This window comes from Candidatus Nanopelagicales bacterium (assembly GCA_030700225.1).
Lineage (GTDB): Bacteria > Actinomycetota > Actinomycetes > S36-B12.
The window spans coordinates 1-53,858 of the sequence record JAUYJT010000070.1; the positions used below are offsets into that span (position 1 = coordinate 1).

At 64.2% G+C, this 53,858-nt stretch carries 51 protein-coding genes and 1 pseudogene; 36 read left to right on the plus strand and 16 right to left on the minus strand.

All coding sequences use genetic code 11. From position 1 onward, the window contains the following. Positions 1 to 211 (minus strand): IS1634 family transposase (locus Q8P38_11310; GenBank protein MDP4015190.1); only part of this gene is annotated, 211 nt, incomplete at its 3' end. 163 nt (positions 212 to 374) lie between these two features. Between Q8P38_11310 and Q8P38_11315 the strand changes: the two are divergent. Next, positions 375 to 479, plus strand: a pseudogene (locus Q8P38_11315) (DnaB-like helicase C-terminal domain-containing protein). Positions 480 to 512: 33 nt separating this feature from the next. Here Q8P38_11315 and Q8P38_11320 read toward each other — a convergent pair. Continuing rightward, positions 513 to 1,577 carry a hypothetical protein gene (locus tag Q8P38_11320; GenBank protein MDP4015191.1) on the minus strand — a complete coding sequence of 355 codons (1,065 nt, stop codon included), beginning with the start codon at positions 1,575 to 1,577 and terminating at the stop codon, positions 513 to 515. 133 nt (positions 1,578 to 1,710) lie between these two features. Here Q8P38_11320 and Q8P38_11325 point away from each other — a divergent pair, with 133 nt between their 5' ends. The 11 genes from Q8P38_11325 (at position 1,711) to Q8P38_11375 (ending at position 14,285) form a co-directional block, all read left to right on the plus strand. Next, positions 1,711 to 2,727 (plus strand): DUF4349 domain-containing protein, encoded by a 1,017-nt coding sequence (locus tag Q8P38_11325; GenBank protein MDP4015192.1) that lies wholly within the window; start codon positions 1,711 to 1,713, stop codon positions 2,725 to 2,727. Between the two features lie 324 nt (positions 2,728 to 3,051). Then, on the plus strand, positions 3,052 to 4,287 hold the full coding sequence (locus Q8P38_11330) for a saccharopine dehydrogenase NADP-binding domain-containing protein (protein ID MDP4015193.1): 1,236 nt from the start codon (positions 3,052 to 3,054) through the stop codon (positions 4,285 to 4,287). 367 nt (positions 4,288 to 4,654) lie between these two features. Continuing rightward, positions 4,655 to 6,007 carry an inorganic phosphate transporter gene (locus Q8P38_11335; GenBank protein ID MDP4015194.1) on the plus strand — a complete coding sequence of 451 codons (1,353 nt, stop codon included), beginning with the start codon at positions 4,655 to 4,657 and terminating at the stop codon, positions 6,005 to 6,007. A gap of 213 nt (positions 6,008 to 6,220) precedes the next feature. Beyond that, positions 6,221 to 6,535 (plus strand): P-II family nitrogen regulator, encoded by a 315-nt coding sequence (locus Q8P38_11340; protein MDP4015195.1) that lies wholly within the window; start codon positions 6,221 to 6,223, stop codon positions 6,533 to 6,535. Positions 6,536 to 6,547: 12 nt separating this feature from the next. Further along, positions 6,548 to 8,320, plus strand: coding sequence for a GspE/PulE family protein (locus Q8P38_11345; GenBank protein MDP4015196.1), 1,773 nt, complete (start codon positions 6,548 to 6,550; stop codon positions 8,318 to 8,320). Between the two features lie 98 nt (positions 8,321 to 8,418). After that, positions 8,419 to 8,679 (plus strand): hypothetical protein, encoded by a 261-nt coding sequence (locus Q8P38_11350; GenBank protein MDP4015197.1) that lies wholly within the window; start codon positions 8,419 to 8,421, stop codon positions 8,677 to 8,679. A gap of 14 nt (positions 8,680 to 8,693) precedes the next feature. Further along, positions 8,694 to 9,401 (plus strand): response regulator transcription factor, encoded by a 708-nt coding sequence (locus Q8P38_11355; protein MDP4015198.1) that lies wholly within the window; start codon positions 8,694 to 8,696, stop codon positions 9,399 to 9,401. Beyond that, positions 9,401 to 10,495 carry an ATP-binding protein gene (locus Q8P38_11360; protein ID MDP4015199.1) on the plus strand — a complete coding sequence of 365 codons (1,095 nt, stop codon included), beginning with the start codon at positions 9,401 to 9,403 and terminating at the stop codon, positions 10,493 to 10,495. Before Q8P38_11355 ends, Q8P38_11360 begins: the two co-directional genes overlap by 1 nt. 32 nt (positions 10,496 to 10,527) lie before the next feature. Then, positions 10,528 to 10,944 carry a hypothetical protein gene (locus tag Q8P38_11365; GenBank protein MDP4015200.1) on the plus strand — a complete coding sequence of 139 codons (417 nt, stop codon included), beginning with the start codon at positions 10,528 to 10,530 and terminating at the stop codon, positions 10,942 to 10,944. A gap of 127 nt (positions 10,945 to 11,071) precedes the next feature. Then, entirely contained in the window at positions 11,072 to 12,856 is a 1,785-nt protein-coding gene (locus Q8P38_11370) for a 1-acyl-sn-glycerol-3-phosphate acyltransferase (GenBank protein ID MDP4015201.1), read from the plus strand. Next, positions 12,849 to 14,285 carry an HAD-IB family hydrolase gene (locus Q8P38_11375; GenBank protein MDP4015202.1) on the plus strand — a complete coding sequence of 479 codons (1,437 nt, stop codon included), beginning with the start codon at positions 12,849 to 12,851 and terminating at the stop codon, positions 14,283 to 14,285. Before Q8P38_11370 ends, Q8P38_11375 begins: the two co-directional genes overlap by 8 nt. Here Q8P38_11375 and Q8P38_11380 read toward each other — a convergent pair. The 3 genes from Q8P38_11380 to Q8P38_11390 all read right to left on the minus strand — a co-directional run bounded on the left by Q8P38_11380 (position 14,282) and on the right by Q8P38_11390 (position 17,524). Beyond that, positions 14,282 to 14,983, minus strand: a complete 702-nt coding sequence (locus Q8P38_11380; protein ID MDP4015203.1) for a hypothetical protein — start codon at positions 14,981 to 14,983, stop codon at positions 14,282 to 14,284. The two genes, Q8P38_11375 and Q8P38_11380, sit on opposite strands and share 4 nt — an antisense overlap. 235 nt (positions 14,984 to 15,218) lie before the next feature. Further along, a complete protein-coding gene (locus Q8P38_11385) occupies positions 15,219 to 16,550 on the minus strand; it encodes a chloride channel protein (protein MDP4015204.1) in 1,332 nt (443 codons plus the stop codon). Between the two features lie 11 nt (positions 16,551 to 16,561). Beyond that, positions 16,562 to 17,524: an SRPBCC domain-containing protein gene (locus Q8P38_11390; GenBank protein ID MDP4015205.1), complete on the minus strand. Its 963-nt coding sequence runs from the start codon at positions 17,522 to 17,524 to the stop codon at positions 16,562 to 16,564. Between the two features lie 145 nt (positions 17,525 to 17,669). On the opposite strand from Q8P38_11390, the gene Q8P38_11395 reads away from it, so the two are divergent. The 5 genes from Q8P38_11395 (at position 17,670) to Q8P38_11415 (ending at position 21,880) form a co-directional block, all read left to right on the plus strand. Beyond that, a complete protein-coding gene (locus Q8P38_11395; protein MDP4015206.1) occupies positions 17,670 to 18,449 on the plus strand; it encodes a VOC family protein in 780 nt (259 codons plus the stop codon). A 10-nt stretch (positions 18,450 to 18,459) separates the two neighbouring features. Beyond that, a complete protein-coding gene (locus tag Q8P38_11400; protein ID MDP4015207.1) occupies positions 18,460 to 19,170 on the plus strand; it encodes an MBL fold metallo-hydrolase in 711 nt (236 codons plus the stop codon). Between the two features lie 10 nt (positions 19,171 to 19,180). Continuing rightward, positions 19,181 to 20,356, plus strand: a complete 1,176-nt coding sequence (locus tag Q8P38_11405) for an MFS transporter (GenBank protein MDP4015208.1) — start codon at positions 19,181 to 19,183, stop codon at positions 20,354 to 20,356. Between the two features lie 65 nt (positions 20,357 to 20,421). Beyond that, positions 20,422 to 21,588 (plus strand): hypothetical protein, encoded by a 1,167-nt coding sequence (locus Q8P38_11410; GenBank protein MDP4015209.1) that lies wholly within the window; start codon positions 20,422 to 20,424, stop codon positions 21,586 to 21,588. A 169-nt stretch (positions 21,589 to 21,757) separates the two neighbouring features. Further along, positions 21,758 to 21,880 carry a hypothetical protein gene (locus tag Q8P38_11415; protein ID MDP4015210.1) on the plus strand — a complete coding sequence of 41 codons (123 nt, stop codon included), beginning with the start codon at positions 21,758 to 21,760 and terminating at the stop codon, positions 21,878 to 21,880. Between the two features lie 31 nt (positions 21,881 to 21,911). Here Q8P38_11415 and Q8P38_11420 read toward each other — a convergent pair whose 3' ends face one another. Together Q8P38_11420 and Q8P38_11425 are read right to left on the minus strand one after the other, a co-directional pair. After that, on the minus strand, positions 21,912 to 22,349 hold the full coding sequence (locus Q8P38_11420) for a hypothetical protein (protein ID MDP4015211.1): 438 nt from the start codon (positions 22,347 to 22,349) through the stop codon (positions 21,912 to 21,914). Positions 22,350 to 22,553: 204 nt separating this feature from the next. Next, positions 22,554 to 24,161 (minus strand): SpoIIE family protein phosphatase, encoded by a 1,608-nt coding sequence (locus Q8P38_11425; GenBank protein MDP4015212.1) that lies wholly within the window; start codon positions 24,159 to 24,161, stop codon positions 22,554 to 22,556. Between the two features lie 66 nt (positions 24,162 to 24,227). Between Q8P38_11425 and Q8P38_11430 the strand changes: the two genes are divergently transcribed. Then, entirely contained in the window at positions 24,228 to 25,313 is a 1,086-nt protein-coding gene (locus Q8P38_11430; GenBank protein ID MDP4015213.1) for a histidinol-phosphate transaminase, read from the plus strand. A 9-nt stretch (positions 25,314 to 25,322) separates the two neighbouring features. Here Q8P38_11430 and Q8P38_11435 read toward each other — a convergent pair whose 3' ends face one another. After that, positions 25,323 to 26,546 carry an LCP family protein gene (locus Q8P38_11435; GenBank protein ID MDP4015214.1) on the minus strand — a complete coding sequence of 408 codons (1,224 nt, stop codon included), beginning with the start codon at positions 26,544 to 26,546 and terminating at the stop codon, positions 25,323 to 25,325. A gap of 145 nt (positions 26,547 to 26,691) precedes the next feature. On the opposite strand from Q8P38_11435, the gene Q8P38_11440 reads away from it, so the two are divergent. The 6 genes from Q8P38_11440 (at position 26,692) to Q8P38_11465 (ending at position 32,110) form a co-directional block, all read left to right on the plus strand. Continuing rightward, on the plus strand, positions 26,692 to 28,206 hold the full coding sequence (locus Q8P38_11440) for a S8 family peptidase (GenBank protein MDP4015215.1): 1,515 nt from the start codon (positions 26,692 to 26,694) through the stop codon (positions 28,204 to 28,206). A 51-nt stretch (positions 28,207 to 28,257) separates the two neighbouring features. After that, positions 28,258 to 28,833 (plus strand): dCTP deaminase, encoded by a 576-nt coding sequence (dcd, locus tag Q8P38_11445; protein ID MDP4015216.1) that lies wholly within the window; start codon positions 28,258 to 28,260, stop codon positions 28,831 to 28,833. A gap of 410 nt (positions 28,834 to 29,243) precedes the next feature. Further along, positions 29,244 to 29,846, plus strand: a complete 603-nt coding sequence (locus Q8P38_11450; GenBank protein MDP4015217.1) for a hypothetical protein — start codon at positions 29,244 to 29,246, stop codon at positions 29,844 to 29,846. 179 nt (positions 29,847 to 30,025) lie between these two features. Next, positions 30,026 to 30,934, plus strand: coding sequence for a hypothetical protein (locus Q8P38_11455; protein MDP4015218.1), 909 nt, complete (start codon positions 30,026 to 30,028; stop codon positions 30,932 to 30,934). A gap of 262 nt (positions 30,935 to 31,196) precedes the next feature. Continuing rightward, a complete protein-coding gene (locus Q8P38_11460; GenBank protein MDP4015219.1) occupies positions 31,197 to 31,577 on the plus strand; it encodes a hypothetical protein in 381 nt (126 codons plus the stop codon). Between the two features lie 5 nt (positions 31,578 to 31,582). Further along, positions 31,583 to 32,110 carry an RES domain-containing protein gene (locus tag Q8P38_11465; protein MDP4015220.1) on the plus strand — a complete coding sequence of 176 codons (528 nt, stop codon included), beginning with the start codon at positions 31,583 to 31,585 and terminating at the stop codon, positions 32,108 to 32,110. 190 nt (positions 32,111 to 32,300) lie between these two features. Here the strand turns inward: Q8P38_11465 and Q8P38_11470 are convergent, their stop codons facing one another. Continuing rightward, a complete protein-coding gene (locus tag Q8P38_11470) occupies positions 32,301 to 34,523 on the minus strand; it encodes a heterodisulfide reductase-related iron-sulfur binding cluster (GenBank protein ID MDP4015221.1) in 2,223 nt (740 codons plus the stop codon). 327 nt (positions 34,524 to 34,850) lie between these two features. Here Q8P38_11470 and dnaK point away from each other — a divergent pair, with 327 nt between their 5' ends. From dnaK to clpB, 5 genes are all read left to right on the plus strand, one after another. Next, the gene (dnaK, locus tag Q8P38_11475; GenBank protein ID MDP4015222.1) at positions 34,851 to 36,686 is read left to right on the plus strand and encodes a molecular chaperone DnaK; all 1,836 of its coding nucleotides are present in this window, start codon (positions 34,851 to 34,853) and stop codon (positions 36,684 to 36,686) included. Then, positions 36,683 to 37,258: a nucleotide exchange factor GrpE gene (gene grpE / locus Q8P38_11480; protein ID MDP4015223.1), complete on the plus strand. Its 576-nt coding sequence runs from the start codon at positions 36,683 to 36,685 to the stop codon at positions 37,256 to 37,258. The genes dnaK and grpE overlap by 4 nt, the downstream gene beginning before the upstream one ends. Positions 37,259 to 37,330: 72 nt before the next feature. Beyond that, on the plus strand, positions 37,331 to 38,488 hold the full coding sequence (dnaJ, locus tag Q8P38_11485) for a molecular chaperone DnaJ (GenBank protein MDP4015224.1): 1,158 nt from the start codon (positions 37,331 to 37,333) through the stop codon (positions 38,486 to 38,488). Continuing rightward, positions 38,488 to 38,871: a MerR family transcriptional regulator gene (locus tag Q8P38_11490; GenBank protein ID MDP4015225.1), complete on the plus strand. Its 384-nt coding sequence runs from the start codon at positions 38,488 to 38,490 to the stop codon at positions 38,869 to 38,871. Before dnaJ ends, Q8P38_11490 begins: the two co-directional genes overlap by 1 nt. Before the next feature lie 67 nt (positions 38,872 to 38,938). After that, positions 38,939 to 41,521 (plus strand): ATP-dependent chaperone ClpB, encoded by a 2,583-nt coding sequence (gene clpB / locus Q8P38_11495; GenBank protein MDP4015226.1) that lies wholly within the window; start codon positions 38,939 to 38,941, stop codon positions 41,519 to 41,521. A 212-nt stretch (positions 41,522 to 41,733) separates the two neighbouring features. Here the strand turns inward: clpB and tatC are convergent, their stop codons facing one another. Continuing rightward, positions 41,734 to 42,660: a twin-arginine translocase subunit TatC gene (gene tatC, locus Q8P38_11500; protein ID MDP4015227.1), complete on the minus strand. Its 927-nt coding sequence runs from the start codon at positions 42,658 to 42,660 to the stop codon at positions 41,734 to 41,736. A 22-nt stretch (positions 42,661 to 42,682) separates the two neighbouring features. Continuing rightward, positions 42,683 to 42,937: a Sec-independent protein translocase subunit TatA gene (gene tatA, locus Q8P38_11505; protein ID MDP4015228.1), complete on the minus strand. Its 255-nt coding sequence runs from the start codon at positions 42,935 to 42,937 to the stop codon at positions 42,683 to 42,685. 105 nt (positions 42,938 to 43,042) lie between these two features. Here tatA and Q8P38_11510 point away from each other — a divergent pair, with 105 nt between their 5' ends. Then, positions 43,043 to 43,480 carry a twin-arginine translocase TatA/TatE family subunit gene (locus Q8P38_11510; protein ID MDP4015229.1) on the plus strand — a complete coding sequence of 146 codons (438 nt, stop codon included), beginning with the start codon at positions 43,043 to 43,045 and terminating at the stop codon, positions 43,478 to 43,480. 787 nt (positions 43,481 to 44,267) lie between these two features. On the opposite strand, the gene Q8P38_11515 is transcribed toward Q8P38_11510, so the two are convergent. Both Q8P38_11515 and Q8P38_11520 read right to left on the minus strand, forming a co-directional pair. Beyond that, positions 44,268 to 44,975, minus strand: a complete 708-nt coding sequence (locus Q8P38_11515; GenBank protein ID MDP4015230.1) for a hypothetical protein — start codon at positions 44,973 to 44,975, stop codon at positions 44,268 to 44,270. A gap of 276 nt (positions 44,976 to 45,251) precedes the next feature. Then, on the minus strand, positions 45,252 to 45,407 hold the full coding sequence (locus Q8P38_11520; GenBank protein ID MDP4015231.1) for a hypothetical protein: 156 nt from the start codon (positions 45,405 to 45,407) through the stop codon (positions 45,252 to 45,254). A gap of 203 nt (positions 45,408 to 45,610) precedes the next feature. Here Q8P38_11520 and Q8P38_11525 point away from each other — a divergent pair, with 203 nt between their 5' ends. After that, a complete protein-coding gene (locus Q8P38_11525; protein ID MDP4015232.1) occupies positions 45,611 to 45,934 on the plus strand; it encodes a hypothetical protein in 324 nt (107 codons plus the stop codon). A gap of 162 nt (positions 45,935 to 46,096) precedes the next feature. On the opposite strand, the gene Q8P38_11530 is transcribed toward Q8P38_11525, so the two are convergent. Next, positions 46,097 to 46,747 carry a VTT domain-containing protein gene (locus Q8P38_11530; protein MDP4015233.1) on the minus strand — a complete coding sequence of 217 codons (651 nt, stop codon included), beginning with the start codon at positions 46,745 to 46,747 and terminating at the stop codon, positions 46,097 to 46,099. Positions 46,748 to 47,126: 379 nt separating this feature from the next. Next, positions 47,127 to 47,708 carry a peroxiredoxin gene (locus Q8P38_11535; protein ID MDP4015234.1) on the minus strand — a complete coding sequence of 194 codons (582 nt, stop codon included), beginning with the start codon at positions 47,706 to 47,708 and terminating at the stop codon, positions 47,127 to 47,129. A 96-nt stretch (positions 47,709 to 47,804) separates the two neighbouring features. Here Q8P38_11535 and Q8P38_11540 point away from each other — a divergent pair, with 96 nt between their 5' ends. After that, on the plus strand, positions 47,805 to 48,773 hold the full coding sequence (locus Q8P38_11540; protein MDP4015235.1) for a hydrogen peroxide-inducible genes activator: 969 nt from the start codon (positions 47,805 to 47,807) through the stop codon (positions 48,771 to 48,773). A gap of 48 nt (positions 48,774 to 48,821) precedes the next feature. Here Q8P38_11540 and Q8P38_11545 read toward each other — a convergent pair whose 3' ends face one another. Next, complete coding sequence (locus tag Q8P38_11545; protein MDP4015236.1) at positions 48,822 to 49,994, minus strand: aminotransferase class I/II-fold pyridoxal phosphate-dependent enzyme; 1,173 nt, start codon at positions 49,992 to 49,994, stop codon at positions 48,822 to 48,824. A gap of 155 nt (positions 49,995 to 50,149) precedes the next feature. Between Q8P38_11545 and pyrE the strand changes: the two genes are divergently transcribed. The 4 genes from pyrE (at position 50,150) to Q8P38_11565 (ending at position 53,824) form a co-directional block, all read left to right on the plus strand. Continuing rightward, complete coding sequence (gene pyrE, locus Q8P38_11550) at positions 50,150 to 50,725, plus strand: orotate phosphoribosyltransferase (GenBank protein MDP4015237.1); 576 nt, start codon at positions 50,150 to 50,152, stop codon at positions 50,723 to 50,725. Positions 50,726 to 50,738: 13 nt separating this feature from the next. Then, positions 50,739 to 51,368, plus strand: a complete 630-nt coding sequence (locus Q8P38_11555; GenBank protein ID MDP4015238.1) for an RNA methyltransferase — start codon at positions 50,739 to 50,741, stop codon at positions 51,366 to 51,368. A gap of 84 nt (positions 51,369 to 51,452) precedes the next feature. Beyond that, complete coding sequence (fbaA, locus tag Q8P38_11560) at positions 51,453 to 52,475, plus strand: class II fructose-bisphosphate aldolase (protein MDP4015239.1); 1,023 nt, start codon at positions 51,453 to 51,455, stop codon at positions 52,473 to 52,475. A gap of 62 nt (positions 52,476 to 52,537) precedes the next feature. Continuing rightward, on the plus strand, positions 52,538 to 53,824 hold the full coding sequence (locus tag Q8P38_11565; protein MDP4015240.1) for an adenylosuccinate synthase: 1,287 nt from the start codon (positions 52,538 to 52,540) through the stop codon (positions 53,822 to 53,824). The last annotated feature ends 34 nt before the right edge of the window (positions 53,825 to 53,858 follow it).

A 53,858-nucleotide genomic window follows, 5' to 3' on the forward strand; every position in this document is an offset into this window, starting at 1 on the left:
TACCCGGGGCGGCAGCCGCGTGCAGCCCGAGGTCCAGCTCGGCCTGCCCGCCCGCCAGCCGCTGCTGGGCTGCGGCCTTCAGCGCCACCAGTTCGGCGTCGTCGCGCGCCGAGCCCAGGTGCTCGATCTTCCTGGAACCACCATGCGAGGAGTACACGATCTGCACCGCCCGAGCCCCCGACGCGGTCTTGACGGTGCGAACGTACGCCACAGGCCCGAGACTACGAACCGATTAGTGCACCAAATCCGCCGCCCCGACCAGCAAATCCCCTAGTCACAGCCATGCGACCCCAGCCAGGGCCCAAACTTGAGCCAAGTCAGGTCACCGAGCACTTGGGGCTGGCGTGGCGCCCAGATGGCGACGTCGAGGCATCGAAGCGGACTTCATCGTCGCCAAGCACAGGAACGGCCCCACCGACACCATCACGGTCGCATTCCAGGGCCACTACTCGCGCTTCGTGGACATGGCCGCGGACTAGCCGCTGGCCGCATCCCGCACTGAGCCTCCCAGCTCACCTGATGGAGATCCCCCAATACGACCCAAAGACGTTGTTGGCGACGTGAGCCGTCAACTTCTTGCCGGATTGGCTCGCGGCGAGGCCGATCGGAAGACGGTCCACGGTGATCTTCTTCCGCGTCGGCTTGAGGTTCTTCCTCCTCAGAACCTGTAACTTGCCTTCCTTCGGAAGGTCACCCTCTGATGGCGACGCCGACAGGGCGAGGACGCGGTGGGCTCCCATCATGGATACGGCTGTCACCGTTTCCTGGTTCTTCGCCTTCCGCATCGCGACGATCTCGCCCGTGGTCGCGTTGAGCTTGTAGGTCGCGGCCTGACCGAACACGCCAACGAACAAGTACTTGCCACGGGGCGCGACGGCGATCGCCTCAACCTCGAGCATGAGGTCTGTCCAGTCGGGGTATGTGGCCTGCAACCTGTGCAAGATCTTGCCGGTCTTGGTGGACAGAACCCAGACAGCCGCCCTGACGCCTCTGCCGTTGCCGACATACAGCTTGGAACCGTCTGGCGACAAGGCGAGGGCCTGCGGCTGGTTGATGCTGGGCTTCGGCAGCCTGAACGTGTCGAGCAGCTTCATCTTCGGTCTGCCGAAGACTGACACGGTCTTGGGCTCGTCCACACCGTTGTTGAGGTTCAGCACGTACAGGACTTTGCGGCCGCCCGACTTGCCCCCAACGAGTGCTATCGGGGTCTCCTTGGTGGATCTACTGCGGAGCTCGCTGCTTGACCAGTCGGCCTTGAACAGTCGGTCCCTGGTCCCATCGATGACGAAGGCCTTCTTGCCGCGTGGCGTCGTCCAGACATTCATCACGAAATCCCCATCGGTCGTGATGGTCTCCTTCAGCTCCTCGTCGGCGATCTTGTTGATGGTTCCATCGTCGGCGCCAACAACCCAGACCCGCGAGCCGTCCCGGGACGAGGCGACATCCGTCGCCATGGGGATGTCGATCTTGACGGTCCTCGCGGCGCTTTCATAGGTCGCGTTGCCGGAAGGGGCCACGAGTGCCAGTGCCAGGCCCGTCGCGCATCCGCCAATGAGCAGTGATCTAGTCAGTACCATCTGGAACTCCTCAATCGGTCTCCCGGCAAGTATGTCGGGATCAACGGGAGTCTGTGCGCGGAAACGAATTGCTTCTAGCAGATCAGCGCCTCCCCGATGGAACGGATGCGCGCCCCGTCGCGTCAGTGACTACATGAGACCTACTCTCCCCAGTCGTGCCGTCGTCACATTCACCGCCTTGGGCTTGGCCGCCGCCGCGGCTCTGGCTGGATGCACAGGTGATCCCGCTACGTCGGACTCCGGGACGGTTGAGGGTGTAGAGGGGGCGCCTAGCTCAGGGGAGCGGCTGAAGGGAGGGGACCAGCTCTCGGCCAGCGTGGATCAGGGAGCTCCGGCCGTGGGGAAGGCGCCCATCGCGGCAGCGCCCGCGGACCGCATGCTCGTTCGCAAGGCGACCGTTGTGATCGTCGCCGATGATGTCACCGCCGCTGGTGATGCGATCACGTCCACCGCGAAAGCCAACAACGGTTTCGTGGTGTCCATTGTTGGGAGTTCATCCATGGGGGATGTAGCCGGCGTCGGCGTCCCGTGCGCAGTGGGACCTAAGCAGTCCCGCCCCACAGCCGAAGTGTGCCCTCCTGCTCCCGTCGTCGGACCATGGGTGACTGTGAGTATCAAGGTGCCGGCTACCCGCTACCAGGCAGCGCTGGACGCGATCAACTCTCTAGGTGAGATCGTCACGTTGTCGGCAACAACTTCCGACGTGACCGACCAGGCCGTCGACCTGGATGCGAGGATCTCCGCTCAGAAAGCCAGCGTCCGCCGGGTCAGCGCCCTGATGCGTCAGGCCAGCGACATCTCGGAGATCATCGAGATCGAGAAGGAGCTGACCAAGAGGCAAGAGACGCTGGAGTCGCTGCAGGCTCAGCGCCGCACGTTGGCCGACTCGGTCTCCCTGGCGACGATCACAGCCACGGTCACGACGGCTGAGTCGGTAGCGCAGTTCGTCCCGCCCGGCGAGCTGTCATGGTGGGCACAGGTTTGGGACGGGTTCGCTAGTTCCTGGGCGGCGGTCGTGATTGGAATCGCCGTCATCTCCCCCTTGCTGGTGTTGTTGCTGGCAGCTGGACTGCTGATCTGGTGGCTCGTCCAGAGGTCGAACCGGAGCCGCTCAGTTTCCGAGGCCGAAGAGGTTCCGCCAACTGAGTGAGTGCGCGGTCGGGGACGCCCCAGGGACGGGCGAAGCTCGGGCCGTCTAGTTGCCGAACGCGGCCGGATTGGTGACAGTGCGGGGGTCCCCTGAGTGGACGCCACTGTCGATGTCAAGGCCGACGTTGTTGCGCAAGGCCGACGTTGTCGCGCAAGGCCGATGTTGTCGCGCAAGGCCGACGTTGTCGCGCAAGGCCGACGTTGTCGCGCAAGGCCGACGTTGTGCTGGGTGTTTTCCGCCGAAGCTTCGGCCTTACACCACAACGACCGCCAAGCGGCCGGGCTGTCAACACCCGAGCGAGGGGCTCGAACTACTCTCGACCCCATGAGCAAGATCGTGCTGCTCGGTGGGTGCGGTGGCATCGGCACGATCGCCGCACGAACCGTCCTGGCGGCCAACGTCTTCACCGACATTGTCATCGCCGATCTGGACGGGGAACGCGCCGAGGCTTTAGCGGCGAGCTTCCGCAGGAAACGAGTGGTCGGAGTCGGCGTCGACGTCGACGATCCGAGTTCACTGCGGCGTTCGCTTGACGGCGCATCCGTGGTGTTGAACACCGTGGGCCCGTTCTACCGTTTCGGCCCTCAGATCCTCGCCGCCGCAATCGATAGCGGGGTCGATTACGTCGATGTGTGCGATGACCTGGACGCGACCGAGCGGATGCTTCAGATGGACGCCGCAGCCAAGGCGAAGGGCGTACGCGCGCTCCTGGGCATGGGCAACTCACCTGGCCTGGCCAATGTGCTGGCACGGTTCGCGGCGGACCAGCTGCTTGACAGTGTCGAATCGGTGGACATCATGCACATCCACGGGGGAGAGCCCCAGGAGGGACCGGCCGTCCTCGGCCACCGGATCCACGCGATGACCAGTGACATCCCGATCTGGGAGGACGGGCAGATGCGCAAGGTGCGGATGCTGGACGACAGCGGAGCTGCCTACGTCATCGAGGTCGACTTCCGCGACGTCGGCCGGTTCCCTGTGTACCCGTATCCGCATCCAGAAACGATTACCTTGCCTCGGTACTTGCCTGGGGTTCGCCGCGTCACCAACAGGGGAGTCGTGTTCCCGCTGTCTTACTTCGAGCTCACACAGGACCTCGTTCGAGCCGACGCCTGTGGTACGGCCCCCTTGCGCGTGGGTGGCGTCGAAGTTGTTCCTAGGGATTTCTCTGTGGCGCACTTGATCGCGACCCGGCCCAGACTCCTGGCGGAGGCCGCGATCGACGGACCTGCTGGCTGCTTGGTCATCGACGTCCGAGGTCAGAAGGAGGGTGCTCCCGAGCGCTACGTCTTCTCGCTCTCGTCGCGCAGCGCCGGCGCGGGCGAGGGGACGGGCATCCCGGCGGGCATCGGCGCCGTCCTCATGGCCGAGGGTGAGGGGAAGATCGCCGAGGCGGGCGTCTACCCTCCGGAGGCGGTCGTCGATCCGTTGAGGATGCTGAACTTGGCCAGCGGGATCGTCGGGTCTCTTGGGGTCGAAGGGTCCGGAAGCGGTTCGCTGCCGATCCACGTCGAGCGCCACCGGCCCGACGGCGTCTCGGAACTCAATCTGGCGTTCTAGCCTGAATCTACCGCCATGACTCGCCTCTGTGGAGGCCCCGATGATGCAAAGGTGAGTAGCCGGGGGGTGCAACTCCCCCCGGCTACTCACCTCCGCACCATCCGGGTGGCAAGAGCCTGGGCTCGCCGACCCACCCACCACAATCCGCGGTGGATTCAGGTCTGGGCACGTGCCTGTGGGCACACCCCGATGAGCGATTCGTGCCCGCGCGGCTTCGCTTCGTGGGGCGGAGAACATCCGTCACCAACCGTTCACGGGACGTTCACCGTCAGGCCAGCCCGGATTCGCTTCGTGGGGCGACTCTGTGTCCATTGGGTCGAAGTGACCCGAGCCGGATTAATGCTGAAACGACGAGGATTGGTGGACGTTGGATATCGCGCTGATTACGATCATCGCTTTGGTGGCTCTGGCTCTGCTGTTCGACTTCACCAACGGATTCCACGACGCGGCCAATACCGTGTCGACGGTTGTGGTCACGCGCGCACTGCCAGCTCGCTGGGCGCCGGCATTCGCCGCGGTCTTCAATTTCCTCGCCTACTTCGTGGTCGGCACCGCTGTGGCGAGCACGGTCGCCAAGACCGTCCACTCGGAGTACGCCGGGGTGGCGGTGGTGTTCGCCGCGCTGTTCGCCGCGATCGCGTGGAACTACATCACTTGGTACTTCGGAATGCCATCGTCATCGAGCCACGCCATCATCGGGGGGCTTGTCGGAGCCGGGCTGGCAGCGGGCGGGCTGGCAGCAATTGCCTGGGACAGCGTGAAGCTGGCGGCAATCGGAATCGTCGCGTCGCCCCTAGTGGCGATCACCATCGCGGTTCTGGCCATGTACGTGGTGCTTGGCCTTCAGAGGCTCCTGCGGATCCACGATAACCACCCGGTGTTCAAGGGCCTGCAGCTCGTGTCTGCGGGTGCCCTGTCGTTCGGGCACGGGGCCAACGACGCCCAGAAGACCATGGGAGTGATCGGGGCCCTGATGCTCGGCGCCGGGTATACCTCGGTGGGCTCCGACGGAAGCATCGAAGTGCCGGAATGGGCCGCCCTGAGTGCTTACACGGCGATCGCGCTCGGCACCTTGTGGGGCGGCTGGAAGATCATCGAGACAGTCGGGCTGAAGATAACCACGCTGCATGCCAACTCCGGAGCCGCAGCGAATATCGGGTCCTCGGCAGCGATCTTCGGTGCGACTGCGGTGGGTATGCCGATCTCGACGACTCACGCTGCCGGTAGCTCGGTCATTGGCGCTGGCGTGTCGTCGGGCAAGGGAGCCAACTGGAAGGTCGTCGGCGAGATGGTGCTGGCGTGGGTGCTCACGATCCCGTCGGCCGGGTTGATCGCTTTCGTCTTGTTCAAGTTGACGCAGCTCCCAACGGTCCTGGCCAGCGTGGCAGTCTCTGTCGTCATCTGCGGCTTGGCCGCTTGGGTGATTTGGGCAATGCTCCACACCATTCACGCTGGGGATGTGGAGGCGGAGATTCCGAGTGAGGAAGCTCTCGACGAGGCGCTCCATCCTGTTCACCCGCACTTCGTCGGTCACGGACCTGTCTGGCCCGGACATGATCAAGCGGCGGCGGTGCAACCCGCGCCAAGTCCGATCGTGAACGGCAATGGGAAGCCCGTGAACGGGCACGATAGGAACGCGGCGCTGATCGAGGCGAACGGCAAGCGAATTGACGGCTTGTCCCGCGTGGTCTCCAAAGAGGAGTCATCCACCGGAGCTTGACCGCGCAGTCCCCGGCCCCGGCCCATTCGTCCAGTGCGGGCAGCCGACAAGAGTCACTTTTGGATTTCATTCGAAACGTGCTTCGCATCCGCCATCGAGGCTGTACCGTTTGATGAAGTTTCGGTGTCAAGTGGTGCGGCGCTCCCCCCGCAGGGAACGCCTGGAGCAGGCCTCGCAGGAGGCGAGCGCAACTGGTTGGACAGGAGCCAAGGGATGCAACTAATCAGCATGGTGGTCAAGCCGCAGCAGCTCGACGATCTGAAGAACGCTCTCGAGGAAACGGGCATTTCATCGATGACGGTCTGGGAGGTCTACGGTCGCCAGCGCGGTCCAGAGGAGCAGACGTACCGCGGAGCCGCGGTCCAGACGTATCTGGTACCCAGAATGAGGGTCGAGGTTGTGGTACCGGATGAACACGCCGACAGCGTCCTCGAAGTGATGTCCCGGTCTGTGAACGGTGGCACAGACGCAGACGACGTAATCGCTGTGATGCAGACGGTGTTGTCGCACAAGCCGGTCACCGCGTAGACGGCCGGATTCATGGGTCTCCCCCGTCGTCGGTCGGACGATCCCACGGCAAGAGGCAATCCTTCAGCAGCGGATTCAGATCTCGTTCCGGGGCCGAGGCTCAGTCTGAGGCGCCATGGAGAGCTGCTGAGTTCCAACGGCGGGGCAGTCAGCGCCGGGCAGCTCGCGTCGTCGGCTATGGCGGCCGCGAGCTCGGGCAAGGGTGTGCTGGCGAGTCTCGGTCTGGTGGACGAACAGCAAGTCCTCGCCGAGCTCGCCAAGGAGCATGGGCTCGAGGTAGCCAACCTGAGTCGCGGAGCGCCCAACCGGGATGCGGTGGCGTTGCTGGATGAGCGTGACGCGCGCCGCTTGCGAGCAGTCCCGATTGAGAAGCAGAAAGGGGGGCCCGTCCTAGTTGCGGTCACTCATCCGGATGCGGGTGTCGAGGCTGAGCTAACTCGTCTGGTCGGCTCGCGGATACGTCTTCTGCTGGCCACCCCCGCGGAGATCGACTGGGCCATAGACACGAGCTACAGGGCTGTATCTGGGCTGGAGCGCGAGATCGCGGCCTTCGCTGCCAGCCATCCAGATGATGAGCTGGAGCGGCCTCCAACACGCATGCAATCGGAAGCTGTGGTTCAAGACACGCCAGTAGTCGCTGTCGTCAATATGATCATCACCGAGGCTGTGCGAAGGCGGGCCTCGGACGTTCACATGGAGCCGACTAGCGAGAACCTGCGCGTTCGATTCCGCGTCGACGGGGCACTAAGAGAAGCCCTGGTTGTGCCGTCAAACATGATCTCCTCCTTGGTGAGTCGCCTGAAGATCATGGCTGGGATGGACATCGTGGAGCGCCGCCGTCCCCAGGACGGCCAGATCTGCATGGAGGTCGATGGGCACCCCCTGGACATCCGTGTCGCGACCGTCGGAGTGATTTGGGGAGAGAAAGTCGTCCTACGGTTGTTGGACAAGAGCCGGGAGGTGCTCGAGCTTAGGGGCCTCGGAATGGCTCGCGACACGTACCAGACCTTCCGGTCCATCTTGAGGTCGCCGTACGGGATGGTCTTGTCAGCTGGTCCGACGGGGAGCGGCAAGACCACGACCCTGTACGCGGCGCTCAACGCGATCACGCGGCCCGAGATCAACATTGTCACGATCGAAGACCCTGTGGAGTACACGCTGCCCGCTATCAATCAGATCAGCGTCGACGAGAGCATCGGGGTCGACTTCGCTGGGGCACTCAGGGCCGTCATGCGTCAGGATCCTGACGCCATCTTGGTTGGCGAGATCCGTGATGTGGAAACAGCTCAGGTTGCTATTCAGGCCGCGATGACCGGCCACTTCGTCATGTCGACAATCCACGCGACCGATGCCGCGCGGGCGCTGCTTCGTTTGCTTGACATGAGCATCGAGCCATTCCTGGTGGCGTCATCGGTCATCGCCGTCGTCGGGCAGCGCCTGGTCCGACGGATATGTTCGTCGTGCCGCGTTCCGTACGAAAGAACGAAGAAGGAGATCGACTTCTACGAGAAGTCCGGCGGCCGCCCGAAGACTACGTTCTGGGCCGGGCGGGGCTGTAACTTCTGCAGTGGCACGGGCTATCAAGGTCGGACGGGAGTCTTCGAGGTCCTGACCGTCACCGATGAGATGCGGGACCTTCTAGTCTCGGGCGATGCCAACCTGTCATCCGTTCACTCTCTCGCCGCTTCCAAGGGCATGCGCGCCTTGAGGAGCGAAGGTCTCCGCCTCGCGGAGACCGACGTGACCACGATCGCAGAGATCATCCGCAGCACATACGTCCTCTGACGTCGCATCGGGAACTTCACGGGTTCTTCATGGATCCAGCGCCAGACCGCCGGATCGTTGGCAGATCATGAAGGTGGAGACCTAGTGAGGTGGTTGCCATGATGTGGGGATACGGAGACTACGGAGGCGGCTGGTCGTGGATCATGCTCGGCGCGATGGTGTTGTTCTGGGGCGGACTTCTGGCCGTGATCGTCTGGGCCATCTACAGGGTTTTCCCAGGGCAGACGCGAGGCTCTGAATCGGCCGCCGAGATCCTGGACCGGCGGTTCGCTAGCGGCGAGATCGACACGGAAACCTACCGCGCCGCGCTGCGGGAGATCGGCGCTTCGCGCTCCAGCGCCAGCCGCGACGCTTTCTAGGGGACAATGAGCGGGTGAGTTCGAACAAGCCCGTAGTCCTCGTCGTAGACGATGAGGCCGCGCTAACGAAGGTCGTGGCCAGCTACCTAACCCGAGAAGGGTTCGACACGTGCTTCGCGCACGACGGACCGAGCGCCGTCGAGGTTGCCAAGGCGCGGCGGCCAGACCTGATAATCCTCGACGTGATGCTTCCGGGGTTTGACGGATTCGAGGTATGCAGACAGATCAGGACGTTTTCGGACGCCTACGTGCTCATGTTGACCGCCCGGGACGATGAGACCGACGCGGTCGTGGGGCTTTCCGTCGGTGCCGACGACTATGTTGTCAAGCCGTTTGGGCCCCGGGAGCTAGTGGCCCGGGCCAAGGCTCTGCTGCGTCGTCCGAGGGCGGAGCAAGCCGTCGCTTCTGAGCCGTACGGCGGCGAGCCGCTCATCTGCGGTGATCTAGTCGTTGATCCCGTGTCCCGCAGGGTTCACGTCGCGGGCAAGGAGGTTGCGCTCACCCGCACGGAGTTCGACATCCTTTCGGCGCTGGCCGCCCGGCCGACGGCAGCGTTCACCAGGCGTCAGCTCATTGAGGCGGTCTGGGGTTCCGACTGGGTTGGTGGGGACCAGATCGTTGATGTCCACATCGGGCACATTCGCGGCAAGCTGGGCGACGACGCGAGCGAACCCCGGTACGTTCGTACGATTCGCGGCATCGGCTACGGATTGAGCCCCTAGTGAGGGCACTGGGCCTCGGTGCCCGCCTGCTCACGATCCAGATTCTCGTACTGATCGCCGGCGCCGCCGCGCTCGTGGTGACCGCCTTCCTAATCGCGCCGCCGATATTCCGCTTGCACCTTGGCGAGCCAGACGGCGCCAATTCAGAGTTGACGCGCCATGCCCAGGAGGCCTTCGCGACGGGGTTGACTACGGCACTGTCGGTTGGCGGCTTGGTGGCTCTCGCTGTCGCGATTGCCACGTCGGCCCTACTCGTGCGGCGCATCGCTTCTCCGGTGGGCGCTCTGGCGGAGGCAGCGCGGAAGGTAGCTGGTGGGAACTACGACGTTGCGATCGAACCGTCCGGGCTGGGGCCGGACTTCGACGCTCTCGAATCCGCGTTCCGAGACATGGCCCGCCAGTTGCGCACCTCGGAGGAGGGCAGGCAAAGGTTGGTCGCGGATCTGGTTCACGAGCTGCGGACGCCGGTGGCAGTTTTGGACGCCTACGTGCAAGGGCTGGAAGATGGCGTTATCGGGCAGTCCGCGTCTACGTGGGCAGTTCTGCATGATCAAACACACCGGCTGACTCGGCTCGCCGGGGATCTGAGCGAGCTGTCATCTGTCGACGAGCACGCTCTCGCACTCGCGTTGTCGCCGGAGGACCTGGACGATGTGGCAAGGATCGCGGTCATGTCCGCTCTGCCCCGCTACGAGGCCAAGGGAGTGGAGCTCACCTTCGTGGGGGGTGAGGGCCTGCTGTGTCAGCTAGATCGCGCGAGGATTGGGCAGGTGCTGACGAATCTTCTCGACAACGCTCTGCGCCACACTCCGTCGGGCGGTCGGGTCACTGTCACTACGGCTAGGCATGGACGACGAATGGCTTCGGTTAGCGTCGCCGATTCGGGCGAGGGCATTCCACCGGAGGACCTCGTCAGCGTCTTCGACCGCTTTCACCGCGGAGATCCGGCGCGTCACAGGGAAGGAGACTCCGGTAGCGGGTTGGGACTGACGATCGCTCGCGGGATTGCCCGCGCCCATGGTGGGGATCTCGTTGCTTCCAGCTCGGGCAGTGGCCGGGGCGCCACGATGCGACTCGCTTTGCTCATTAGCTGACAAGTCAGGGTTCCTTGGCGTAGCCTGCGCGCATGCTGAAAAGAATTGCTGTCGGAATTGCCGCTTCGCTGGTGCTGGTCGCGTGTTCCACGCCCGCGCCGAGTCCCAGCCCATCGCCCACATCGCCCGCGCCGAGTGAGTCCCCAACTGGCAACGTGCTTCCCCCAATCCCCATCACCAAAGCCGGTGACGTCACGGTCAGCGTTGGCGACAACCTGAATGTGACCACGCCAAATGTGACGAAGGTGACTACTGACAACCCAGCGGTCTTGCGGGTGTCGCAGCCCTACAGCGATGGCAGCGCCGACTTCAATGGCGGGGCGCTGGTCTTGGCTCCTGGCAAGGCGAAGCTGACCGTGTTCGGCGGTACGCCAGGTGGCGAGATGTACTCGGTCAACGTCACAGCCAAGGCGTCGACGCGTTCGGGAAGCCCTAGCGGTCTGCAGTAGCCGATCGTGCCCTAGCTGCACAAGGGCCTTCGAAGTAGGGCCTCGTCGCCCGGCAGGCATCAGGTCGCGGTGCTCAATAGAGTTCCGGCTAGAGCCCTGACTGCCAGGACACGGAGGCCTCCTCGTCGTGCTAACAGCTATTGACAGTCCGGAATTCAGCCGCGCCCTTGACGAGCTGGAGGAGCAGACCGGGCAGCCTCGCGAGCAACTCATCAAAGAGGCGCGGTCCTGTCTGGCCGAGATGGCCGCGCGTCCGACGAGCTTGGCTGTGGCCGGGTGGGACAAGTTCTGCCGGTGGTTGGCCCGTGCCTACAAGCTCGATGTCGACGACGAGGCGATCGACCAGCTGAAGGTTCTGGCGCGCGATGCGACGCTGATCTTCCTGCCGAACCATCGGTCGTATCTGGATCCCCTGGTCCTGCATTCGGCCCTTGAGCGGCATGACTTCCCGCCGAATCATGTGCTGGGCGGCGCTAACCTCGCGATTTGGCCGCTCGCCGGGGTCGGACAGCGAAGCGGACTGGTGTTCATTCGCCGCGAGTTCAAGAACGCTCCTGTCTACCGGGCCGTGCTGAGGGCATACTTGTCTTCGTTGCTCAAGAGCAGGACCAACCTTGAGTGGTACATCGAGGGCGGTCGGACCAGGACGGGGAAGCTGCGTCCGCCCCGCTATGGGGTCCTCAGCTACGTTATCGATGCCTTCGCCGAGGACCCGGAAAACGACGTTTTCCTGATACCGACGTCGGTGATCTACGACCAGCAGCACGAGGTGGGCGCGATCTCAGCGGAGGAAATGGGTGGCGCCAAGAGCCCGGAAAGCCTGGGCTGGCTCTACAACTTCGCGAAGTCGCAGTCCCGAAGGCTTGGCCGTGCGCACTTGCGATTCGGGGAGCCGCTGGCTCTGAGGTCCGCGATCGCGCTCACTGAGGACGAGAATGGAAGGCCGCGACCCCGACTGGCTGTTGCGAAGGTGGCGTTCGAAGTCTGCAACCGCATCAACAACGCGACGCCGGTTACTCCGACCGCCCTGGTCACATTCGCGCTGCTGGATAACGATGACCGCGCTATCACCGTTAGGGAGGGCGCCGAGATCCTGCGTCCGCTATTGGAGTACATACAAGTTCGCGAGCTGCCGGTGACCGGTGACGTTGACTTGAGCGGGTCCATCGAGCTGCCTGACGCGGTCAACGCCCTGGTGCGTGAGGGCGTCGTCACGAGGCACGATGGCGGCACCGAGCCGGTGTTCGTGATTCCCCGCGACCAGCAGCTTGCGGCGGCCTTCTACCGGAATACGATCATCCACTTCTTCATTACCAGGGCGATCGTGGAAGTGGCTTTGCTGGGAGCCCTTGAGAGCGGCGCCGACGACATCAGCTCCGCGACTTGGGCGAGCGCGAAGCGCCTGAAGGATCTGCTGAAGTTCGAGTTCTTCTTCCCCCGGACGCGGGAGTTCGCCGAGGCAGTGGCCGAGGAAGCAAGGATTGTCGACCCGGATTGGCAGCTGGACGCGGGTTCGTCGGTGTCGGTACAACGGCTGTTCGAGTCGATGCGCCTATTCGTGGCGCCTCGCGTGATCGCTCCGTTCCTGGAGGCCTACCTCGTAGTGGCGGATCGATTGGCCGACCATGACCCTGAATCTGTGATTGATCAGGACGCCCTGATCGAGCAGTGTTTCGGTGTAGGCCAGCAGTGGTGGCTGCAGCGCAAGCTTCACAGCCCGGAGTCGATCTCGAAGGACCTGTTCCGCAACGCATTGAAGCTGGCGGACAACTTCGGTTTGATGGGCACCGGTGGCCAGGATCTGCGGGAACGCAGGCGTGCGCTGGCCGACGAGCTTCGCGAGTCGGTGCGGAGAGTTCGGGCGATTCGGATGCTCTCCCGTAGCAGATGGGAGGCCGAGTTGGATGTCTGACATCGAGTGGCTCATAGACGATGTCGAGAACAGCCCTTGGGGGCCGCGCGTTGGTGCCTTCTTCGCGTTTGACGGCACGCTGATCAGCGGCTACTCGGCTGCGGCATTCTTCGAGCAGCGCTTGGAGCACGGCGAGATCCCGCTGAAGGACCTGCTTCACACGACAGTTGAGCGCGTCGCGGTGGAGCGTCGTATCCACGACGTGTCGGAACTGATGCGTATCGGCATCGAGGCGCAGGCGGGCCAAAGCTATGAGGAGTTCGAAGGCTGGAGTCGCAAGGTCTTCGCGAAGAGGATCTCGGGGATGGTGTTCCCAGAGGCACGCACCTTGGTGGATGCGCACCTGCGGATGGGTCACACGGTAGTTATTGCCTCATCGGCTACGACGTTGCAGATCGGCCCGACCGCTGAGGATTTGGGAATCAATCACCTGGTGTGCACACAGATTGAGGTGAATGACGAAGGTGTTGTGACTGGCCGACTGGACGGTGAACTGTGCTGGGGGCCGGTGAAGGTCGACGCATTGAAGCGTTTCTCGACAGACCACGATGTTGATCTTTCGCGCTCATTCGCGTACTCGAATGGCTCCGAGGATCTGCCAATGCTGGAGTCGGTCGGCAGGCCGAGGGCAGTGAACCCCGACGCGGACCTGGCCAAGGTTGCCCGAAAGCGGCGGTGGGGTATCGCCCATCTGAAGCTTCCCCCAAAGACGACTCCGATCACGATCGCTCGCAGCGCTGCCGCTGCCGGGGTCTTCGCCGCCGGTGTCGTGACAGGTGCGGCGATGGCGGTTCTCAACCGCAACCGCACGGTCGGCGCGAACGTCGCCGCGACTGTGGGATCCGACCTGACGCTGGCTACAGCGGGCGTCGAACTGAGGGTCGTAGGTGAGAAGAACGCATGGTCGCACCGACCGGCGGTGTTCATCTTCAACCATCAAAGCCAACTGGATGTGTTTGTACTGGGCTCTGTGCTGCGGCGTGACTTCACTGGGGTGGCGAAGAAGTCGCTGGAGCATGATCCTCTATTCGCCCCTGTCGGCTACCTGGCCGACGTGGCGTACATCGATAGGGCGAACACGGCGAAGGCGGTTGAGGCGCTTAGGCCGGTAGTCGAGGCTCTGAAGGGTGGCAGGTCGATCGCGATCGCCCCAGAGGGAACAAGATCGCCAACGCCTAGGCTTCTACCTTTCAAGAAAGGGGCCTTCCACGTCGCGATGCAGGCGAACGTGCCCATAGTCCCGGTAGTGATGCGCAACTGTGGCGAGCTGATGCGGGCCCACTCCTACGTGGTGCATCCGGGGACGGTTGACGTGGCAGTCCTCCAGCCGATCTTCACGAAGGGCTGGAACAAGGAGAACCTGGACTCGAAGATCGCCGAGGTGCGCGGCATGTTCCTGAAGACACTGGCGAACTGGCCTACGCGTTAGGCAGCGGGCGCCTGGCCCAAGGGAATGGGTGCCAGTCCCAACGGCCAGACCGCTGCGAACGCTGGGCTGGCAAGCACCTTAGCCAGGGCGGCCCCGGAGTCGGGTGGGAGCATGGCGCTGGCACTTGCGGATTCCGGCACCGTGCCGAATCGCCAGACATAGACCTCGGCTCCGCTGCGCCGCCAGGTCCGGGGCTTCCACTTGTGCTCCTGGACAGTTTCGTCGCCGTGCCAGTTGGAGTCGCGAACGCGGTACGTACCCGGTGCGAGCAGATCCACAACGATGGCCGTGTGAAGCACCGAGTTCCCGTCAGCGTCGCGTCTGGGCGGGGAGTCCGATCGTTTGAAGCGCCGCGTGATGACTTGGATCAGGTCGCCGGGTTGCGCGTCACTCAGATTCACACGAACTCCGCCAGCTCGGCGATACGAGCCGTAGTACGCGCCGCCGGGCGTGCCGTAGCCGCGTACCCGGTGCTTGACGTGGCGCTGCTTGAGCACGCTGTTGACTACGGCTTGCGCGAAGACCTTGCACTGCCCGCCGTATGAGCCAATCTCGGTGGCCAGCCCCTGGGATGAGATCAAGTCATTGGAGAATTCGTGAGCCTGCGCCGGAGATGCCGACACGAACGCAATGCTGAGTGCTACGGCGAGTCCAACTCCCGCAGCGGGGCGCGCCAGCCCAGGGAATCGATCGAACACTTTCACCTCGCGGAGTTCATGAATGGGCTGCCGACCTGCCGCGGTCTGGGCGGCCAGCTCACAGGTATTCGTGTGGTTCTGGAGTCCCTCCATGGTGCTGGAAGTGGCCGCTCAGCCCAAAACGACCGTTAGTGATCTTGACCACGCTATCGGTAGTGATCACTAGATGCGCGCGGTTTGGGGAAGTTGTTGATCATGGTGGGTGGGACCCGGACCCCGGCCGTTGTGCGGGAGCTCAGCCGCGCTCGTCTTGCGCGATGCTCCGGTGCCGCAGTGAATCATAGATGGGTTCTGAGCGCACGAGTGTCGCTGCGATCACGGCAACCGCGGCTGCTAGCAGTGCGGCCGGCAGCAGGTTCGTCGTCGCTGCCATCTCGGCCACGATCACAACACCGGTCAAGGGGGCGCGGACTACCGCCGCGAACATGGTTGACATGCCGACAAGGGCGAACGCTGCTGTAGGAAGTGCGAGGGAAGGGACGGCGAGGTTGACGACCATGGCGAACAGTGCCCCGCAGGTCGCGCCCAAGGCGAGCAAGGGGGCGAACAACCCGCCTGGTGTTCCGACGGAGTAGGACAGCGGCCCGAGGATCCAGCGGACCGCCAGGATGACTAGTACGACAGCCAGGGGCGGGGCCGCGGTCAGCATCTGTTGGCTGATGAGGGCCCCCTCCCCGGCCAGTGTCGGCGCGAACCAGCCGACGGCCCCGACGATTCCGCCGACAACCGCTGCTTTGGCCTCGAACGACAACTTCGGCACGCGCGTCATCTGGTCCAGCGACCAGATGACGGTCTTGTTGTAGGCGGCGCCGATGAGGCCAAGCATCAATCCGAAGAGGGAGTAGGCGGCGATTTCCCCCAGTGAGATACCCGGGGCGGAAGCCAGGGTGAACTCTGGGCTGTCTCCCAGGATTCCGCGCGATACGAAGATCGCGCACGCGGTGCCGATGATCGTCGCCGCTACGAGTCGCACTCGGAAGGCGCGGGTGAGTTCCTCGAAGACGAAAATCGCCCCACCTGTAGGAGCGTTGAAGGCGACAGCCAAGCCAGCGCCGGCCATGGCAGCTCCGAGATCCGTGTTGGCCGCCCGGCCGAGGCGGGCGAGCTTGCCGACGTTGCTGCCGACGGCGGCGCCCATCTGGACCGTCGGACCCTCGCGGCCCAGGGCCATGCCCGCGCCCATGGACAGGACGCCTCCGACGAACTTCGCCGGGATGACGCGTTTGTGCTCAAGTGGAAGTTGGTCGCGCACCTCGCCTTCGACTCGCTGCACCCCGCTGCCTGAAGCCGCCGGAACCCACCGCACGATCAGGCGCGCCAGAGCGACAGCGATCCCCGCAGCGGTGATGATCATCAGAGTCCCGGCCCACGGCGTGCCGTGCAGGAACTCAACGGATTCGATCCGGGCTTCGTCGGCGCGCATCAGCGTCCAACGGAAGGCAGCCCCGAGAAGTCCGGTAATCGCACCGGCCGCCGCAGCCGCGACCGCCAGCACTACTAGGCCTCTGCCCGGTGCCGTTGGGTCGTCCGGAACGGGAGGGAGTGGTTCCTCAGGTGTCTGTGTCACCCCGTTTGGGCCTACATTCCACTCGTGCGCGGGGACTGCCCTAGAGTCACCGCGCCACCGTCGGAGTCGATTCCGGTGGACGAGTCAGGTGCCCAGTGGGCCGACATCTTGCGAAGCATCCGCATCCACGCGTGCCTGAAGTACTGGCGGCACGCATCCCATTCAGGGCCGACGCCGAACCCGAGCTGCGTCAACTCAACTTCCGTGCCCCCAGAGTCAGGGCGCATCGAAAGGACCACCCACGTGTGGGCTAGGTCGCCCGGGATATGGCTTGGGCTAGGCCACGTGAACGACAGCATGCTCTCTGGGACGTAGGACAGGATCCGGCATCCCTCCGTGCCGCGTTGACCCTCGGCCCCGTCCGGCAAGAACAGCAGCTCGAAGGCTCCGCCGATTCGCAGATCGATCTTTGCCTCCGGCATTGGCCACCAGGTGCGTATCGCCTCACTGTTGGTCCAGGACCTCCACAGTTCCTCAGGTGAGGCCGAGACCCGGATCGACATCGACAGGGGCTGCGCGCCGATACCAGCCTCCGCCACGCGGGGGGCGTGAACGACTCCCAGATACGCCGCGAGCATGTCCTGCGTCATGACTTCGAACAGGACATTGTTCTCGATCCACAGTTCCAGGACGTTGAAGCCGCCCCGGTCGAGCTGCACGCAGCGCCAGCCGACGCGGCGCGCGATCTGGACTACTTCCTCGATGGTTTTGCTGACCGATATCGCCGCGTGGGTTGGCGAGCGGTCCGGGGCGAAGTAGTTGTGGCAGAAGCGGACTTCACCGTCGGCGTCGTCAGGAGCCAGCTCGGTGCCGTGCGGGTAGATCTCTATGGCTGTGCCAGCTTCGTCGGACGCCCACACGATGTATCCGTCAGGCCACGGGCCCAGCTCGCCGACCTTTCCATTGGTGAGTTCGGCGATCGTCTGGGCGACGAGTTTCGTTTCCTTGGCTGCGATCGAGACGTGATGGAGCATGGGGACACTTTTCCACCAGAAACGCCGATATCCCAGCGGCGCGCGGCATCTACCGCCAATTGGAGTGGACCCGGACCGGTGAACGGCCATAGGTTCAGTACTGGCGGCAAGCGCCTCCAAGCCGGTCCGGCGATTGGAGTCTGTGATGAAGTACCCGAGCGGAATGCCTGGATGGGTGGATCTTTCAACGACGGACACGGAGTCTGCTCGGTCGTTCTACACGAAGCTCTTCGGATGGACTGCGGTGGATCTTCCGACACCCGTTGGAGTGCCATACACGCAGTTCATGAAAGGCGGGAAGCTCGTCGCGGGCATGGCCCAGCAGCCCCCCGACCTGGCTGCGGCGGGAGTGCCGTCCATGTGGAACACCTACGTGCTGGTCGAGAGCGCTGACTACGTTGTATCCGTCGCGGAGCAGTCGGGTGGCAAGACGGTGATGCCGGCGATGGACGTGATGACCGCCGGTCGCATGGCAATGCTGGCGGACCCGTCCGGTGCGGTCATCGGGGTCTGGCAGCCGAGGGCACACGAGGGCGCTGAGCTGTTCAACGAGCCCGGGTCGCTGACTTGGAACGAGCTTCAGTCCTGGGACCTGGAGGCGGCTAGGCCGTTCTACTCGAAGGTATTCGGTTGGCGCTGGGAGGATGGCGGGGATGGCTACCAGGTCGCACACCTCGACGCCAAGGGAGGCGAAGACACCAGTGTCGCCGGAGCCATGACGATACCGCCGATGGCCCCGGCTGAAGCACCGAGCTGCTGGATGGTCTACTTCGCGGTCGAGGACCTCTCGGCCACGATTGAGGCGGCGACGGGGGCTGGAGCCACGGTCTTCTTGCCCCCGATGGAGATATCCATGGGGAAGTTCGCCGGGTTGATTGACCCGACCGGGGCGATGTTCATGGCGTTCCAGTCCTCCAGCGGCTGAGTCTCCGACCGTGGCCAAGCACATCATTGAGCTGGTGCCCGGCGTGTACCGGATACCGACGCTTGGCAACTACATCAACTCGTACGTGTTCTCCGACGATGATGGCTTGACCCTCGTTGACGCGGGGCTGAAGTGGCGGGCGCCTGGGCGTATTCGCTCGGCCCTGTCAGCGATCGGGCAGGACGTGTCGTGCGTGTCACGGCTGATCCTCACCCATGCTCACGTGGACCACGCTGGCGGTGCGGCTGGCCTGGTTCGTGACGCGGGCCTCGACGGAGTCATCATCCACGTCGATGACGTCCCCTTCGTGACGTCGGGTCAAGCGCCACCCGCTGATCCGGGCGTTCGTGGCGCCCGGTTGGCGGCGCGGATGCCGTGGGGCGGGTTCGACCCAGTGCAGGTAGGCCGCGCTGTCGTGGGCGAGGAGTTGCTTCCGGTCGGCGGCGGGCTACGGGTGATCCACACGCCCGGCCACACGCCCGGCCATGTTTCGTTGCTTCACGAGCCGTCAGGAGTGCTGATCACGGGGGACTCGATCTTCAACATGAACAGTCGGCTCACGTGGCCGTTCGCCATGTACTGCACGTCGTTCCGTCAGACGAAACAGACAGCGCACGTGCTTGGCGAACTGGATTACAAGATCGCTGCGTTCACCCACGGTCCCGAGATCCGCACAGGCGCCCGGGAGGCGGTCCGCGGCTTCCTGTCCCGTGCCGCGTAGGGGAGGGCACGTGACCGAGGCGGTCCGCCCTAATCGGGACACGACGACGATGGCCTGCTACGGGCTGATCTCGACGTGGGCATTCTTCATCTACTTCGTCGGTCCCGTCACACCACTCATCTCACAGGAGATGGGCGTGTCCACGACGCTGGCCGGGTTGACGGGCTCGGCTGTCGCGGTCGGGCTAGTGCTCTCCGGCGTGGTGGGCCCGCGGATGGTAGGAGCGACCGGAAGGCGCGGCGCCCTTTTGGCGTCGGTCGCGGTGATGGCTATCGCAGCGTTGATGTTGTCCGCGGTTCCAGGGTTCGCCGGGATACTTGTGTTCATAGGCGTGTGCGCGCTGTTCGGTGCCGTGCTGGCGAACACTGCGACGGCCGTACTGTCAGATCGCCACGGGCCAGGCGGTGCGAGAGTCATCACGGAAGCCAACGCGGTAGCAGCGTGGATAGGCCTCTTCGCACCGGCTGTGCTGGGAGTCATGGCCGGGCTGAGTTGGGGATGGAGACCAGCGGCAATCGTGATCGCATTGGTTGCCGGTTCCATGTTCCTGGTCGCCCGTCGCACGAGCTCCGCTGACGTTGGCGCGGTACACCCCGAGCGCGTCGTCCGCCCGGCTACCGACGAATCCGCGAGAGTCAGGATGCCGACCGCGTTCTACTGGTGTCTGGTCGGTGTCGCGGCAGCGGTCGCGACCGAGTTCAGCATCAACTTCTGGGGGGCTCTGCTTGTGGCTCAACGCACGGGAGCGGACCTGGCTACAGCAACGGTATTCATGAGCGTTCCAATCGCGGGTGTCGCGCTCGGCCGAACCCTAGGTGCGCCGCTGGTTGCTCGGGTGAGCGCCAACCGCCTGGTTGTTGGAGCCTTCTTGCTGGCTGGAGTGGGCCTGGCGATCATCGTCGCCGCACCCGTTCTGGAGCTATCGGTCGCAGGGCTGCTGGTCGCTGGCCTTGGGATATCGCTGCTCTTCCCGTTGACCCAAAGCCTGGCGATCTCGAACTCCGGCGGTCGGTCGGTCCACGCTGTCGCACTGGTCGCCGTCGCCATAGGCGTGAGCATGGGGGCCGCCCCATTCGCGCTCGGGGCGCTCAGCTCAGCCATCGGTATCGTGCCGGCGTTCGGCCTTGTCCCTGCCGTGATCCTTTCCGGGATCGTCTCAGTCTGGGTTCGGACGCGCCGCGCCTGAATGCCGATGCCTTCCAACTCCGCGGGAGATGATGCCGGGGGAGGGTCATCAGGATCGAGGGCATCGTGAGGCACAAGATCGTGCTTGTCGCTGTCGCGGCGGCCGTGTTGTTCGTCATCGCCTTCCGTGCGCCCGTGAGCTCCGACACCGAACCGACCACCGTCACCCGTGCCGATGGGGCAGCGGTTCTAGGCAGTCGTTCAGGTGTGACCAGTCCCCCCGAATCACAGCCAGGAATCGACGTGGAGAAGCTGGCGCCCGGAGAGCAGCCTCCCCAGCTAGTCGTGGTGTCGGTCGATGGGAGTTGCGAGACAAGGGGCGGCACCATCCGGAAGTTCATGGACGTCGGCAACAGCGTCGGGGCTCACTTCACCTTCTTCATCACAGGCCTGTGCCTACTCCCTGAGGGAAGTCGCATGCTCTACCGTCCGCCTACCCACGCCGCTGGCCAATCCGACATCTCCTTCGCTGACGCCGACATGGTCGCTGAGCGAGTCCGGACATTCACGGACATGTACCGATCGGGCCACGAGATTGGCACTCATTTCCTCGGTCACTTCTGTGGAGAAGACAAGGGAGTCGGCACGTGGTCGACCGATGATTGGCGCAGTGAGATCGAGCAGTCGGCGAGGTTCCTGGACGAATGGGCGGCCAATAACCCCCAGGTCCAGGGCGTTGACCCCCTGCCGTTCGATTCCAGCGTGATCAAGGGTGACCGGACCCCATGTCTGCTGGGCCAGCGCGGCCAGATGTGGAAGGCGTTCGAGGAGGCCGACTTCGCGTATGAAGCCTCTGATCCTGGAGCTCTGCAGTGGCCGCGGAAGGTCCACGACGGCAAGCTGTGGCAGTTCCCGTTGCCCGCCGTGAAGTTGGCCGGGACAGGCAAGTGGGTTCTGTCGATGGACTACAACTTCTTGTACAACCAGAACAACGCTCAGACCAACGCGGATCCGGCCAAGTGCGCCAGTGTCGAAGAGCAGACCTATCGCACGCTCATGGATTCACTGACGGCTGTCTACGAGGGAAACCGGGCTCCGCTGATCACCGGCTCTCACTTGAATGACTGGCTGTGCGGGGCGTACATCAACTCACTGCAGCGCTTCATCGCTGATGCCGCTGGCAAGTACCCGGATGTGAAGTTCGTTAGTTTCGCGGAGCTGGCGCAATGGCTGGATGCCCAAGACGCCGCCGTCCTGGACGAATTGCAGTCAAGGCCAGCACAGCGGTATTAGGCCCAGTGGCACCTCGTTAGCGTCGCTTTTCGCAACGATTTGGCAACATCACAGAAATGTCGCATTCATGTCGCGCTGATGCTTGCGTATGTCTCGTCGAGCTGCCACCATTGATGATGTGAGTTCATCATCTCCTTGCTGCCCCAACTGTGGAGAAACCGCGCGAGTCATGGACAAATGCGTGGACTACTCCACGACGCGCGGACCTATGACGTCCTACGAGATCATCCAGTGCGATGCGTGCCATGAGATGTACTTGAGCCGCAGCTCGGCCCAAGCCTCACACGCCTGAGCGCCACGACCCATTCCTTCCGGGCTTCTTGTCAGGCGGACTCTCCCCCGATGTCCGTCTGGTACGCGTCGTAGACCGTGAGGATTTCTCGTTCCTCGTGATGCCGGATCCTGGCCAGCAGCGCACGGATGGCCTTCTTGACCTGCACGGACCTGTCGGGGTCTCCGGCCGCTTCGCCGGTGAGAACACGGACCCGTAGTAGGTCGGTCAGGAGAGCCTGACCCTCTTTGTCGAGGCGCCGCAGTCGGGCTGTCATATGCGGTGCATCCCGCATGATCTGATCAGACATCGCCCGCCAGGCTTCATCCACATCAGCCATCAGGCGACGAGCGAGTTCGTCTAGGTCACTGGCGAGCTGAGCCCACCATGATTCCGGGCCGCGTTGGTCTTCGAGCAGTCCTCCTATCCTCCTGGAAACCTCGGATATTGGACTGCGGGGCGATGGAATGAAGCTTGTCATCGTTGTCACCACTCACCTCCTCCTGGTTGGGTCAGCTTCCCGAGCCGACGCCATGGTCCCAAGGTGCGCTAGATCGGAGCACTTCGCGAGGTAGAGAGGGTCCCAATTCAGTCGCAGTTCCATCTCGCGGTCTCGCGCCGTCCGCCCGTTCCGGGTTAATCATGACATCCGCAGACCTGCTTTGAGGCCGTGGGCGGTGACGACCGGTGAAAATCAAGTCTGGTTCGCTCGCGGAGTCCTGCGCGGGATTGGGACCGAAGGGGGCGACATCTCACCCCGCGCGTCCACGGACAGGACAGCCAAGGTGACGTCGTCGCGCTGCCAGTCCACTGATCTGCTCCTGGCCCCGGCCAGGATCCGCGAGGCGATTTCGGCTGGCGATGTCGCGCCGCCATGCATTCGTTCGACCAGCGCCAGCAGGCCCGCTGTCTCCAGCTGACCGCCTGCCGAGTCGTGGGATTCCACCAAGCCATCGCTGTAGACAAGCAGAAGATCACCTGGCCGGATGCTGGTCTCGGAAGCCTCCCAAGGCCCTCCTAGCCAGGACAGCAAGGGTCCGGTACGACCCAACTCAGTCGTTCTTCCATCGGCGTGGTGGAGCAGGGGGGGAGGATGTCCCGCATTGCCCCAGCGGACCAGCCCCTTGCTTGGGTCGACGCAGACGATGGCGAGTGTGGCGAACTGACTCGGGTCTTCGGAGAAGTTCCTGGCAGCCATCGTTAGGGCCTCATCTGGCCCCCAGCCAGCCGCCATGATCATGGCCAGCATGTGCTTCAGGCGCATGGCAACTACACCTGCTCTGGGTCCGTGGCCGGAAACGTCCGTCACGATCAGCGCCATTCCGCCGTCTGGGAGAGCGATGCTGTCCCACCAGTCACCGGCAAGGACACCTTCGGCAGCATGGACTTCTCCGTGAACAGTGATCCCCGGGACACTCCGATCCGTCGTTGAGGACAGTTCATCGCGAATCGCCGCCACGATGGGGGCTCGCTGTTCCAGAGCCTCGCGGGCGGATCTGGCTTCGTCGATCTCAGACACTAGTTGCCGACGCATGGACTCGGCGTCGCGGCCGACAGCCGCGAGTTCAGTCGGGCCGCTCGGGGCTATCGGCCGGTGGTGATGGCCGCTGCTGGCGACATCTCGGATCTCGATGCTCAGGTCGTTCAAGGGAGCCAGTACCCAGCGGAACAGTAGGACTCCCGCCCCGAGAAGTGCCAGCATCAAGAGGGCCGCCGAGCCCGCCAGCGCCCTGGAGAGGCGACCCGTCAATTCCGACAGATCCCGGAAGCCGGACCGCTGGGTGCTCGAGATCTCGTCGCGCAGTGCCGTCGTGTCCGTGACGAGTTGCTTGAAGCTTGTCTCGCTCGTCTTACTGGTCGCTAGCCGCTCCGCCGCGGATTCATCGCCGGCCTGCCTAAGATCGATCGCCGGGCGCGCCACCGTGCGCAGGTACCGTGAGCGGCTCGCTGCGGCATCTTCGATGAGTGGGCTAACCTCTGGGTATGAGCCGAGCAGCCTGTTCAACGCGTCCAGGGACAGACCCGAACGCGTCTTGGCGGCGACGAACGTTTCGAGATCGGCTTCCTGCCCACCAACGACGTACCTGATGAGCCCGCGCTCCATGGCGGAGTTGGCCAGTGTCAGTAGTGCCACTTCCTCCGCTGCCGGCTCGTACACAGCGACGACCTGGTCGGTCGTCTCGATCACGCCGTAGGTGCGCACGCCCATCACCGTGGCGACGGCCACGAGCGCCAGAGCTCCTATGCCCCCGAGCCAGAAGAGCAGCGCCTTCAGCGACAGGCGTTCCCGGAATCTGGCCATGAATGCACGCTAGCCGCTGGCGCGCTGGCTTTTGGCGTCGTGCCCGGCACTTCGTACAGTGGTTGAGTGAAACACCCCATCCTTCGCGGCGACCTCGCCGAACTGCCCGTCTACCGGGCGGGCGAGCGTCCGAGCGTGGAAGGTAGCCATTCGCTAGCCTCCAACGAGTCGCATCTAGGCGCGTTGCCCGGTGTGATGGAGGCGATCGAACCTGTGTTGCATCGCCTGAATCGGTACCCAGATCCGTCTGGGGCGGCCCTGGCCAAGGCGATCGCCGAGTTCTTGTCCATCGACGTGGAGTCGATCGTGCTCGGTACAGGTTCTGTGGGTGTGTGCCAGCAGATCGTTACCGCGGCCTGCGCGCCTGGTGATGAGGTCATCCATCCTTGGCGATCGTTCGAGGCGTACCCGATCATCTCCCGACTGGCTAGTGCCCGGTCGGTGGAAGTACCGCTCACCGACGACGGCTCGCACGACCTTTCTGCGATGGCAGCTGCGGTCAGCGAGCGCACCCGGGTGATCTTCGTCTGCACGCCGAACAATCCGACTGGGACGGCGCTGACGCGCGAGGAACTGGATGACTTCCTTGACCGCGTGTCTCACCGCGTACTAGTCGTCATCGATGGCGCCTACCGTGAGTACGTTGAGCACAATCCGGCTGCACGCGGCCTAGCTGACTGCCTCTCGGCGGCTAGCGGCAGGGCCAATGTCGTGGTTCTGCGTACGTTCTCGAAGGCCTACGGACTCGCCGGATTGCGGGTCGGCTACGGGATCGCTGTGCCTGGGGTGGCGGAGGTTCTTCGAAAGACCGCCATGCCATTTGGTGTCTCGTCGGTGGCGCAGGCAGCGGCTCTGGCGTCGCTTGCCGCCCAGGATGAGTTGCGACTGAGGGTCTTGGCGGTCTCGGCCGAGCGCGCGCGGGTTGTCGCCCGGGCCCGGGCATTGGGCTGGGAAATACCGGAGTCGCACGGCAACTTCTACTGGCTGGCTCTGGGCGACCGGTCTGAGGAGTTCGCTCGCGACTGCCTGCGGGCGGGGGTTTCCGTGCGGAGTTTCCCTGGTGAGGGCGTGCGCGTCAGCGTCGCCGAACCCGAAGCTGGAGACCGGGTGCAAGCGGTACTTGAACATTTCTCGCCGCCACGCGCCGAGTAGGTACCGGGCCTAGCGCGCCCCGATCGACTTGAACAGGGCTAGAGCCTCTGGCGTGTTCCACTTGACCGCTTGCTGGCCGCCGACCCAGTAGCTGTCGGTCTCGATCGGCACAGAAGTGGACTCTCCCCAGCCCGCCGACAGCATCGTCATCGCGATAGCGAGCCGGGACTCGGCGATGAGGCCGCTGCCGTCATCCACGGTCAGCGCTGAGCCAGCTGTGTGGTCGACGTTGAACATCTTGATGGGGTTCAGCCACGTGAGCGGATTGGCGGTCTTGGCGACGACCGCCCGAATGTACTCCTGCTGGCGCTCTTGGCGTCCCTCGTCGCCCTTCGGGTCGGAGTAGCGCATCCGCACATACGCGAGCGAGGTCTTGCCGTCCATGACCTGGCAACCAGCGTTCACGTGGAGGGCACTCTTGTCGTCGTTGTACTTCTTGGTGGGGCAAAGTGTGACGCCGCCCAGGGCGTCCGTAATCTCGGCGATGCCGCCCATCCCGATCTCGACGTAGTGATCAACGTGCACTCCCGTGCTCTGCTCCACGGCCTGGATTAGCAGTGGCGGCCCGCCGAGGGCGAAGGCCGCGTTGATCTTGTTGGCGCTGCGGCCTGGGATCGGTACCCAGGAGTCACGCGGAATCGAGATGAGCGTTGGTTGCCCGAACAGTGGGACTTGCAGCAGCATGATCGAGTCCGTGCGCTGGCCCTCGACGTAGCCGGTGTGCAGCTCCTTGCGCTGCTTCTTGGTGAGCTTCTCGCGCCCGTCGGAGCCGACTAGCAGGTACACGTCTCCGGGCGTGTCCGCGATCTGGTTGGCTGGCATCGCCGCGACTTTGTTCACTGATAGTGCGAAGACAGCGACCAGGGCTGTCGCGTACATGAGTAGGCCGATCAGAATCCACGCCAAGATCCGTCGCCATCGGTGCGGCTTGGGGGGCAACTTGGTCTTGGTCGTCCCTGGCGACGGGTGGGGTGAAGCTGGTTGAGCGGGGGGCACCGACCTAGCTTCGCGTATCGGCGGCTCGTCGCGGAACAGCCCCGTGAAATCGGACAGGCCCGTGTCGGTTATCAGATCGTGCCGGGGTGTTTCGCCGGCACCAGGTGTCGGCGGGACAGGTCCCGAACGCAGGAATCGTTCGAACTCGACAGGAACGGGGTTAGCCGTGACGGGGACATGGTCTGTCCTGGTCGCGTGGTTCGCTCCGCTGTTCAGCGGACGGCGGTGGTCCGACATGTCTTGAGTTTGCCCTCCCCTCGTCCGGCTACTCGCCAGGCGAGTGCTTGGTGTTATGACGTGCATCACGCGGTCAAATAGGTCCATGCGGGTGAGCGGGCAAGTTGGACTGCGGTTGCCCGCGGTAGCGGACGATGATGCAGGTATGAGTGCCTGGTTGTCTGGCGGTTGCTCGGTGTTGTCCGGGTTGCTGTTCGCTGGGCTCCTCACTGCCGCTCCGGCGAGCGCCTTGGATGTCGCCGAACAGCACATGGGGGCCACAGATCCGCTCGCGCGATGGACGCAGCCAGATGAATCGGCGACCGCCAAGCCCGGCGAGGTAATTGAAGGCGTCAGGCGCGGAGAAGAAGTGCGCGTCGTGTCAGTCAGGGAAGTCAACGGCCGCCCCAAGTTCGTCGAGCGGGACGCGAAAGGCAGACGCGCTGCGAAGGACCTGGTTGAGAGGGCTCAGGCCAAGGATGATGTTGTCGCTGTCGCCGTGGATACCAAGGTGCGCGTCTCGGCGTCGTCCGATGACACCAAACGCTCGGAGCAGTGGGCGCTGGACATGCTGGGAGCGGAGGATGCCTGGAGTGCCGCCACGGGTAACGGCGTTGTTGTCGCCGTGATCGACACGGGGGTTGACGGGAGTCATCCGGATCTTTCCGGCGCGCTCGTGTCCGGATACAACGCCAGGACGGATCAGGGCGACAGTACCTCGCCAGCGACTGATCAGCACGGGCACGGAACTCACGTGGCCGGAACAATCGCGGCTCGCGCCGGGAACGGGATCGGCATAGCTGGGCTGGCTCCTGACGCTAGCGTGATGCCGGTGAAGGTCCTGGGTGCCGATGGCAGCGGATACACCAGTGACGTGGCCGAGGGCATCGTTTGGGCTGTCGACCACGGAGCGGCGGTCCTGAACATGAGTCTTGGCGGTGGGAGCAGCTCAGTGATGGAAGCGGCTGTGGAATACGCGGTTGATGAGGGCGCGACTCTGGTCGCGGCCGCGGGCAACGATGGTTCGTCGTCCCCGTTCTATCCGGCCGCGTACCCAGGCGTGCTCAGTGTTGCTGCGATCAACTCCTCCGGAGAGCGGGCTAGTTGGTCCAACTACGGTTCGACGCTGGATCTGGCGGCCCCCGGAGTGAGCGTGTTGTCGACGCTGCCAGGCAGCACCTACGCGTCATGGTCGGGTACGTCGATGGCTTCTCCTCATGTCGCTGCGTCGGCGGCCCTAATTCTGGAGCTGGCGCCGACGAGCGACGTCGGTTACCTGCTCACCTCGACCGCCCTCGACCTTGGCAGCACCGGGTGGGACATCTACTACGGCCATGGGGGCGTACGCCCGCGTGTGGCCCTGGACGCCGTTGGTGGAGCGCCTCCGGAGGAAGTCGAGGAGCCCGAGCCCGTCAAGAAGGTCTGGAAGGCCAAGCAGTCGATCAAGGCCCGGAAGTCCATCAAGCGCACGAAGACGCGCAAGTTGCGCCGACTCTCAAACCAGGGAGTTCCGGTCGCCAAGTGGACTACGAAGTCCCCACGAGTGTGCGAGGTGTTCCACCCAGGGAAGCGTTGGCTGGTGCTCGGCAAGCGGCAGGGTCGATGTGTTTTGCGGGTCGTTGTTCCCAAGACCGACGACTATCGTCGGCTCAAAGCCAGGAAGGTCATCTGGGTCAAGTAACGTGGCTCGCGGACGGCCTGGGATTCTGCCGGGTCGGCGTGGGGAGGGCCAATGCTGCTTTCGGACCGGGACATACGCGCTGAGATGGCGGCGGGCCGCGTCATCGTGGACCCGTGCGATGAGGGCATGATCCAGCCTTCGAGCGTTGATGTGCGGCTCGACCGTTATTTCCGCGTCTTCGAAAATCACAGGTACCCGCACATAGATCCGGCCGTGGAACAGTCGGAGCTGACTCGGCTGGTGGAGCCGCCGGGGGACGAGGCGTTCATCCTGCATCCTGGGGAGTTCGCGCTGGCTTCGACGCTGGAGATCGTTACTCTGCCCGATGACGTGGCCGGTCGCCTGGAGGGCAAGTCCAGTCTCGGTCGGCTGGGACTGCTGACGCATTCGACGGCTGGTTTCATCGACCCGGGGTTCAGCGGTCACGTGACGCTGGAACTGTCCAATGTCGCGACACTGCCTATAAAGCTATGGCCGGGTATGAAGATCGGGCAGCTTTGCCTTATCCGGCTTTCGTCGCCCGCCGAGCACCCGTACGGGTCGAGCGTCTACGGCTCGCGCTACCAGGGGCAGCGGGGTCCGACGCCGAGCCGTTCGCACATGGGATTCCACCGCACGCCGGTCTGAGCGTTCCCCCGCCTCGGGGGGCAGGCGATGAATCAGGTCGCGTCGCCGTGCGACGGTTGCTGTGAAGTGCTAGGTTTTGGCCGAGAGCGGTGGACCCGCGCCGCTTCGGTGATTCGAGTTTAGGGAGCGTCATGTCAAGCGAGACCCCGAACGATCCGTACGGACCTCCCGCTGGGGGACCGCCACCGCCCCCTCCGCCGCCACCGCCCCCACCGCCCCCCGGCGGCGCGGGATCTCCCCCTCCACCGCCCCCTCCACCGCCACCCGGCACACCGCCTCCCCACCAGGGCGCTGGTGGATTCCAGCCTGCGGCCCCGCGCTTCAGCGTCGCTGACGCTTTCAACTACGGCTGGAAGAAGTTCCAGGAGAGCTGGACCTCATGGGTTCTGGCCACGCTGATTTTCGGCGCGGTGATGCTAGTCCTCAACTTCCTCTACAACATGGTGCTCGGTGGCATGTTCACGGCATCCACGAGTTACACGTATGACCCCACCACCGGTGCGTATGTCTACTCCACTGGCGGCATCCCGGGTGGCTTCATCGTGTCCATGGTGCTCTACGAAATCGTTGCGGTAGTCCTGTCCTGGATCTTCCAGGCGCAGTTCGTCCGCGCCGGACTGGAGAACACCAAGGCCGGCAGGATCTCGCTGGACATCTTCTTCAAGACCGCGCTCCTTGGCGCCGTTGTGCTGGGTGCCTTGATTGTCTCTGCCCTGACGCTTGTGGGCTTCATCCTGTGCATCGTCCCGGGTCTGGTTTTCGGGTTCTTCGCGCAGTTCTTCCAGTACTTCATCTTGGATCAGGGGCAGTCGCCCCTCACGGCGATCAAGTCGAGCTTGTCGTTCGTCAGCGGTAATCTGGCGAATGTGTTCCTGCTGTCGATCGCGAGCATCGTCGCGGTCGTCATTGGCGCGCTGCTATGCGGTGTCGGGCTGCTGATCGCCATCCCGGTTGTGGTGCTAGCGCAGGCCTACACGTACCGCGTGCTGAGTGGGCAGCCAGTAGCCGCCTGAAGGCCAAGAGCCTGAGGGCCAAGAAAGTAGAAGCGGCCCCGTCGATCACTCGGCGGGGCCCTTCCACGTCTTCGCCCGGATCCGGGCGGCGCTGCCAGGCCAGGGGAACCGCTGAGTGCTAGCTTCGGGATCTGATCGCTGGGCCGTCCGGCCGCAGCGGCTCAAGTAGAGGGAGCGGCATGTCAGGCGAGAATCCCAACGACTCGTTCGGGTCTCCCGCTGGCCCCGGAGTCCCGCCGCCGCCCGATTCGGGAGGTGCGCCAGGGTTCCCGACTGCGCCCCTTCGCTTCAGCCTCGACGAAGCCTTCAGGTACGCATGGAAGAAGTTCAAGCCGAGCTGGGGGTCTTGGGTCCTGGCGACGCTGATCTTCGGTGTGATATTGGCCGCCGTCTACGCTGCCCAAATGATCCTAGCGGTGGGGCTTTCCCCCGTTCCGAGAAACTCCTTCGACCGCGCGACCGGAGCGTACACGTACTCCACGGGCAGTTCGGGCGCGGCCTTCGCGCTAGTAGTGATCGCCTTGCTGGTCGTATTCCTCCTGTTGATGTGCATCTTCCAGGCGCAGTTCGCTCGTGGGGCGCTGGAGTGCACAAAGGCCGACAGAATCTCGCTAGGGGTGTTCTTCCGGGGGCGGTTCCTTGGAGCGGCCGTCCTGGCCTCTGTTCTGGTCGCCGTCCTCACACTCGTGGGCGTCGTGTTGTGCATTCTCCCCGGGATACTGGCGGCATTCTTCCTACAGTTCTTCTTGTACTTCATCTTGGACCGGGGGCAAGCGCCGATAGGGGCGATCGGGTCGAGCTGGTCGTTCGTGAAACGGAATTGGGTCAACGTCTTGCTGCTGAACCTAGTATTCGTTGGGGTCTACGCGATGGGCATCTTCGCGCTGTACACATTGATCATCATCGTGTCCCTAATTGTGATGGCTATCGCAAGCGCCGCAACTGGTGCGGCAACCGTTGTCGGTGTGATTCTCGGCATCCTGTTCGCGCTGCTGTTCATTGTCGCGTACTTCATCGTCGTGCCCGTTGCGCTTATTGCTCACGCCTACACGTACCGCGTGTTGAGTGGGCAGCCAGTAGCCGCCTGACGGCCAACAGCCAGAAGGCCAGGGAAGTGGAAGTGGCCTCGTCGAGAACCCGCACATCCCCCGCCTGGGGCGCTTTGGCGCGGGCCCGTGCTCGGACGCTGGGATGAGATGGTTCGAGAGGTCGCGAGAGTCTTGAGCAGCACGCAGTGCGCTCGACACGCGCAGTGCGCTCGACAAAGGTAGGATGTTAGAGACACATTAGAAGCTACTTTCTGCGGTCATTGTGTTCATCTGTGATCGCTAGGCGAAGGGAGCGGTAGCCATGTCAGGAGCTAACCGCGGCACCGCCCGCGTCAGCCGGACCAGCGGGATCGCCGCCGAGGTGCGGCTGTCCGATCAGGCGAAGGCGTTGAAGGACCTGCTGGGGCCGAAACTGATGGCCGTGACCATGGGCGTCCGGGGAGGGACTGTGGACAAGTGGATCGCCGGGAAGGTTGATCCGCAGTTCGAGAACGAGCAGAGAATCAGGACGGCGTACCAGATCTTCGATCTTCTCAAGCCGATGGAGGCCAGTCCGACTATCCGCGCATGGTTCATGGGAATGAACCCCCAGATGGAAGACCGCTCGCCCGCTGAAGCAATAGCCGAGGGTGAACTGCGCGAAGCTCTGGCCGCTGCTCGGGCCTTCCTGGCTGGGGGCTGAGCCGGGTGTCGAGCCGACGGGGGGCGGACACGGTCGAATGGTCAGACTGCATCTGGCGCGTCGCCCGACGCCGGGAACCAGTTCACTACAGCCAGATTGAGCCCCAGGATGAGCGGAGCAACGCTGGAAACCGCTTCGACGTTCCCGGCGGCGGGGTGTTATATGCGGCTGGCACAGTCGAGGCGTGCTTTGTCGAGACCCTTGCTCGGTTCCGTCCCACGAAGGGTGTTCGCGCGGCCGTCCACCATGACGAGGGCTACATGAATGCGGGGGCGCTCCCGGCGGCGTGGCGGGAGGATAGGTGCATCGCTCGCATCATGCCGGGGAACGGCTGTCTTCCCTTCATCGACATCGACAACTCAGACACTCTTACGTTCCTCGACAAGGAACTGCGCGCCGAACTGGGGCTGCTCGGAATCGACCAGCTCGACCGCGGAACGATCTATTCATCGGCTCGGGCCGTAACGCGTCTGCTCGCTCGGTGGGGCCCTTCCGCGCTCCGGGATCGAATCTGCCCGTTTGTGTCGCTATGAGCGCGATCTGCGGCAGGGTAGCAACCGTTTCGGGTCGATTGCTGCGCGGTGCCAGGTGATGGGGTCGGAGCTGGCGGCGTGAGGCTTGAAGCCGAGTCGGACCGGTCCCGTGCCTTGAGTCCGGACCCTGCGGCGTGAGGCTTGAAGCCGCCGGGTCCGGACCCAAGGCACGGCTCCGGGGCCAGCGCGGCTACTGCTTGATTGAGTCCAGCAGCAGATTGGCCACGTCGAGAACCTGGACACCAGCCGCTTGTCCCTTGGCCTTGCTCTCCGTCACTCCGTCGTCGAGCATCACTGAGCAGAATGGGCAGGCCACGGCGACCTTAGACGCACCTGTCGCCACAGCCTCGTCGGCACGGTTCTCGTTGATCCGCGTGCCGAGGGTCTCCTCCATCCACATGCGAGCGCCGCCGGCCCCGCAGCAGAACGACTTCTGCCCGGTGCGCTCCATCTCCACTAGCTGCGCGCCAGGTACTGCCGCGACCAGATCCCGGGGCGGCGTGTAGATGTCGTTGTGGCGACCCAGGTAGCACGGATCGTGGTACGTGATCGTGCCGTCCAGCGGTTTGACAGGCGTCAGCCGCCCTTCCTCGACCAGGGTCGCGAGAAGTTGCGAGTGGTGGACGACTTCGTAGTTGCCGTCGAACTGCGGGTACTCGCGAGCGAGCGTGTTCAGGCAGTGAGGGCACGTCACCACGATCTTCTTCGCTCCAGCCTCGTTCAGCATCTCGACGTTCTGCACGGCCTGCATGTAGAAGAGCGGCTCGTTGCCGGCGCGGCGGGCGGGGTCGCCGGTGCAGGTCTCGCCCTCGCCGAGCACCATGAATGACACTTCAGCCATGTGCAGCAGTTCGGCGACAGCGATCGTGGTGGCCTTGGCCCGGTCTTCGTAGGCGCCGGCGCAGCCGACCCAGAACAAGTACTCGACGTCGTCGGGGATCTTGTCCTCCCCTTCCATCCCGAACACGCGAACTGGGAAGTCGACTTCCTCGATCCAGGCGTTGCGGACGTTGGTGTTCATGCCCCAGGGGTTGCCCTTGTTCTCCAGGTTCTTGAACAGCCCGTTGAGCTCGGCCGGGAATTGCGTCTGGATCATGACCTGATGGCGGCGCATGTCGACAAAGTGGTCAACGTGCTCGATGTCCACCGGGCACTGGTTCACGCAGGCGCCGCACGTCGTGCATGCCCAAAGCGCATCGGCGTCGATGACAGGGCCCTCAGCTGGCCTGTGCCCCGATGGGTCGTATCCGTCCGTGGCGCGGTTCGGGTCGAACGAGCGGTCGCCAACGAGTTCCCTTTCGACCTGGGCCCGCACCCCGGCCGGCATCATGGCCAGCAGGGCCTCGTCGACCTCGCCCATCTCCGGGTTCTTGCCGTCGTTGGCCTTCTGCGCCGCCATGACGTAGGGGGCCTTATGGAAAGCGTGATCTCTCAGATTCATGATCATGAGCTTTGGCGACAAGGGCTTCTCGGTGTTCCAGGCCGGGCATTGGGATTGGCAGCGGCCGCATTCGGTGCAGGTTGCTACGTCCAGCAGCCCTTTCCACGTGAAGTCCTCGATGCGACCCCGCCCGAAAGTCGCGTCGTCGGCGGGGTCTTCGAGATCGATGCGCTCACTGCCTGAGTACATGGGAAGCAGCGGCCCGAGGGCGTTGGGACGGCGCGAGGTCCCCACGTTGATCGGGGCCGTGAAGATGTGCAGGTGCTTGCTGTGCAGGACTATCAGCAAGAACCCCATGATGACGCTGACGTGCAGCCAGAGTCCGATGGTCTCCAGCCATTCGTTCGCGGTCAGGCCGAGTGGCGCTAGTAGCTCGGCGGTCCACTCCGAGGCGAAGGCGCCTTGCATCCCGGCCTCCTGCGCGTTTCCCCCGAAAGTGTTGATCGCCGAGCCGTGAACGAGGAGGAGCGTCCAGACCACGTTGAAGATCATGATCAGAACGATCCACGCCCCAGTGGTGTGCGATCCGAAGAAACGGGACCAGCGTCCTTGCTGGGAAGGGTTCTGGCGTAGCCGCAAGATCGCGAAAACTACTAACCCAACAACTACCAGCAGCGCGAACAGGTCCTCCAGAAAGCGCACGACAGGCCACGTGCCGATGATCCAGAAGGAAAAGTTGTTGACGACGAGCTCACCGAATGCCTCGATGACGGTCAGGACCAGAACAAGAAATCCCGCGAACACGAGCACGTGCGCCACGCCCGGCACGGTCCACTTCAGCAGCTTCCTCTGGCCCAATACTTCGGTGACTTCGACTTCCGCGCGCACCGGCAGATGATCGGTTCGCCCTACTGCTGCCTGGCCGGAACGGATCAGGCTGTACAGGAAGAGCACCCGCCGCACGGCGAAAGCTCCCGTGATCGCGATGATGACTATTCCGACGATGGCCCGCAGTGCCATGGACGGTTCCATTCATGCCCCCAAGGTCGAGGTGCTGCTGCTCGGAGGCCATCTGTAAGGTCGATGGCCCTCCCCCGGGTCCCGATACTACTAAGCAGTAACTTCCCTGCCCACCATCCTGAACCGTGATCCTGTGATCATGCCCACAGTCATTGCGACCGGCGGCTTCGGCTCCGGAGCTTCGGTGAGTGCTACCGACTCAACAAGGATGAGCACCATGCGCTGAGAATCTCATAACTGGGGATGGACAACAGACGTGAGCATGTTGCATCATGGGCAGAGACTTACCAATCCGAGGTCATCGGATTGGGGTATCCGCAGACAAGAAGGAGACAACGCATGAGCCGACCAGTCGGGATCGACCTGGGCACTACCAACTCTGTCGTGGCCACTTTGGAAGGTGGCGAGCCGACAGTGATCGCGAACTCGGAGGGGTCCCGCACGACTCCATCTGTTGTCGCCTTCGCCAAGAATGGTGAGGTTCTGGTCGGTGAGGTCGCCAAGCGGCAGGCCGTTCAGAACGCGGATCGGACGATCCGGTCGGTCAAACGCCACATGGGAACGAACTGGTCGGAGAACATCGACGGCAAGAGTTACAACGCCCAGGAAATCAGCGCCCGCGTCCTGCAGAAGCTCAAGCGTGACGCCGAGGCGTACCTGGGCGAGACCGTGAGCGACGCGGTGATCACGGTGCCGGCCTACTTCAACGACGCGCAGCGTCAGGCCACGAAGGAAGCTGGTGAGATCGCTGGCTTGACGGTGCTTCGCATCATCAATGAACCGACCGCCGCCGCGCTTGCCTACGGGCTCAACAAGGGCGACAAGGAACAGACGATCCTGGTGTTCGACCTTGGGGGTGGCACATTCGACGTGTCATTGCTGGAGATCGGCGAGGGTGTTGTCGAGGTCAAGGCCACAAGCGGCGACAACCACTTGGGTGGCGACGACTGGGACCAAAAGGTCGTCGACTGGTTGGCCTCTGAGTTCAAGAACGCTCATGGGATCGACCTGACGAAGGACAAGATGGCGATGCAGCGGCTTCGTGAGGCCGCGGAGAAGGCGAAGATCGAGCTGTCGTCCTCGGCGCAGACCTCGATCAACCTGCCTTACATCACGGTCGACTCCGACAAGAACCCGCTGTTCCTGGACGAGACCTTGAGCCGCGCGCAGTTCGAGAAGATGACGTCGGACTTGCTGGACCGGACCAAGGCGCCTTTCCAGCAAGTACTGAAGGACGTTGGCGTCAAGGTAGGCGACATCGACCACGTGGTCCTGGTCGGCGGTTCGACCCGTATGCCCGCCGTTGTTGAAGTGGTCAAGAAGCTGGCCGGAAAGGAGCCGAACAAGGGCGTCAACCCCGACGAAGTCGTGGCTGTTGGCGCGGCCTTGCAGGCCGGAGTACTCAAGGGCGAGGTCAAGGATGTTCTGCTCCTGGACGTCACGCCGCTCTCACTCGGGATCGAGACCAAGGGCGGAATCATGACCAAGCTCATCGAGCGCAACACCACGATCCCGACGAAGAGATCCGAGATCTTCACCACAGCTGAGGACAACCAGCCGTCCGTGCTGATCCAGGTCTTCCAGGGCGAGCGGGAGATGGCGGCCTTCAACAAGAGGCTCGGTACGTTCGAGCTGACAGGGTTGCCGCCGGCGCCCCAGGGCGTTCCTCAGGTTGAGGTCACATTCGACATCGACGCGAACGGCATCGTGCATGTGTCGGCCAAGGACCTTGCCACCCAGAAGGTGCAGTCCATGACGATCTCTGGAGGGTCAGCCCTGAGCAGGGATGACATCGAGCAGATGACCCGGGACGCCGAGGAGCACGCCGAGGAGGACCGGAAGCGCCGCGACGAAGCGGAGACACGAAACAATGGTGAAGCGCTTGTCCATCAGACCGAGAAGTTCCTCGCGGAGAACCAGGACAAGATCGGTGAGGACGCGAAGTCCAATGTGGACGGACCACTCGATGAGCTCAGGAAGGCTCTGCAGGGCAGCGATGTCGATGCGATAAAGGCGGCCGTAGAGAAGCTCGCGACCGCGAGCCAGTCGCTGGGTGCGTCGATGTACGCGCAGGCGCAGGCGGATCAGCAAGCGGCTGGCGGTGGCGCTACTGAAGGCGCCTCCGACGAGGACGTGGTCGAGGCCGAGATTGTGGATGAGGACGAGGGCCAGTGACACAACCGGACGAGGAAGGTGAGGGTGTCCGCATCAGGGACAGTCGCCGGATAGACCCGTTGACGTATGAGGTGCGCGAGTCTGCGCGTCAGGCAGCTGACCTGGCCGCTGAGGCGGCTGAGTCGCAGGTGCCCGGCGAGCCGGAGGGTGACGAGTCAGCGGCCAAGATCGCCGAGCTGACCGATCACCTCCAGCGCCTGTCAGCGGACTACGCCAACTACCGCAAGCGCGTTGACCGCGACCGGGCCCTCCAGGCGGAGGTGGCGATCGCTTCTGTGATGGTCGATCTTCTACCCGTCTTGGACGATGTGGACCGGGCCCGCGACCATGGGGAGCTGGATGGCGGGTTCAAGGCCGTGGCCGATGCCATCGGTGGGCTAGTGGAGCGCAACGGTGTAAGTGGCTTCGGTGACGAGGGAGAGTCGTTTGACCCGACCGTTCACGAAGCGATGACGTCGGAAACGCGGGAGGATGTCGAGAGTCCGACAGTTGTCAAGGTCTACCAGCGAGGCTACAAGATGGGCGAGCGCGTGCTGCGGCCGGCGCGCGTCGGGGTCGCTGATAAGGAGTGACCACTTCCCCAGGCTTCGCTGGGCGCTGGGGGGAGAGGTCCCCCAACCGCCGCGCGAGTGTGAGGAGGTGACATGGGTGCGCAGGACTGGGTCAGCAAGGACTACTACAAGGTCCTAGGCGTGTCCAAAGACGCCTCCGCCGCCGACATCAAGAAGGCCTACCGGAAGCTCGCGCGTGATCTTCACCCAGACACGAACCCGGACGACAAGAGGGCTGAGGAGCGGTTCAAGGCTGTATCCGAAGCCAACTCAATAGTTGGAGACGCGGCGAAGCGCAAGGAGTACGACGAAGCGCGTGCCATGTACGGCGGCGGTGCCCGGTTCCCGGGTGGCGGCCAGCCGGGTGGAGCCGGTTTCTCGGACATTTTCGGCGGAGCGGGTGGCAACATAAGCGACCTGTTCGGCGGGATCTTCAATCGCGGCGGGCGGGGGTCGGGGGCCAGGCGCGAACGCCGAGGCGCCGACGTAGAGACCGAAGTGACTCTGTCGTTCAACGACGCGCTTGACGGTGTGACGGTGCCGTTGCGCCTCACGGGCGAAGGCGCTTGCTCGGTGTGCCACGGTACGGGCGCCAAGACCGGCACTGTGCCGCGCGTTTGCCCTTCCTGCCAGGGGAGCGGCCACACGTCCAGGAACGCAGGCGGGTTCGCGTTTACCGAGCCGTGCCAGCAGTGCCGTGGCCGGGGCCTCGTGGTGGACGATCCCTGCACCGCTTGTCACGGGTCGGGCCGAGCCATGAGCACGCGCACGGTGCAGACACGGATCCCGGCGGGCGTACGTGACGGTCAGCGGATCAGGCTCGCGGGCAAGGGAACTCCGGGGGAGGCTGGTGGCCCGGCCGGCGACCTCTACGTCGTGGTCCACGTGGCACCTCACCCGGTCTTTAGCCGCAGCGGCGACAACATCACCGTCACTGTTCCGGTGACCTTCCCGGAAGCGGCCCTCGGCGCACAGGTACCTGTCCCGATCCCCGGCGGTAGGGCGGTGACGGTCAAGATTCCGCCTGGCACCGGTAACAGACGGACATTTCGTGTGCGAGGCAAGGGTGCGCGGCGCCGCGATGGCACTCCGGGGGACTTGCTCGCGACAGTGGACATCGTCGTGCCCGAGAAGCTGGACAAGGAGGCCGCAGAGGCGCTGCGAGCCTACGAACAGGCGAGTGCGCAGTCAGATCCGCGGCTAGCGTTGATCCGTGACTCGGGCCCTCGCGCGGGATCAGGGGGGTTGTGATGGCGGCACGCATCAGGGCTGACGTTTTCTCCGGCCGCGTTCAGGCTCGCCAGCCAGGGCTCGATGACCCCGTCTATGTGATGTCAGTGGCAGCTACGTTGGCGGGCCTGCACCCCCAGACCCTTCGCCAATACGACCGGCTCGGGCTGGTCACGCCCGCTCGCAGCGGGGGGCGCAACCGGCTTTACTCCATGCGCGACATCTTGCGCTTGCAGCAGATCCAAAGACTAAGTGATGAGGGTGTGAACCTCGCGGGCATCCTGCGAATCTTGGACCTGGAAGCCGAGATCGATTCGCTTCGCGAGCGGCTGGAGGACGTTGTGGGCCGCGAGCGCTCGCGAGCGCTGGTTGTTTGGAGTCCTGACCGGAGGCGCCGGGCATGACCGGAATCCGACGACATGTTTGTCCGGGGGGTGGGCTTGCCCAGCCGCCGAGAAAAGGAGTCGACCGATGGACCTGAACCTCACGACCAAGAGCCAGGAGGCGATCAGCGCGGCGGTCGCGGGAGCCGCCGCAGCGGGAAACGCCCACGTTGAACCGACGCATCTGCTGAAGGCTCTGCTCGACCAGCACGACGGAATCGCGTGCGCGCTGCTGCAGTCGCTCGACATTGACCAGGGGGAACTTGCCGCCGCGACAGTTCGGATCTTGGAATCTCTGCCTAGCAGTACCGGGGCCACCGTCGCACAGCCCCAATTCAGCAACGCCCTTTACGGCGTGCTCAAGCAGGCACAGTCCCTGGCCGGCGAGCGCGGTGACGAGTACATCTCCACCGAGCACATGCTCGTGGCTCTGGCGGACGTGCCCCCAACCGGCGATCTGCTGTCCGGAAGTGGCGCGACCCAGGCCAGGCTGATCGATGCTTTGTCCAGCTTGCGGGGGGACGCGCGGGTCACGACACCAGACCCAGAGGGCACGTTTCAGTCTTTGGAGAAGTATGGACAGGATCTGACGGCTCTGGCTCGTGAAGGGAAGATCGATCCCGTGATCGGCCGGGATGCTGAGATCCGTCGGATCATCCAGGTCCTCTCGCGGCGAACGAAGAACAACCCAGTGCTGATAGGCGAACCTGGCGTGGGCAAGACGGCTGTGGTTGAAGGGTTGGCGCAGCGCATTGTCGCGGGCGACATCCCCGATTCTTTGCGTGGCAAACGGATCGTTGCCCTGGACTTGGCGGCGATGGTCGCGGGAGCCAAGTACCGCGGCGAATTCGAGGAGCGCCTGAAGGCTGTCCTGCGTGAGATCAAGGATTCCGAAGGCCAGGTGATCACGTTCATCGACGAACTTCACACGGTCGTCGGGGCTGGCGCGAGTGGCGAATCCGCGATGGACGCTGGCAACATGCTCAAGCCCATGCTCGCTCGCGGCGAGTTGCGGATGGTGGGTGCGACGACGCTTGATGAGTACCGCGAGCGCATCGAGAAGGACCCCGCACTGGAACGCCGGTTCCAGCAGGTGATGGTCAGCGAACCCAGCGTCGAGGACACGATCGGGATTCTGCGCGGCATAAGGGAGAAGTACGAGGCGCACCACAAGGTAGCGATCGCCGACCAAGCGCTCGTGGCAGCCGCGACCATGTCCGACCGCTACATCACCGGCAGGTTCTTGCCCGACAAGGCGATTGACTTGGTGGACGAGGCGGCGTCCCGGCTGCGGATGGAGATCGATTCCTCACCGGTCGAGATCGACGAACTCCAACGGGCTGTCGACCGGCTTCACATGGAGGAACTAGCGCTGAGCAAGGAGACAGACGAAGCCAGCGTTGAGCGGCTGACAAAGCTCCGGACTGACCTGGCCGACAGGGAGGAGAAGCTCGACGGACTGAAGGTCCGGTGGGAGCAGGAGAAGTCTGGACTGGACTTGATCGGCGAGCTGAAGATACGGATCGATGAGCTGCGCAGCATCGCTGAGAGGGCCACTCGTGAAGGTGATTTCGAGCAGGCTTCGCGGATCCTGTACGCGGAGATTCCCGCGCTGGAGCGCAATCTGGAAGAGGCTGTCGCCGCGACGAATGAGCGCGAGGCTGCCATGGTGGCCGAGGAGGTGACGGCCAATGACGTCGCCGGAGTTGTCGCGGCATGGACGGGGATCCCAGCGGGCCGACTGCTGGAGGGCGACACCCAGAAGCTGCTGAGGATGGAGGAGGAGCTGGCCAAGCGCGTGGTCGGCCAGCCTGAGGCGGTGCGCGCCGTCTCAGACGCCGTGCGCCGCGCCCGTGCCGGAATCGCCGACCCGAACCGGCCGACAGGTTCGTTCTTGTTCCTTGGGCCCACCGGCGTAGGCAAGACGGAGTTGGCCAAGGCCTTGGCCGAGTTCCTGTTCGACGATGAACGCGCTATCACTCGGATTGACATGAGCGAATACGGCGAGAAGCACTCGGTCGCCCGGTTAGTCGGCGCACCTCCTGGCTACATCGGGTACGAGGAAGGCGGACAGCTGACTGAGGCCATTCGCCGCCGCCCCTACGCGGTGGTCTTGCTCGACGAGGTCGAGAAGGCCCATCCCGAAGTGTTCGATATCTTGCTGCAGGTTCTGGACGACGGGCGCCTAACTGACGGGCAGGGTCGGACGGTGGACTTCCGCAACGCGATCCTTGTCCTGACATCGAATATGGGCTCGCAGTACCTGGTGGAGCAGAACGTCCCGTTCAGCCGACGCCGTGAGCTAGTGATGGACACTGTGCGGTCGACTCTGAAGCCGGAGTTCTTGAATCGCCTCGATGAGGCCGTGATGTTCCAGCCGCTTGGGACCGCGGAGCTTACCCGGATCGTTGACCTTCAGCTGGATCTGCTGGCACGGCGGCTCGCTGATCGGCGCCTCGTCCTGGACGTGACCCAGGCGGCGAAGGACTGGTTGGCGCTGAAGGGGTTTGACCCGGCGTACGGAGCCAGGCCGCTGCGGCGGCTAGTTCAATCGGCCGTCGGTGACTCTCTCGCTAGGGGGATCTTGTCCGGCGAGATCCGTGACGGTGACACCGTTGTAGTGGACGTCTCCGCCGAAGACATGGACGCGCTGTCGGTTTCCCGGGTCTAGCCTGAATGTCTAGCCTGCCCGGTCGCCGGCCCCGGGTCGTGGGTCGCGGGTCGCGGGGCCCCGGGGCTCTGCCTCCCGCCGAGTTAGCGGCCGTTCCCGACAAACGCGAATGTTTGGGTACAGACGCGCCCGTTGCAACGGTAGTTTCCTTGCGTAACGGTCGCGTTTGTCAGGAACGGCCGCTAACCCCGGGGGTGGAGAGGGGGCACCTCCTACAGCGGCGTTGGCTGGTCGTCTCCGGCGCCAGACTGGGTGGAGGAGACCTCTCCCCCGCCAGGCTGGGAGACCCCCAGCGGTGAAGTCTCGTCGTCGGCCCAGTCCGAGTACTCAGGCTCGGCTCGGCGACGGGCGCGGCGCTTGTCGTTCAGGAAGCAGAAGCCGAGCGCGAGTCCGACCAGAAGCAGAATCGGCAGAGCGAGTTCGAGCAGCGTGATGGGGTCTCCGGTAGGAGTCGCGACGGCCGCGAACACGAAGACCGCGAAGATGATGAAGCGCCACCATGACGCCAGCCGCTTGCCGGTCAGGACGCCGACGATGTTCAGCGCCACGAGTATCAACGGCGTCAGGAAGCCGACACCGAAGATGACGACCATCCGCGTGAAGAAAGACAAGTAGGTGTCGATCGGCATGTAGTTGGCCACCCCGCTCGGCGTGAATCCGAGCAGTAGATCCAACGCCTTGGGCAGGACCCAGTAGGACAGGAACACACCCGTCAGGAACAAGGGCACGGCCGCGCCGACGAACGCGAAAGTCCACAGCTTCTCGCGCTTGCGCAGACCCGGCGTGATGAAACGCCACATCTGGTAGATCCACACAGGAGAGGCCAGGATGACGCCGGCGACTGCCGAAACTTGGAGCTGCAGGGTGAAGGCTTGTGTGACCCCAGTGACGACGAGCTTGACGTCCTTGTCCGCGCTCTGGGCTGAAGCTATGACCGAGTCGATCGGTGCGCGGAGAATGGCGAAGATCTGGTCATAGAAGATCCATCCGACGACCGTGCCGACTAAAACCGCTAGAGCGCTCTTGACGACTCGGCTGCGTAGTTCGCGCAGATGATCTGTGATGGACATTCCACTGGGAGCCTCAGACGCCGACTCGTCAAGCACCCGGGTCGCATCCTCAGTCTGGTCCGTCGTCATCTTGACACCGCACTGATCGAAGCTAGCCGTCTACCTCGAGCTTGGGGGCAGATGCAGCCTTCGCGGGCTCTTCGGTCTCAGTTACAGCGGCAGGTTCCGTTGATCCGGCGACCGCCTGTTCGGGCTCATCCTCGACTAGCCCCTTCGTCTCGGCCTTGAAGATCCGCAAGGACCTGCCAAGCCCTCTCGCCGCGTCCGGCAGCTTCTTGTAGCCCCCGAAAAGCAAGAGAGCTAGCAGGACAATGATGATCAGTTGCCATCCTCTGACATTAGCCATGAACACAGCGTACGCCTGCTTTCGACCGCTGAGACCCGGCGGCAATGCGGGGTAAGCCACACCTGGTTGGCGGAAAGCCGACCTGGGGGGGACAATGGCCCGGTGATGGACGTTGGGTGGGGCGAGCTTCTCATTCTGGGCGTCTTCGCGCTGCTGATCTTTGGGCCGGACAAGTTGCCAAAGGCTGCGGCCGAGGCGGGGCGCTACGTGCGCAAGCTCCGGACTGTCGCTCAGGGTGTGCAGCAGGATCTCGCTGTCGGCGGCGTGGACCTGCGCGACATCAAGAAGGAGCTCGGCGGCTTGGCGGACATCAAGAGGGATCTCACCGGCCTGACCGATCTGCACCCCAAACGAATCATCACCTCCGCGTTGGCCGAGCCGACTTCGAGTCCGAACGGCTCCGAACCGGCGAGCGGCTCCGAACCGGTCGTGCTCAAACCAACGACCCAGTCGCCGTCGTATCTCGGGCCGAGCGCCTCGCCGACCAAGAAGGATGCACCGGCCGAGGTCGCTCCCGAGTCTTCTGCGACCGACGCCAGCTAGCTCGATCTGGAGTCCAACGCGACGATCGTCGACGTGAAGGCGATGGCCAGCCTCGAGCCCATTGACGGTAGCCCTGGCTCTTGGAGGAGAGCGGCGCAGCCGCTCCAGCTCGGCCCGCTCGTCGATGTCCAACGCCGACGGCGGGTCATCCATCGCAGCCCGCTTCACCGCCACCCACCGGCCTAGCAGCTGCTCCCCGCCCCCGATCTCGCCAGCAGCGTGTGCGATCGGGCGGCTGACCTTCAACGCGACCATAATCAGCACTGGCGCGAACAGCTACCGGCTCAAAACCAGCCGGAACCGCGCCAGATCGCCGAACCGCGACCGCAACCCGGAAACGCGGCCCACGGCGACACCGCCACCGACTCGTATGGGCCGGATGTGACGGGCTCGTCGTCTGACAGGAGACCTACGATCGCGGCAGCTACGCCCGCCTGCACCTGGGGGGCACGCAGCGACACAACAGATGACGTCCTGCCGCATTGGACCGAGGGGCCACGGCAGGCATGCGACGACTCGGGCTGGGGATGCTGCTCGGCGTCACCGCGATGTCAGCCGGATCCCACACCGAGCCCGGAGGGTACCGGGTGCCTGGCGACGCGGAGCCCGAGTTCCACCGTAGGCGATCAGTTACCGGAAACGCCCCCCCGTCAAGACGGGGGGGCGTTTCCAATCAGGCACCGAGTGGAGGCCCTCCGGTTGGAGTTCCCATACATCCCGGCCTCGGTGGTGTCGAACGGGCCCCATTCTGTGGTCGGGGGCGGCGCCCGTCAGGCGTTGGCCCGTTTCACTCGGCGCCGACGCCCGCTCCCGCGAGGCCAGAACCCGTCTCGACCCGCCCATAGCTGACCCAAAGGATTCCACCTCCGGCCAGCAACAGCGTCACGCCGATCCCGGCCAACAAGCCAGCGAGCGCCAGGCCCAACTGCAGTACGGAGGCGCTGACCGAACCCACACCGAGCTCGGCGATCAGGGCATGCGCGGTTGCGCTCCACGCCATCTCCCGAGCGGGTCCCTCGATCGGGTGCTCCCGGTCGAAGTCGGTCCAGTAGCGACCGTCGACGTCGAACTCATACGTCCCAGGCTTGAAGGTCTCGCCCTTGTACTCGACCGGCTCCTCCAGCACGACCGTCTGCGTGCCATTGAGGACGTGGTAGGCGATGGTCGCCATCTGGTACATGTACTCAGTGGCGGTGTTCACCAGGGGGTCGTTGGGGTCGAGGTCGGACTGAACGACCGGGTATTTCCAGTCCTCGGCGAGTACCTTCATGATCGCCTCGGCGCCCTCGGTCTTGCCACGGTCGACCAACTGGCCGTCCGCATTGTAGGTCAGGACAACGTTCTCCTTCTCGCTGAACGCCTGCAGGGAGCCGGAGCCGCCCTGGACCTTGGCGAAGGCGACGCCGCCACCTACCAGGAAGCCCAGACCGATGACGGCGAGTACCACCCCCAGCGTTCTCAAGCGAGTGTTCAACGCTCCTAGGCGAGTGCTCATGATTGATCTCCTTTGCTCTCTAGGCCGAAGCCCAGCGCTATTCGAGGCCTGAACTTCGGCCTAGGGCAAGTCTTCCTGAGTAACGAGGAAGCAGTCAAGAACTCACGGTGTGTCACCGGTCACTGTGGTAATCCCCTGGGAGAGCGCGTAGACGGGTCCCTCTCAGCATGACGTACCCATCTACACGCTTCGGGGGATTGACACGGGACATTCCGACGGTTGCTCGCCTTCTCCTTCACGTCATCCTGCCTCTTGAAGAGCACCGACATGGCCCCGTCAGTTCAGAGGGTTGGGTACGGCATCCTGGACTGCGGAGACCATCTGGTCGTTGTCGTACGTGTAGTTCCGCCCGGGAAGGACCCCGGTGTTCACCAGGGTGTTGGTCATCTTCCCGGAGGGCGGCGCGACCCAGAAACCAGACGTGCTGCTCACGCATGGCTCCCCAGCTGGCCCGACTATGGCCGTCCAGTCGGGCATGTGTATGGGGTCGAGAGCTGGGATCACGGGCAGCCATGCCCATATCAAGGCTGACCACCCAGCGGGCCAGCACCAGCCACTAGAGAGGCATTGTCCGCCGGTGCCACCGTTGACGAGGTTGGTCAGGAAGGCGTTCGATGCTCCCGGCTCCCCTTGAGGTGCGGCTGAACTTCTTCACCCCGACGAAGAAGGCCGTCGGCTACGCCACCACCACCGACGGTCGCAGGAAGCGCATCTACGACACCCCGGCCACACCGTGGCAGCGCCTGCGGGCATCGGGCGTGCTGGACGAGCAGCAACTCGCGGCCGTGGCCACCCGGATCGAGGGCATCAACCCGGCCGACCTGACCCGGCAGATCAACGCTATCCAGATGCGACTGCTCGACTGCGCCAAGGCCAAGACCGAGGCCCTCGCCGCCGCCCGCCACATCGATCTGGAAGCATTACAACCGTCAATCAACCGATTGGCCAAGGCGAAGTGACGCAAGCCCCCACGCGCTCACCATGCGTGAGGCACTTCGCCTCAGTAGTGCGATTCCCTCTGGGATTCCCCACCCGCAAGCGTGCCCGGTTCACCGTTGCTGACGCTGCCTGACCAAGATCAACAACCTGAGAACATGTCCGAAACCCTTGACACAGCCCGCTCAGCCTTCGTCGGGGAGTGTGGCGCTTTCACGCCTATGCCGGATGTACTCAACAACAATCGGAATCACCGAGATGAGCACAACCGCGACCAAGATCAGCTCGATGTTGTTCGCGACAAAGGGGATGTTGCCCAAGTAGTAGCCGGCGAGTGTCACTCCTGCAGCCCACAGCACTCCTCCGACTGCGCTGAAGGTCGCGAACTTGCGGAACCCCATCGTCGCGATGCCGGCGATCGCCGTGATGAAGGTGCGCACGATCGGTACGAAGCGGGCTAGCACGATCGCTCTCGAGCCGTATTTCTCGAAGAACGCGTGGGTCTTGAGCACGTACTCACGCCGGAAGAACCTCGAGTCGGGGCGGTCGAACAGACGCGGGCCGACCACCGCGCCGACCGCGTAGCCGACAAGGTTGCCCGAGACGGCGGCGATCATGAGAATCGCCACCGCCAGCCAGATGTTCAGCGTGATGATGTCGGACGCAATGAACAGCCCCGTGATGAACAAGAGCGAGTCCCCTGGGAGGAAGAATCCGATCAGCAACCCGCACTCGGCGAAGATAATCGCGACGACCGTCCAGAACGCCCACGGACCGAGCGACTGCAGTAGCTGCTCGGGGCTCAGCCAGTCCGGCATCAGGGCGAGCGTGCTCACTACGGGAGCCTATTGCCCCGGGTGTTCTGTCGGCTCAGTTGACCGCGCAAGACTCGACTGTGTCGCCGGTTGAGTGCGGCGTGAGTGCGACTGCCCTCGCCCTACGTCGGACCCGACGGCGTGAGGCTTGAAGCCTGGGGGTCCCCTCCCCCACTTCGTGGGGGGACCCCCAGCGAAGTGGGGGACGGGTCCGACCTAGGGCCGGGGCAGTGGCCTGGCTGCGAAGGTTCCGGTGGTGCAGATCCTCTACTGATCAAGCTCTTTCTCGATCTTCCCTGCCTGGGTGATCGCGAAGCTTCTTGATCAGTAGCGAATCTGCATCACTTGCATGGCCGGAGCGATGGGGGCAGGCGTCGCGGACCTAGGGCGGAGGCAGTCGTCATACGCCTGCCTCCATGAGCTCAGCGGCACGGAGCGTCTCGGTGCCGGGGTGCCAGTCGCACGGGCACAGTTCGCCGGTCTGCAGTGCGTCGAGGACCCGGATCACTTCATCCACGTTCCTGCCGACATCTCCTGCGGTGACCATGACGAACTGGACCGTGCCTTCGGGATCCACGATGAACGTCGCCCTGTCGGCGACACCGTCGCTGTTGAGAACACCGCAGGCTGATGTCAGTTCACGCTTGATGTCAGCCAGCATCGGGAACGGCAGGTCTCGCAGACTCGGGTGATTCGTGCGCCAGGCGAAGTGGACGTATTCGTTGTCGACGCTGGCGCCCAGAACCACGGCGTTCCTGTCTTCGAACTCGCTGTTCATTCGCCCGAACTCGGCGATCTCCGTAGGGCATACGAAGGTGAAGTCCTTCGGCCAGAAGAACACGACTCGCCACTTCCCTGGATGCGTGTCGGACGTGACGGTCATGAAGTAGTCGTCTGGTTCGCGGACCTGGACCTGACTGAGATCCCCAGGGATCAGCGCGGTCAGTGAGTAGTCCGGGAAGCGGTCTGAGATGGTCAGCATTTGTCCCCTCCATGTTCAGCTGGATCGACTCCAGGGTGTCACGGCTGCCGTGATAGCGCAACACGAATCCAGGGCGACAGGCGATAGAGTACGGCTATGAGTGATCGGGGTATCGGAGCGACGTCACCGCCGTCGGTGGCCCAACTGCGGGCGTTCCTCGCGATCGTTGCGGAGGGACACTTCGGCCGGGCGGCGGCTCGGGCCGGAGTTTCGCAGCCGACTTTGTCGCATCACCTGTCCGCCCTGGAGACTCGGCTGGGAGTTCAGCTGGTCGAGAGGAGTACGCGGGGGGTACTGGTCACGGCGGCCGGACACCGGCTCGTCCCCTACGCCGACGCTGCGGTGAAGGCGGTTGGGGCTGTCGTGACAGCGATGGCCCCGGAGCATGAGTGGCTAGGTGGAGCGATGGGGCTTGGACTGATCCCCACGTCGGCGCCCTACGTTCTGCCGGCCTTCCTGAAAGCGTTCAGCCGCGAGGCCCCCGATCTGGCGTTGACGGTGCGCGAGGATCAGACCGGACGGCTGATCCCGAGCGTGCTCGCTGCGGACTTGGACATGGCTCTGCTGGCACTGCCAGTCAAGGAGCGAGGCCTGTCGAGCATCCGGGTCTTCCATGAGGACTTCGTCCTGGTGGCGCCGATGGGGGATCCCGCGGCGGGGTCTGACTCTCTTGAGGTCGCCGATCTGGCTGACAGGCCCCTTCTGCTGCTCGATGAGGGACATTGCCTTCGGGACCAGGCGCTGGAGCTGTGCCGCGAGGCGGGATCGGGATCCCCGATCGTGGAGAGTGCCCGCACGTCGTCGCTAACGACCGTGGTCGAGCTTGTCGCGGCTGGCTATGGCGCTTCCTTGCTTCCGGCCACGGCGGTCGCCGTTGAGACCCGGCGGGCCCGCGTAGCTACCGCTCGGTTCCGGGCCCCCGCACCAGGCAGGACGATGGGCCTGGTGTTCCGGGACTCCGATCGGCGACGCGAGGAGTTTGAGGACGTGGCCGAGATCCTGCGCCGGGCGTGCACCAGAGCCCGACTGGCGGCGGTTCCCGTCTCCGATCCCCCGGGCGGGTAGAGCGCGGACTCTGATCCCCGTCCGCTGCGCTGGATCCCGGCCGACGCGTCAAGCCAGCGCAGCCCGGAGCCTTCGCAGGGCTTCGTCGAGGAGCTCGTGCCGTTTGCAGAACGCCCAGCGCACATACGGCCCTGACTGCTCGGCGTGGTCGCTCAGCGCTGACAGCGGAATCGCGACGACACCCGCGGCCTGTGGCGCCCAGCGGCAGAACTCGTCGCCGTCGGCGAATCTGAGGGGCCGCACGTCGGTGATCGTGAAGTACGTCCCGGCGGGCTCGATGACACCGAACCCCAGGTCGGTCAGCCCAGCTCCCAGGAAGTCCCGCTGGGCGGCCAGACCCGCTCGGAAGCCGTCGAAGTAGGAGTCGGGCAGGGCTAGAGCCTCGGCCATCGCCCACTGAAACGGTCCGCCGGACGTGTATGACAGGTGCTGCCGCACAACTCGGACTGCCGCGATCAGATCCTCCGGCCCGGTGGCCCAGCCGACCTTCCACCCGGTCAACGAGAACGACTTGCCGCCAGATCCCACGGTGACCGTGCGTTCCCACATCCCAGGCAAGGTCGCGATCGGAATATGCGGATGCGGATCGAACCACAGGTGTTCGTACGCTTCATCAGCCAGCACGATCAGGTCGTGCCGGACCGCGAGTTCGGCGATCTTGGCCAGTTCGCCGACCGTGAGCACGATGCCTGTCGGATTGTGCGGGGAGTTGAGCAGGAGTAGCCGGGTCTTGGGCGTGATCGCTGCCTCAAGCCCGCCGATGTCCGGGCGCATCTGCGGCCCGGACAGGGGCACGGTCACTCTGGTCGCTCCGGCGAGGGCCGTGACGGCCGCATACAGGTCGAAGTAGGGATCCAGCATCAGGACTTCGTCGCCTGGCTCTACAAGCGCCAGAACAGTCGCGGCGATCGCCTCGGATGCTCCGGTCGCGACCACGACGTCTGTGCGCCAGTCCACATCCAGCCCGTAGAAGCGGTGCTGGTGCTCGGCGATGGCCTGGCGAAGCTCTGGAACCCCGTGCGCTGGCGGGTACTGGTTGCCCCGGCCTTCCCTGATGGCCGAAACCGCCGCCTCACGGATCTGGACGGGCCCGTCTTCGTCCGGGAAGCCCTGCCCGAGGTTGACGGCGCCGAGCCGCGTAGCCAGCGCTGACATCTCCCCGAAGATCGTGAAGGCTTGACCGCGCATCCGATGGACCAGCGGCGGGGATTGACGGGCCACGCGACCATCCTGCCGCACGGTTGACGTGCTGTCCGGCCGGTCGGCCAGCCCGCGGAGTCGGTGCCCCGGCCGTGCGGCCGCAGCCGGTAGCCTCAAGCCCCAGGGGTCGCCGCCGCTAGCCATCTGGCGCGGCCATCACAGGGAGGGGAGCCACGGTGGCATCGGTAACCGATTCGCCCGGCCAAGCCAAGTCGTCTGGCGTCTGGAGGAAGCTGCGCGACGAGATCGTGTCGAAGGCAGTGATCCACGGTCACGTGACCCTGTCAAGCGGCATCGAGGCCGAGTACTACGTCGATCTGCGGAAGGTGACGCTGGCAGCCGACGCCGCGCCGCTGGCGGGTCAGGTGATGCTTGATCTGACGTCTGACCTGGACTTCGACTGCGTTGGCGGCCTGACGCTGGGCGCCGATCCCGTCGCACTCGCGATGCTCCACGCCGCCGCCTCCCAGGGACGCCAGCTCGATGCCTTCGTGGTTCGGAAGGAGGGCAAGACGCACGGGCTGCAGCGGCAGATCGAAGGCCCGGACGTCGCCGGTCGCCGGGTCTTGGCGGTAGAGGACACCTCCACTACTGGCGGTTCTGTGTTGTTGGCCGTCGAGGCCTTGCGTGCGGCGGGCGCCGACGTCGTCGCCGTCGCGGTTCTCGTGGAGCGCGGAGCGGCAGGCGCGATCGCCGACGCTGGACTGGAGTACCGGGCCGCCTTCTCCCTGGCCGACCTCGGATTGGCGTAGGCGCACTGCGGCGATGCCTTACGACGACCACAGCGAATCTGCGCGGGGAGGCGTCGGGCCGCATCCGCAGCCCTGGCCGCAGGACGAGCGTCTGGACCCAGAGCTGCTGGCCAGCGGCGACACCAGGAACGTCATCGACGACTACCGGTACTGGCGTCTCGATGCCATCGTCGCCGACCTCGACACAAAGCGTCACCCATTCCATGTCGCTATCGAGAACCTCACGCATGACCTGAACATTGGCTCGATCGTCAGAACAGCCAACGCGTTCCTGGCCAATCAGATCCACATCGTGGGCCGCCGCCGATGGAACCGCCGCGGAGCCATGGTCACCGATCGCTATCAGCACGTTCGCCATCACGAGTCCGCGGCGGAGCTCGCCGACTGGGCGCGGGAATCGGATCTAACGCTGATCGGCGTGGACAACGTTCCAGGCTCGCAGCCTCTGGAACGCGCGGAGCTTCCGGAGCGCTGCGTGTTGGTCTTCGGCCAAGAGGGTCCGGGCCTGTCCCCGGAAGCGCGCGTGGTGTGCTCGCAGATCCTCCACATCACGTCATTCGGTTCGACCCGGTCGATCAATGTGGGGGCGGCTGCGGCGATAGTCATGCATTCATGGGTCCGCCAACATGTTTTCGGCCCGTAGCGGGCAAACCTCCCGTTTGGTCTGCCAGGATGAAAGTCGGCCGAGTGCGGGCCAAGACCGTCGAGTGACCGAGGAGATGCACACATGCCTATCGCGACACCAGAGGTTTACGCGGAGATGTTGGACCGGGCCAAGGAAGGTCAGTTCGCGTATCCCGCCATCAACGTCACGTCTTCCCAGACGATCAACGCGGCTCTGAAGGGCTTCGCCGACGCCGAGAGCGACGGCATTATCCAGTTCTCGTGGGGTGGTGCGGCCTACGCGTCGGGCCAGCTCAACAAGCACATGGTCCACGGGGCCGAAGCGCTCGCGGCCTTCGCGCATTCGATCGCCAAGCACTACCCGATCAACATCGCTCTGCACACGGACCACTGCCCGATGCAGCACCTTGACACCTACATCCGGCCGCTGGTCGACATCTCTTTGGACCGGGTCGCCAGGGGGCTGGAGCCCTTGTTCCAGTCACACATGTGGGACGGGTCGGCCATCCCGCTGGGCCAGAACCTGGACATCGCCGAAGAGATGCTCGACAAGTGCAACCGTGCCAACATCATCCTTGAGATCGAGATCGGCGTCGTCGGAGGCGAAGAGGACGGCGTCGAGGCCAGCCGCGAAGCCAAGCTGTACTCGACTCCGGACGATGGCCTGGCCACCGCCGCCAAGCTGGGCCTGGGAGAGCGCGGCCGCTACCTGGTCGCGGCGACATTCGGCAACGTGCACGGTGTCTACAAGCCCGGCAACGTGGTCCTGCAGCCGAGCAAGCTCAAGGAAATCCAGGACGCGGTCGGTGAGAAGTACGGCGTCGACAAGCCGTTCGACCTTGTTTTCCACGGCGGTTCTGGATCTTTGCTGGAGGAGATTCGCGAGGCGCTCGACTACGGCGTTGTGAAGATGAACGTCGACACCGACACGCAGTACGCGTTCACTCGTCCGGTCGCGGGCCACATGATGACCAACTACGACGGAGTCCTGAAGGTGGACGGAGACGTCGGCAACAAGAAGAAGTACGACCCCCGGGTTTGGGGCGCAGCGGGTGAAGAGGGAATGTCGGCCCGCGTCCTGCGTGCTTGTGAGGACCTGCGCTCCGTCGGCACGCAGATGGGCTGACCTCGCGGTATCATCGCGTGCTGGTCGCTCCCGCTGATCTCGCGGGGGCTTGAGGAGGGACCATGCCCGCGATCGTGCTGGTCGGCGCCCAATGGGGCGACGAGGGCAAGGGCAAAGCCACTGATCTTCTCGGTAGCCGCGTCGACTATGTCGTTCGTTACCAGGGCGGTAACAATGCCGGGCACACCGTTGTCATAGGCGACCAACGCTTCGCCCTGCACCTGCTGCCCAGCGGGATACTGACCCCCAGCGTCACGCCCGTCATCGGCAACGGCGTCGTGATCGACCCCGGCGTACTCATCGCGGAACTTGATGCACTCCAACGCCGGGGCGTCGACGTCTCGCGCCTGCTAATCAGTGCCGATGCCAACTTGATCACGCCCTACCACGTGACCCTGGACAAGGTGGCTGAGCGCTTCCTGGGCAAGGCGAAGATCGGTACCACAGGACGTGGGATTGGGCCGGCATACGCCGACAAGGTCGCTCGATACGGCATCCGCGTCCAAGACTTGCTCGACCCTCACATCCTTCACCAGAAGGTTGAGGCGTCGCTGGCGCTGAAGAATCAGATCCTCGTCAAGATCTATAACCGGCGTCCGGTAGACGTGGACGAGGTGACCGAGTCGCTGCTTGGTTACGTGGATCGGCTGAAGCCGATGATCGCGGACACGTCGCGGGTGTTGAACGACGCACTTGACCGCGACTCCGTCGTACTCCTGGAGGGCGGGCAGGGGACGTTGCTCGACGTGGATCACGGCACCTACCCGTTCGTCACCTCATCGAATCCGACGGCTGGCGGCGCATGCGTCGGTTCCGGGATCGGTCCGACGCGGATCAGCCGGGTGATCGGGATCCTCAAGGCATACACAACGCGAGTCGGCTCTGGGCCCTTCCCGACCGAGCTGCTCGACGCCGCTGGCGCCCGGCTGCGTGAGGTTGGCGGGGAACGCGGCACGACGACCGGAAGGGATCGCAGGTGCGGCTGGTTCGACGCGCCAATCGCCTCGTTCGCGACTCGCGTCAACGGGCTCACGGACATCTTCTTGACGAAGCTGGATGTGCTGACCGGCTGGGAGAAGATCCCGGTGTGCGTGGCGTATGACATCGACGGCGAGCGGTTTGAGGAGCTGCCGGTGACGCAGACGCAGTTCCACCACGCGGTGCCCGTGTACGAGTATCTGCCAGGTTGGACCGAGGACATCACCGCCGCCCGGTCTGTGGCTGAGTTGCCAGCGAATGCTCGCTCCTACGTGGAGTTCCTCGAGGAAGCCTCGGGCACCCCGATCAGCGCCATAGGCGTCGGCCAGGACCGGGATGCCACGATCCTCGTCAGGGACTTGATTAGCTGACTGCTGGCGCCCGGTCCCACGCCCCGCCTCCCCG

Excerpts from the sequence above, each read along its gene's own strand:
- Q8P38_11565 (MDP4015240.1), top strand. The coding sequence starts at position 52,538 with ATGCCCGCGATCGTGCTGGTCGGCGCCCAATGGGGCGACGAGGGCAAG.
- Q8P38_11330 (MDP4015193.1), top strand. The coding sequence starts at position 3,052 with ATGAGCAAGATCGTGCTGCTCGGTGGGTGCGGTGGCATCGGCACGATC.
- Q8P38_11375 (MDP4015202.1), top strand. The coding sequence starts at position 12,849 with ATGTCTGACATCGAGTGGCTCATAGACGATGTCGAGAACAGCCCTTGG.
- Q8P38_11515 (MDP4015230.1), bottom strand. The coding sequence starts at position 44,975 with ATGAGCACTCGCCTAGGAGCGTTGAACACTCGCTTGAGAACGCTGGGG.
- Q8P38_11535 (MDP4015234.1), bottom strand. The coding sequence starts at position 47,708 with ATGCTGACCATCTCAGACCGCTTCCCGGACTACTCACTGACCGCGCTG.
- Q8P38_11390 (MDP4015205.1), bottom strand. The coding sequence starts at position 17,524 with ATGCTCCATCACGTCTCGATCGCAGCCAAGGAAACGAAACTCGTCGCC.
- Q8P38_11365 (MDP4015200.1), top strand. The coding sequence starts at position 10,528 with ATGCTGAAAAGAATTGCTGTCGGAATTGCCGCTTCGCTGGTGCTGGTC.
- Q8P38_11540 (MDP4015235.1), top strand. The coding sequence starts at position 47,805 with ATGAGTGATCGGGGTATCGGAGCGACGTCACCGCCGTCGGTGGCCCAA.
- fbaA (MDP4015239.1), top strand. The coding sequence starts at position 51,453 with ATGCCTATCGCGACACCAGAGGTTTACGCGGAGATGTTGGACCGGGCC.
- Q8P38_11440 (MDP4015215.1), top strand. The coding sequence starts at position 26,692 with ATGAGTGCCTGGTTGTCTGGCGGTTGCTCGGTGTTGTCCGGGTTGCTG.
- clpB (MDP4015226.1), top strand. The coding sequence starts at position 38,939 with ATGGACCTGAACCTCACGACCAAGAGCCAGGAGGCGATCAGCGCGGCG.
- Q8P38_11425 (MDP4015212.1), bottom strand. The coding sequence starts at position 24,161 with ATGGCCAGATTCCGGGAACGCCTGTCGCTGAAGGCGCTGCTCTTCTGG.
- dcd (MDP4015216.1), top strand. The coding sequence starts at position 28,258 with ATGCTGCTTTCGGACCGGGACATACGCGCTGAGATGGCGGCGGGCCGC.
- tatC (MDP4015227.1), bottom strand. The coding sequence starts at position 42,660 with ATGACGACGGACCAGACTGAGGATGCGACCCGGGTGCTTGACGAGTCG.
- Q8P38_11435 (MDP4015214.1), bottom strand. The coding sequence starts at position 26,546 with ATGTCGGACCACCGCCGTCCGCTGAACAGCGGAGCGAACCACGCGACC.
- Q8P38_11395 (MDP4015206.1), top strand. The coding sequence starts at position 17,670 with ATGAAGTACCCGAGCGGAATGCCTGGATGGGTGGATCTTTCAACGACG.
- Q8P38_11510 (MDP4015229.1), top strand. The coding sequence starts at position 43,043 with ATGGACGTTGGGTGGGGCGAGCTTCTCATTCTGGGCGTCTTCGCGCTG.
- Q8P38_11470 (MDP4015221.1), bottom strand. The coding sequence starts at position 34,523 with ATGGAACCGTCCATGGCACTGCGGGCCATCGTCGGAATAGTCATCATC.
- dnaK (MDP4015222.1), top strand. The coding sequence starts at position 34,851 with ATGAGCCGACCAGTCGGGATCGACCTGGGCACTACCAACTCTGTCGTG.
- Q8P38_11415 (MDP4015210.1), top strand. The coding sequence starts at position 21,758 with ATGGACAAATGCGTGGACTACTCCACGACGCGCGGACCTATGACGTCC.
- Q8P38_11320 (MDP4015191.1), bottom strand. The coding sequence starts at position 1,577 with ATGGTACTGACTAGATCACTGCTCATTGGCGGATGCGCGACGGGCCTG.
- tatA (MDP4015228.1), bottom strand. The coding sequence starts at position 42,937 with ATGGCTAATGTCAGAGGATGGCAACTGATCATCATTGTCCTGCTAGCT.
- Q8P38_11555 (MDP4015238.1), top strand. The coding sequence starts at position 50,739 with ATGCCTTACGACGACCACAGCGAATCTGCGCGGGGAGGCGTCGGGCCG.
- Q8P38_11325 (MDP4015192.1), top strand. The coding sequence starts at position 1,711 with ATGAGACCTACTCTCCCCAGTCGTGCCGTCGTCACATTCACCGCCTTG.
- Q8P38_11340 (MDP4015195.1), top strand. The coding sequence starts at position 6,221 with ATGCAACTAATCAGCATGGTGGTCAAGCCGCAGCAGCTCGACGATCTG.
- Q8P38_11490 (MDP4015225.1), top strand. The coding sequence starts at position 38,488 with ATGGCGGCACGCATCAGGGCTGACGTTTTCTCCGGCCGCGTTCAGGCT.
- dnaJ (MDP4015224.1), top strand. The coding sequence starts at position 37,331 with ATGGGTGCGCAGGACTGGGTCAGCAAGGACTACTACAAGGTCCTAGGC.
- Q8P38_11345 (MDP4015196.1), top strand. The coding sequence starts at position 6,548 with ATGGGTCTCCCCCGTCGTCGGTCGGACGATCCCACGGCAAGAGGCAAT.
- Q8P38_11350 (MDP4015197.1), top strand. The coding sequence starts at position 8,419 with ATGATGTGGGGATACGGAGACTACGGAGGCGGCTGGTCGTGGATCATG.
- Q8P38_11460 (MDP4015219.1), top strand. The coding sequence starts at position 31,197 with ATGTCAGGAGCTAACCGCGGCACCGCCCGCGTCAGCCGGACCAGCGGG.
- Q8P38_11455 (MDP4015218.1), top strand. The coding sequence starts at position 30,026 with ATGTCAGGCGAGAATCCCAACGACTCGTTCGGGTCTCCCGCTGGCCCC.